The organism is Arthrobacter sp. ov118 (genome assembly GCF_900116495.1).
GTDB lineage: Bacteria > Actinomycetota > Actinomycetes > Actinomycetales > Micrococcaceae > Arthrobacter.
The window spans coordinates 1-57,671 of record NZ_FPAY01000001.1; the positions used below are offsets into that span (position 1 = coordinate 1).

The 57,671-nt window shown below is 66.4% G+C and carries 57 protein-coding genes, 1 other RNA gene and 1 riboswitch (1 of these 59 running past the window's edge); of the genes, 27 read left to right on the top strand and 31 right to left on the bottom strand.

The features are described from left to right. Positions 1–1,214 (top strand): HNH endonuclease (locus tag BM372_RS00005; protein WP_143111399.1); only part of this gene is annotated, 1,214 nt, incomplete at its 5' end. 312 nt (positions 1,215–1,526) lie between these two features. Further along, positions 1,527–1,631, top strand: a complete 105-nt coding sequence (locus BM372_RS21175; RefSeq protein WP_143111400.1) for a GNAT family N-acetyltransferase — start codon at positions 1,527–1,529, stop codon at positions 1,629–1,631. 24 nt (positions 1,632–1,655) lie between these two features. Here BM372_RS21175 and BM372_RS00010 read toward each other — a convergent pair whose 3' ends face one another. Further along, positions 1,656–2,528 (bottom strand): sulfurtransferase, encoded by an 873-nt coding sequence (locus BM372_RS00010; RefSeq protein ID WP_090950216.1) that lies wholly within the window; start codon positions 2,526–2,528, stop codon positions 1,656–1,658. 47 nt (positions 2,529–2,575) lie between these two features. Between BM372_RS00010 and BM372_RS00015 the strand changes: the two genes are divergently transcribed. Continuing rightward, positions 2,576–3,727, top strand: coding sequence for a PLP-dependent cysteine synthase family protein (locus tag BM372_RS00015; protein WP_090950218.1), 1,152 nt, complete (start codon positions 2,576–2,578; stop codon positions 3,725–3,727). 18 nt (positions 3,728–3,745) lie between these two features. Here BM372_RS00015 and BM372_RS00020 read toward each other — a convergent pair whose 3' ends face one another. Further along, positions 3,746–4,402 (bottom strand): MBL fold metallo-hydrolase, encoded by a 657-nt coding sequence (locus tag BM372_RS00020; protein ID WP_090950221.1) that lies wholly within the window; start codon positions 4,400–4,402, stop codon positions 3,746–3,748. Between the two features lie 113 nt (positions 4,403–4,515). Between BM372_RS00020 and BM372_RS00025 the strand changes: the two genes are divergently transcribed. Beyond that, positions 4,516–4,989 (top strand): Fur family transcriptional regulator, encoded by a 474-nt coding sequence (locus tag BM372_RS00025; RefSeq protein ID WP_090950224.1) that lies wholly within the window; start codon positions 4,516–4,518, stop codon positions 4,987–4,989. A 153-nt stretch (positions 4,990–5,142) separates the two neighbouring features. Here the strand turns inward: BM372_RS00025 and BM372_RS00030 are convergent, their stop codons facing one another. The 6 genes from BM372_RS00030 to BM372_RS00055 form a co-directional block, all read right to left on the bottom strand. Beyond that, a complete protein-coding gene (locus tag BM372_RS00030; RefSeq protein WP_090950226.1) occupies positions 5,143–6,033 on the bottom strand; it encodes a metal ABC transporter permease in 891 nt (296 codons plus the stop codon). Next, entirely contained in the window at positions 6,034–6,849 is an 816-nt protein-coding gene (locus tag BM372_RS00035) for a metal ABC transporter ATP-binding protein (protein WP_090950229.1), read from the bottom strand. It lies immediately after the preceding gene. Between the two features lie 49 nt (positions 6,850–6,898). After that, entirely contained in the window at positions 6,899–7,858 is a 960-nt protein-coding gene (locus BM372_RS00040) for a metal ABC transporter solute-binding protein, Zn/Mn family (RefSeq protein WP_256213961.1), read from the bottom strand. Between the two features lie 116 nt (positions 7,859–7,974). Further along, on the bottom strand, positions 7,975–9,039 hold the full coding sequence (locus BM372_RS00045) for a hemolysin family protein (RefSeq protein WP_090950234.1): 1,065 nt from the start codon (positions 9,037–9,039) through the stop codon (positions 7,975–7,977). Continuing rightward, complete coding sequence (locus BM372_RS00050; RefSeq protein ID WP_090950238.1) at positions 9,036–10,373, bottom strand: hemolysin family protein; 1,338 nt, start codon at positions 10,371–10,373, stop codon at positions 9,036–9,038. The genes BM372_RS00045 and BM372_RS00050 overlap by 4 nt, the downstream gene beginning before the upstream one ends. Positions 10,374–10,708: 335 nt before the next feature. Continuing rightward, positions 10,709–12,217, bottom strand: coding sequence for a GuaB1 family IMP dehydrogenase-related protein (locus tag BM372_RS00055; RefSeq protein ID WP_090950241.1), 1,509 nt, complete (start codon positions 12,215–12,217; stop codon positions 10,709–10,711). A 307-nt stretch (positions 12,218–12,524) separates the two neighbouring features. On the opposite strand from BM372_RS00055, the gene BM372_RS00060 reads away from it, so the two are divergent. The 5 genes from BM372_RS00060 (at position 12,525) to BM372_RS21180 (ending at position 18,838) form a co-directional block, all read left to right on the top strand. Continuing rightward, positions 12,525–16,331 (top strand): multifunctional oxoglutarate decarboxylase/oxoglutarate dehydrogenase thiamine pyrophosphate-binding subunit/dihydrolipoyllysine-residue succinyltransferase subunit, encoded by a 3,807-nt coding sequence (locus BM372_RS00060; protein ID WP_090950243.1) that lies wholly within the window; start codon positions 12,525–12,527, stop codon positions 16,329–16,331. A gap of 111 nt (positions 16,332–16,442) precedes the next feature. Continuing rightward, the gene (locus BM372_RS00065) at positions 16,443–17,042 is read left to right on the top strand and encodes a GDSL-type esterase/lipase family protein (RefSeq protein ID WP_090950245.1); all 600 of its coding nucleotides are present in this window, start codon (positions 16,443–16,445) and stop codon (positions 17,040–17,042) included. Between the two features lie 177 nt (positions 17,043–17,219). Next, positions 17,220–18,047, top strand: a complete 828-nt coding sequence (locus BM372_RS00070) for a DUF4097 family beta strand repeat-containing protein (protein WP_090952781.1) — start codon at positions 17,220–17,222, stop codon at positions 18,045–18,047. After that, on the top strand, positions 18,047–18,670 hold the full coding sequence (locus BM372_RS00075; protein WP_090950248.1) for a PadR family transcriptional regulator: 624 nt from the start codon (positions 18,047–18,049) through the stop codon (positions 18,668–18,670). The genes BM372_RS00070 and BM372_RS00075 overlap by 1 nt, the downstream gene beginning before the upstream one ends. Positions 18,671–18,763: 93 nt before the next feature. Further along, a complete protein-coding gene (locus BM372_RS21180; protein WP_369299106.1) occupies positions 18,764–18,838 on the top strand; it encodes a 50S ribosomal protein bL37 in 75 nt (24 codons plus the stop codon). Positions 18,839–18,930: 92 nt separating this feature from the next. Here BM372_RS21180 and rsrA read toward each other — a convergent pair whose 3' ends face one another. Both rsrA and BM372_RS00085 read right to left on the bottom strand, forming a co-directional pair. Next, positions 18,931–19,191, bottom strand: a complete 261-nt coding sequence (gene rsrA / locus BM372_RS00080) for a mycothiol system anti-sigma-R factor (RefSeq protein ID WP_090950251.1) — start codon at positions 19,189–19,191, stop codon at positions 18,931–18,933. Next, positions 19,188–19,925, bottom strand: coding sequence for a sigma-70 family RNA polymerase sigma factor (locus BM372_RS00085; RefSeq protein ID WP_090952783.1), 738 nt, complete (start codon positions 19,923–19,925; stop codon positions 19,188–19,190). Before BM372_RS00085 ends, rsrA begins: the two co-directional genes overlap by 4 nt. Before the next feature lie 249 nt (positions 19,926–20,174). On the opposite strand from BM372_RS00085, the gene BM372_RS00090 reads away from it, so the two are divergent. The 14 genes from BM372_RS00090 to BM372_RS00150 all read left to right on the top strand — a co-directional run bounded on the left by BM372_RS00090 (position 20,175) and on the right by BM372_RS00150 (position 31,472). Next, positions 20,175–20,723, top strand: coding sequence for a DoxX family protein (locus BM372_RS00090; RefSeq protein ID WP_090950255.1), 549 nt, complete (start codon positions 20,175–20,177; stop codon positions 20,721–20,723). Between the two features lie 7 nt (positions 20,724–20,730). Next, a complete protein-coding gene (gene aroA / locus BM372_RS00095; protein WP_090950258.1) occupies positions 20,731–22,158 on the top strand; it encodes a 3-phosphoshikimate 1-carboxyvinyltransferase in 1,428 nt (475 codons plus the stop codon). Then, positions 22,142–23,257: a ribosome small subunit-dependent GTPase A gene (locus BM372_RS00100; protein WP_090950260.1), complete on the top strand. Its 1,116-nt coding sequence runs from the start codon at positions 22,142–22,144 to the stop codon at positions 23,255–23,257. Before aroA ends, BM372_RS00100 begins: the two co-directional genes overlap by 17 nt. 79 nt (positions 23,258–23,336) lie before the next feature. Then, positions 23,337–24,149, top strand: a complete 813-nt coding sequence (hisN, locus tag BM372_RS00105) for a histidinol-phosphatase (RefSeq protein WP_090950263.1) — start codon at positions 23,337–23,339, stop codon at positions 24,147–24,149. Between the two features lie 170 nt (positions 24,150–24,319). Further along, positions 24,320–24,433: riboswitch (SAM riboswitch) on the top strand. Between the two features lie 34 nt (positions 24,434–24,467). Beyond that, positions 24,468–25,910: an aminotransferase class V-fold PLP-dependent enzyme gene (locus tag BM372_RS00110; protein WP_090950264.1), complete on the top strand. Its 1,443-nt coding sequence runs from the start codon at positions 24,468–24,470 to the stop codon at positions 25,908–25,910. A 114-nt stretch (positions 25,911–26,024) separates the two neighbouring features. Then, on the top strand, positions 26,025–26,780 hold the full coding sequence (locus BM372_RS00115) for a class I SAM-dependent methyltransferase (RefSeq protein ID WP_090950265.1): 756 nt from the start codon (positions 26,025–26,027) through the stop codon (positions 26,778–26,780). A 165-nt stretch (positions 26,781–26,945) separates the two neighbouring features. Continuing rightward, positions 26,946–28,232: an Nramp family divalent metal transporter gene (locus tag BM372_RS00120; protein WP_090950267.1), complete on the top strand. Its 1,287-nt coding sequence runs from the start codon at positions 26,946–26,948 to the stop codon at positions 28,230–28,232. Positions 28,233–28,248: 16 nt separating this feature from the next. Next, positions 28,249–28,962, top strand: coding sequence for a metal-dependent transcriptional regulator (locus tag BM372_RS00125; protein ID WP_090950270.1), 714 nt, complete (start codon positions 28,249–28,251; stop codon positions 28,960–28,962). Next, the gene (locus BM372_RS00130) at positions 28,963–29,412 is read left to right on the top strand and encodes a fluoride efflux transporter FluC (RefSeq protein ID WP_090950272.1); all 450 of its coding nucleotides are present in this window, start codon (positions 28,963–28,965) and stop codon (positions 29,410–29,412) included. Beyond that, a complete protein-coding gene (crcB, locus tag BM372_RS00135; protein WP_090950275.1) occupies positions 29,412–29,780 on the top strand; it encodes a fluoride efflux transporter CrcB in 369 nt (122 codons plus the stop codon). The genes BM372_RS00130 and crcB overlap by 1 nt, the downstream gene beginning before the upstream one ends. A 44-nt stretch (positions 29,781–29,824) precedes the next feature. After that, positions 29,825–30,196 carry a hypothetical protein gene (locus BM372_RS00140; protein WP_090950278.1) on the top strand — a complete coding sequence of 124 codons (372 nt, stop codon included), beginning with the start codon at positions 29,825–29,827 and terminating at the stop codon, positions 30,194–30,196. A 47-nt stretch (positions 30,197–30,243) separates the two neighbouring features. Then, positions 30,244–30,378, top strand: coding sequence for a hypothetical protein (locus BM372_RS20915; RefSeq protein WP_256213962.1), 135 nt, complete (start codon positions 30,244–30,246; stop codon positions 30,376–30,378). Positions 30,379–30,618: 240 nt separating this feature from the next. Then, positions 30,619–31,098: a DUF6325 family protein gene (locus tag BM372_RS00145; protein WP_256213963.1), complete on the top strand. Its 480-nt coding sequence runs from the start codon at positions 30,619–30,621 to the stop codon at positions 31,096–31,098. A 53-nt stretch (positions 31,099–31,151) separates the two neighbouring features. Beyond that, positions 31,152–31,472, top strand: a complete 321-nt coding sequence (locus BM372_RS00150) for an SHOCT domain-containing protein (RefSeq protein WP_256213964.1) — start codon at positions 31,152–31,154, stop codon at positions 31,470–31,472. 106 nt (positions 31,473–31,578) lie between these two features. On the opposite strand, the gene ssrA is transcribed toward BM372_RS00150, so the two are convergent. The 15 genes from ssrA to BM372_RS00225 form a co-directional block, all read right to left on the bottom strand. Further along, positions 31,579–31,947: a transfer-messenger RNA gene (gene ssrA, locus BM372_RS00155) on the bottom strand. A 162-nt stretch (positions 31,948–32,109) separates the two neighbouring features. After that, a complete protein-coding gene (gene smpB, locus BM372_RS00160; RefSeq protein WP_090950286.1) occupies positions 32,110–32,580 on the bottom strand; it encodes an SsrA-binding protein SmpB in 471 nt (156 codons plus the stop codon). A 117-nt stretch (positions 32,581–32,697) separates the two neighbouring features. Continuing rightward, on the bottom strand, positions 32,698–34,098 hold the full coding sequence (locus BM372_RS00165; protein WP_371261679.1) for a peptidoglycan DD-metalloendopeptidase family protein: 1,401 nt from the start codon (positions 34,096–34,098) through the stop codon (positions 32,698–32,700). 26 nt (positions 34,099–34,124) lie between these two features. Then, entirely contained in the window at positions 34,125–35,039 is a 915-nt protein-coding gene (gene ftsX, locus BM372_RS00170; RefSeq protein WP_090950292.1) for a permease-like cell division protein FtsX, read from the bottom strand. Continuing rightward, complete coding sequence (gene ftsE / locus BM372_RS00175; protein ID WP_090950295.1) at positions 35,036–35,884, bottom strand: cell division ATP-binding protein FtsE; 849 nt, start codon at positions 35,882–35,884, stop codon at positions 35,036–35,038. Before ftsE ends, ftsX begins: the two co-directional genes overlap by 4 nt. A 193-nt stretch (positions 35,885–36,077) precedes the next feature. Continuing rightward, the gene (gene prfB, locus BM372_RS00180; RefSeq protein ID WP_090950298.1) at positions 36,078–37,193 is read right to left on the bottom strand and encodes a peptide chain release factor 2; all 1,116 of its coding nucleotides are present in this window, start codon (positions 37,191–37,193) and stop codon (positions 36,078–36,080) included. Between the two features lie 71 nt (positions 37,194–37,264). Next, positions 37,265–37,549: a hypothetical protein gene (locus tag BM372_RS00185; protein ID WP_090950301.1), complete on the bottom strand. Its 285-nt coding sequence runs from the start codon at positions 37,547–37,549 to the stop codon at positions 37,265–37,267. A 110-nt stretch (positions 37,550–37,659) separates the two neighbouring features. Next, complete coding sequence (locus tag BM372_RS00190; protein WP_177235888.1) at positions 37,660–38,157, bottom strand: pilus assembly protein TadG-related protein; 498 nt, start codon at positions 38,155–38,157, stop codon at positions 37,660–37,662. A gap of 5 nt (positions 38,158–38,162) precedes the next feature. Continuing rightward, positions 38,163–38,633 (bottom strand): hypothetical protein, encoded by a 471-nt coding sequence (locus tag BM372_RS00195; RefSeq protein ID WP_256213965.1) that lies wholly within the window; start codon positions 38,631–38,633, stop codon positions 38,163–38,165. Further along, the gene (locus BM372_RS00200; RefSeq protein WP_256214047.1) at positions 38,614–38,958 is read right to left on the bottom strand and encodes a TadE family protein; all 345 of its coding nucleotides are present in this window, start codon (positions 38,956–38,958) and stop codon (positions 38,614–38,616) included. The genes BM372_RS00195 and BM372_RS00200 overlap by 20 nt, the downstream gene beginning before the upstream one ends. Before the next feature lie 123 nt (positions 38,959–39,081). Further along, the gene (locus BM372_RS00205; protein WP_090950306.1) at positions 39,082–39,333 is read right to left on the bottom strand and encodes a hypothetical protein; all 252 of its coding nucleotides are present in this window, start codon (positions 39,331–39,333) and stop codon (positions 39,082–39,084) included. 106 nt (positions 39,334–39,439) lie between these two features. After that, complete coding sequence (locus BM372_RS00210) at positions 39,440–40,381, bottom strand: type II secretion system F family protein (protein ID WP_090950310.1); 942 nt, start codon at positions 40,379–40,381, stop codon at positions 39,440–39,442. Beyond that, positions 40,378–41,232: a type II secretion system F family protein gene (locus BM372_RS00215; RefSeq protein WP_090950313.1), complete on the bottom strand. Its 855-nt coding sequence runs from the start codon at positions 41,230–41,232 to the stop codon at positions 40,378–40,380. The genes BM372_RS00210 and BM372_RS00215 overlap by 4 nt, the downstream gene beginning before the upstream one ends. After that, positions 41,232–42,455, bottom strand: a complete 1,224-nt coding sequence (locus tag BM372_RS00220; protein WP_090952789.1) for a TadA family conjugal transfer-associated ATPase — start codon at positions 42,453–42,455, stop codon at positions 41,232–41,234. Before BM372_RS00220 ends, BM372_RS00215 begins: the two co-directional genes overlap by 1 nt. A 117-nt stretch (positions 42,456–42,572) precedes the next feature. After that, positions 42,573–42,926 (bottom strand): hypothetical protein, encoded by a 354-nt coding sequence (locus BM372_RS00225; RefSeq protein WP_090950316.1) that lies wholly within the window; start codon positions 42,924–42,926, stop codon positions 42,573–42,575. A gap of 120 nt (positions 42,927–43,046) precedes the next feature. Here BM372_RS00225 and BM372_RS00230 point away from each other — a divergent pair, with 120 nt between their 5' ends. After that, on the top strand, positions 43,047–43,919 hold the full coding sequence (locus BM372_RS00230) for a glycosyltransferase family 2 protein (RefSeq protein WP_090950319.1): 873 nt from the start codon (positions 43,047–43,049) through the stop codon (positions 43,917–43,919). A gap of 13 nt (positions 43,920–43,932) precedes the next feature. Here the strand turns inward: BM372_RS00230 and galE are convergent, their stop codons facing one another. Next, positions 43,933–44,976, bottom strand: a complete 1,044-nt coding sequence (galE, locus tag BM372_RS00235) for a UDP-glucose 4-epimerase GalE (protein WP_090950320.1) — start codon at positions 44,974–44,976, stop codon at positions 43,933–43,935. A gap of 655 nt (positions 44,977–45,631) precedes the next feature. Here galE and BM372_RS00240 point away from each other — a divergent pair. Beyond that, positions 45,632–47,719, top strand: coding sequence for a GH25 family lysozyme (locus BM372_RS00240; RefSeq protein WP_256213966.1), 2,088 nt, complete (start codon positions 45,632–45,634; stop codon positions 47,717–47,719). Positions 47,720–47,945: 226 nt separating this feature from the next. Beyond that, complete coding sequence (locus tag BM372_RS00245; RefSeq protein WP_090950325.1) at positions 47,946–51,338, top strand: GH25 family lysozyme; 3,393 nt, start codon at positions 47,946–47,948, stop codon at positions 51,336–51,338. Positions 51,339–51,401: 63 nt separating this feature from the next. On the opposite strand, the gene BM372_RS00250 is transcribed toward BM372_RS00245, so the two are convergent. From BM372_RS00250 to BM372_RS00270, 5 genes are all read right to left on the bottom strand, one after another. After that, complete coding sequence (locus tag BM372_RS00250; RefSeq protein WP_143111401.1) at positions 51,402–52,901, bottom strand: glycosyltransferase family 39 protein; 1,500 nt, start codon at positions 52,899–52,901, stop codon at positions 51,402–51,404. A gap of 4 nt (positions 52,902–52,905) precedes the next feature. Further along, positions 52,906–54,051 carry a glycosyltransferase family protein gene (locus BM372_RS00255; protein ID WP_090950331.1) on the bottom strand — a complete coding sequence of 382 codons (1,146 nt, stop codon included), beginning with the start codon at positions 54,049–54,051 and terminating at the stop codon, positions 52,906–52,908. An 82-nt stretch (positions 54,052–54,133) separates the two neighbouring features. Then, entirely contained in the window at positions 54,134–55,225 is a 1,092-nt protein-coding gene (locus BM372_RS00260) for an acyltransferase (protein WP_256213967.1), read from the bottom strand. Beyond that, positions 55,222–55,620 carry a DUF2304 domain-containing protein gene (locus BM372_RS00265; protein ID WP_090950336.1) on the bottom strand — a complete coding sequence of 133 codons (399 nt, stop codon included), beginning with the start codon at positions 55,618–55,620 and terminating at the stop codon, positions 55,222–55,224. The genes BM372_RS00260 and BM372_RS00265 overlap by 4 nt, the downstream gene beginning before the upstream one ends. Before the next feature lie 4 nt (positions 55,621–55,624). Next, positions 55,625–56,263 (bottom strand): glycosyltransferase family 2 protein, encoded by a 639-nt coding sequence (locus BM372_RS00270; protein ID WP_090950339.1) that lies wholly within the window; start codon positions 56,261–56,263, stop codon positions 55,625–55,627. A gap of 214 nt (positions 56,264–56,477) precedes the next feature. Here BM372_RS00270 and BM372_RS00275 point away from each other — a divergent pair, with 214 nt between their 5' ends. After that, positions 56,478–57,671, top strand: partial view of an ABC transporter ATP-binding protein gene (locus tag BM372_RS00275; protein WP_090952791.1) — the 5' portion only. 642 nt of this gene lie beyond the right edge of the window; the window shows 1,194 of its 1,836 coding nt (coding positions 1–1,194); it begins with the start codon at positions 56,478–56,480; its stop codon lies off the right edge, out of view.

Below are 57,671 nucleotides of genomic sequence, written 5' to 3' on the forward strand. Positions count from 1 at the left end.
CCGCCCTGGAAACCGGACAGCTCAACGAATGGCGCGCCACCCTCCTGGCCCGCGAAACCGCCTGCCTCACCCCCGCCGACCGGGCCGCCGTCGACGACGAACTCGCCCCCGACACCGGAACCCTCAACGGCGCCGGCGACCGGGCCCTGATCGCGGCCGCCCGCGCCGCCGCCTACCGCCGCGACCCCCGCTCCCTCACCCAACGCGCCGCGCACGCCGCCACCGACCGGCACGTCAGCTTCCGCCCCGCCCCCGACACCATGTGCACCCTCACCGCCCTGCTCCCGGTCAGCGCCGGCGTCGCCGTCCAGGCCGCCCTGACCCGCGCCGCCGACACCCTCCGCACCGCCGGGGACCCCCGCAGCCGCGGCCAGGCCATGGCCGACACCCTCATCGAACGCACCACCGGCACCCCCGGCGGGATCAGCGGCATCGAACTCCAGCTCATCATCACCGACCGCACCCTGCTCCAGGCCGACGCCGAACCGGCCCGGCTCCCCGGCTACGGCACCGTCCCCGCCGCCTGGGCACGAACCCTCCTGACCACCGGCACCGCCCCCGGAACCACCAACACCACCGGCACCGGCACCACCCCGCCCGGCACGGCCCCGCCCGGCACAACCCCGCCCGGCACCGACCCCGGCCGGGCCGCCTTCAGCCTCCGGATCCGCCGGCTCTACACCCACCCGCGCAGCGGCGAACTCATCGGCATGGACTCCCGCGCCCGGACCTTCCCCGGCGGGCTGCGCCGCTTCATCCAGACCCGCGACGACACCTGCCGCACCCCCTACTGCGACGCACCCATCCGCCACCTCGACCACATCATCGCCTGGCACACCGGCGGGCCGACGACTGCAGCCAACGGCGCCGGACTCTGCGAAGCCTGCAACCACACCAAAGAAACCCCCGGCTGGACAGCACGCACCCTAACCGCACCCGAAACAGAACCCGGGCCGCCTCCCGGGGACACCCCGACCGACGGCACCCGCCACACCATCGAACTCAGCACCCCCACCGGCCACACCTACCACTCCACCGCACCACCCCTCCCAGGGACACCGCTGACGCCCGAACCGCGATCCGGCGCAACGGTGGAGGAACGACCCGGCCAGCGGAATGGCCTCCGGCATCGCGCAAAGGCCCTCAAGCGCGCTCGGTTGCTCGGCAGCTTGCCAGTTGTAACCAAGCCCATGACATCAGCCGCTTTCACGTGACCACACATGGCACCAGACGAAAAAATACGCAGGACGAAAGCCCAGAAACAACCTGGCCGATATTCGGATAGTTTGGCGGCGTGTACAGGATCATTCAGGCAGACGTAGCCGAAGTGCGGAACGCGCAATGGCTCGGGGAACTCCTTCGGGCCTACACCAGCAAACGGAACTGGAGAAGGCGGCGCATGGAGTGGCGACAAAAGCGGGAGGCGGTCAGCTACCCGCCAAGTACCAAAAGGAAATTGATCGACCCTCTGAGGCTTTCGCCGGTTCGCTGGTCTTCATCGCGCATCAGGCCTCTGTCCCTTGGGCATGGTGGTGCTGACCCCGATTGATGGTGCCACCCAGGAAGTGAAGCGTCTTTGGGTGGATCCGAGCGCCCGCGGACGCGGAGTCGGGGCATCCCTCCTGCGATGAGCGGCCGCCCGCACTAGTCCTGCACTAGCTTGTAGCGGGGTCCTCGCCGTACGGGGAGGCCCCGGTGACAACCGCATTCGAGGCACTGTGGCACCATTCCGAGAACGAACCCGGGTACAAGGCACCGGAAAGTCCGGCAATCTCGAGGGCAGCTATTTCATGGGCGGCCGTGACCCCGGAACCGCAGTACACGGCCGTCGGGACGCCGGTCCGGTAGCCGAGCCGCTCGAAGCGCTCCCGCAGCTTGGCCGGGGCCAGGAACCGCCCGTCGGGCCGCAGGTTTCCCGTGGTGGGGGCACTCACCGCTCCCGGGATATGCCCGGCGCGGGGATCCACTGGTTCGATTTCCCCGCGGTACCGCTCCCCCGCTCTGGCGTCCAGCAGCAGCCCGTGCTCCCCCCAGGAAGCGGCCTGCCCTGCGTCGATCGCGGGCATGGCGCCCCCGCTCAGCGTGACGTTGCCTGCTGCCGGCTGTTCGGATCCCGCAGCCAGGTCGAATCCGGCGGCGCGCCACCCGGCCAGGCCGCCGTCGAGCAGGTGCACGGCAGGGAAGCCGGCATTGCGCAACATCCACCACAGCCGGGCGGCGGCCATATTGCCGCTGTCGTCGTACGCTACGACCACGTCGCCGTCGTTGATGCCCCAGCTGCGTGCGGACTCCTGGAACCGCTCCGGCGGCGGCAACGGATGGCGTCCGCGGCGCGGCTCCGCGGGTCCGGCGAGTTCGGTGGCCAGATCCACGAAGACGGCCCCGGGGATGTGCCCGCGCAGATAGTGGTCGTGGCCATGGGGGTCGCCGAGCGCCCACCGAACATCGAGGACCACGGTGCGCCGGGCGGTTCCCTGGCCGCCGTCGAGCAGGTCTTTGAGGGCAGCTGCATCGATGAGGGTGTCCATGGGCCCACTCTATCCCCGCCCTCCCGCCGCCCCGGTAGGCTGTTGCGGTGAACACCGCGCACTACCAGGACCGGGTCTGGGCCGACGAAGCCGTCCGCCGGATCAACGCCGAAAACAACCGATCTGCCGACACCCACTTGTACGCGGTGCCGCTCCCGGAGCACTGGGGCGTGCAGCTGTACCTCAAGGACGAATCCACGCACCGCACGGGCAGCCTCAAACACAGGCTGGCGCGGTCGCTGTTCCTGTTCGGCCTCGTCAACGGCTGGATCCGGGAGGGCACCACGATCGTCGAGGCTTCCAGCGGCAGCACCGCCGTCTCCGAAGCCTATTTTGCCCAGTTGTTGGGTCTGCCGTTCATCGCGGTGATGACCCGGACCACCAGCCCGGAGAAGATCGCCCTCATAGAGCAGTTCGGCGGCTCCTGCCATCTGGTGGACCATGCCTCCGAGGTTTACGAGGCCGCCGCGGAGCTCGCCGCCCGCACCGGTGGGCACTACATGGATCAGTTCACGTATGCCGAGCGGGCCACGGACTGGCGCGGGAACAACAACATCGCCGAGTCAATCTTCGACCAACTGGCCCAGGAGGAGCACCCAATCCCCCACTGGGTGGTGGTCGGGGCGGGCACCGGTGGGACCAGCGCCACGATTGGCCGGTACTTGCGGTACCACCGCCACGCGACGGGACTGGCCGTCGTCGACCCGGAAAATTCTGCGTTTTATCCGGGCTGGCGGGACAACCGGCCCGACGGCGGGATCCCCGCCAACGGCGGGACAGCACCGGGCGGGACAGCACCGGGCGGGACAGCGCCGGGCGGGACGGCGGCGGGATTGCCCTCGCGCATCGAGGGCATCGGCCGGCCCCGGATGGAGCCAAGCTTCGTGCCGGCCGTGATCGACCACATGATCCAGGTTCCCGACGCCGCGTCCGTGGCGGCCATGCGCCACCTGAGGGAGCACGCCGGGCTCCACGCCGGACCGTCCACCGGTACCAATCTGTGGGGCGTGTGGCAGCTCATCGCCGGGATGATCGCCGAGGAATGGCGGGGCAGCATTGTGACGCTCATGTGCGACGCCGGAGACCGCTACGCAGGTAACTACTACAATCCGGAGTGGCTGGACGCCCACGGTCTGGACCCGGAACCCCACGAGGCCACGCTGCGCGAGTTCTTCAAGACCGGGGTCTGGCCGGCCTAACGCCCGGTCCCGTGCGGGCTAAACCTCCACTGAGTCGCCGCTGGAGAGGTGCCGGTATTCGCTGCCGTACTTCGCACCAATCCGGGTCACGTGCCCTTCCACGAGCCCGCGGCCGGTGTCGTTCAGGAGCGCGTCGTGGATGGGGAAGGCTACCGGTGCCCGGACGCCGATGACAAAGTCCACCACTTCGCCCACCTTGTTCCACGGGGCGTGAATCGGGACAAGCAGCGTCCGGACGTTGACGCCGTCGGGAATCGCAAAGGAATCGCCCGGGTGGTAGACGTTCGCATCCACGAGGTATCCGACGTTCGCCACCACCGGAATCTGCGGGTGGATGAGGGCGTGCTGGCCGCCAAAGGTCCGGATCGAGAAGCCCGCCGCCTCAAAGTCCTCTCCGGGGGCGACGCTGTGGATGCGGCTACTGGCGTCGGCCGCCTTGCCGCGCAGCGTCCCGGCGACTGCCTCCGGGGCGAAAAGCTCAAGGGCGGTATTTGCCTGCAGCGCCGCGGCGACGGCGTCGACGTCCACGTGGTCCCCATGCTCGTGCGTGATCAGCACGGCATCGGCTCCGGCGAGGGCCTGGTCCGTCTCCGAGAACGTCCCCGGATCGAAGACCAGGACCCGGCCGTCCTTCTCGAGGCGGACACAGGCGTGCGTGTATTTGGTCAGCTTCATCGGGCCAGCCTAGGCAACAGCCAGCCACGGTGTCCACGAAGCCCGGCTGGTAATCTTGAACATTGCACCACCCGCAGCGAGTCCCACCCGCGAATCCACGAAGCGAGTCCACGATGTCACAGGGCGCCACCGCCGGCAGCAGCCGGGTCCCGGCCTCCGCGCCGGCACCGGCCTCCGCACCGGGCAAGGAGCAGCGCGTCACCAAGCAGCGCCTCGCCGTCAGTGCCGCCCTGGACGATCTGGCGGACTTCGTCAGCACCCAGGAACTGCACCGCATCCTCCAGGAGCGCGGGACCACCGTGTCCCTCGCCACCTCCTACCGCATCCTGCAGTCCCTCGCCGACGACGGGCTCGTGGATGTGCTGCGCAACGCCGACGGCGAAGCTGTCTACCGCCGCTGCGCCGTCACCGGGCACCATCATCACCTGCTGTGCCGCAACTGTGGCAAGGCCGTGGAAGTCGAAGCCCCCGCCGTCGAAGCCTGGGCGGCGCGGATCGCGCAAGAGCACGGCTTCACCGCCGTCGAGCACACCGTGGAAATCTTCGGGCTGTGCCCCGAATGCACGGCTCTGAAGGCCGGCGAGTAGCCCCGCCGGCGGCGTTCCGTGCACCACGACGGCGGAAATTCCCCACCTCTAAGAATGAGCCGCTGCAATCAGCCGGCGGGCGCGGTGCTCCGCGCGGACAGGCCCGGCAAAAGTGGGGAAATTCCGACGCAAGGACGCTAAGGGACAGCGCGCTTAGGCGGCCGACGCCGTCGGGGTCCGCACGATCCGGCCGTTGAGCCCGCGTTTGGCCCGGGCGCTGCCGATCACGCGGCAGGCGACATAAATCATGAATGACAGCGTGGTCACATAGGGGCTGATCGGCAGCCGTCCGCCGAGGGCGAGCAGTATGCCGCCGACGGTCGCGGTTATCGCGAAGACGATGCTCAGGGTGACCACCAGCCGCGGCGAGGACGTGACCCGCATGGCGGCTGCGGCCGGCGTGATCAGCAGGGCCAGCACCAGCAGGGCGCCCACAATCTGGATAGATAGCGCCACGCTGATGCCCAGCAGCACCATGAAGCCAAGGGCCAGGGCCCGCACCGGCACGCCCCGGGCGGTGGCGACATCGGGGTCCACACTCGCAAAGGTCAGGGGGCGCCAGATGCCGACCAGCGCCAGCATCACCACGACGGCGGCGACCGCCAGGACCTGCAGCTGGACCGTTCCGACGGACACGATCTGCCCGGTCAGCAGGCCGAATTTGTTGGCGGCACGGCCCTCGTACAGGGACAGGAACAGGATGCCCAGGCCGAGGCCGAAGGGCATGATGACGCCGATGATTGAGTTCTTGTCCCGCGCCCGGACTCCCATGACGCCCAGCACCAGGGCTGCCAGCACCGAACCTGCCAGCGAACCGAGAATGATGTTCGCGCCGATCAGCAGCGCGAACGCGGCACCGGCAAAGGAGAGCTCGGAGATGCCGTGGACCGCGAAGGCGAGGTCCCGTTTCATCACGAAAGTGCCCATCAGGCCGCCGAGCAGCCCGAGCACGGCGCCGGCCCAGATCGAGTTCTGCACTAGGACTAGCAGCTCGCCGTAGTTTTCAAAATTGAAGATGGAGTGCAGCAGTTCGCCCAGATCCATTCAGCCCACCTCCCCTGCCACAGCATGTGCGTCTTCGTGGTGGTGCGTCGTGGCGTCCGGCAGCCCCACCACGATCAGCCGGTCGTTGGCCTGGATGACTTCAACATGGCTGCCGTAGAGATCGGAGAGCACCTCGGTGGTCATGACCTCGGCTGGCGTGCCCACCCGGAACCGGCCGCCGGCCAGGTACAGGACCCGGTCCACGTAATCCATGATCGGGTTGATTTCGTGGGTCACGAACACCACCGCGCTGTCCGCTTCATGGCACTGCTTGTTGATCAAGGCGCTGACGGCTTGCTGGTGCTGAAGGTCCAGGGACAGCAACGGTTCGTCGCACAGCAGCACGTTCGGATCCGTCGCGAGGGCCTGGGCCACGCGCAGGCGCTGCTGCTCACCGCCGGAAAGCTGCCCCACGGGCACCTTGGCGTAGTCGGTGGCGCCAACGAGCTCTAGGAGTTCATCGACCCTTCGGTTCACTTTTGCGCCGCCAAGTCGGATGCCCCAGCGGTGGCCGTCGACGCCGAGGGCCACAAGGTCGCGGGCGCGCAGGGGGGTGTCGGGGTCGAATGACTTCTGCTGGGGCACGTAGCCAATCCGGCGGCTGCCACGTTCAACGGGACGGCCACCGAGCACGGCCGTGCCCGCGCTCAGCTCCTGCAGCCCCAGCAGGACCTTAAGGAAGGTGGTCTTGCCGCTGCCGTTCGGGCCGAGCACGGCAAAGAATTCACCCGGGTTGATGTCCAGGTCCAGGCCCTCCCACAGTGTCCGCTGGCCGAACGCCAGGGAGGCGCCACGCAGGCTCAGTACCGGTGTCAAGAGAGGTTTCCTCGATTTCCTGCGGAGACGACTGCCCGCGCTGTTGCGTTCATCCTAGGGCCTTGCTGATGCTCTCCACATTCGCGGTCATCCACTGCACGTAGGACTGGTCGTCCGGGAGGGTCTCGCTGAAGTCCACCACCGGGACGCCGGCGGTTTCGGCGGCCTTTTTCAGCACAGCCGTCTGCGGTCCTTCGGTCTGGGTGTTGTAGGCCAGCAGCCGGACGCCGCGGGATGATACGAGATCGACAGTGGCTTTGAGCACGGCCGGCGGGACGTCGGCGTCTTCCTCGATCGCCGCCGTGTACTCGGCCGGGGTCTCATTTTCCAGTCCGGCAGCTTCGAGCAGATACAGCGGCACCGGCTCGGTGACGGCCACGGGCACGTGGCCCGCCGACGATTTGATGTTGCCGAGCCTGGTTTCCAGGCCGCCGAGCGAAGCTTTGAAGGCCGCCGCATTCGCCCGGAACGTCTCCGCCGAGGCCGGCTCCAGCGAGCCGAGCTTGTCGGCGACGGCGTCCGCGAGGCGGGACATGGCCGCCAGGCTGTACCAGACGTGCTCGTTCAGCCCGGCGTGCTCATGGGTGTGGCCGGAGGAGTCGGGGGTCGCCGCCGCCGGGCTTTCTGTGGCCAGGCCGGAGGCGTCCACGGCGTTGATGACGTTGCCGTGGTCCAGCCCGGTCTCGGTGGCGAGCGTGTCGATGAAAGTGTCATACCCCCCGCCGTTCTCCACCACGAGTTCGGCCTTGGAAACCGCCAGCTTGTCCTGGGTGCTGACCTCGTAGGAGTGCGGGTCTTGGCTGGTGCGGTTGATGATCGAGCTGACCCGGACCTTGTCGCCGCCGATGCTTGAGACGATGTCACCGTAAACGCTGGTGGAGGCGACGACGTCGATCACGCCGTCGTTTGCGGTTCCCCGGGAGCTTCCTGCCGTCGGGGCGCACGCCGTGAGCGCTAGGCCTAGGCCGGCAACGGCAGCCAGCATGGCTCGGGCGGCGGGACGGCGCACGGAAAACCTCGGATCTGTTATTGAGAATCGGGAGCAATAGCAACACACCGAGTCTATCCCTAAATAGGAATCATTCCTATTTAGGGATACCGGCGCACCCCATTGCCGCCTGCCCGCTACTGCTCCTGCCCCAGCCTCCGGTAGCCGGTGGCCTGGGTGGCGTCCCGGATTTCGCCGACCAGCTGCTCGATCACGTCTTCCAGGAACAGCACTCCCCTGGTCAACCCGTCGGGCCCGATCACGCGGGCCAGATGCGAGCCCGTGCGCTGCATGACGGACATGGCCTTTTCGATTTCATCGTCCATGGCAAGATTCGCCAAGGACCGGATGCGGCTTTCCGCGATCGGCTGGTGGTATCCGCCGTTCTGGATGGAGAGCACGTCCTTGATGTGGAGGTAGCCGGCCAGCATGCCGTCGTCATCGAGCATCGGGAAGCGCGAAAACCCGGTCCGGCTCACGGCCTTTTCGAATTCCGCCGGGGTGGTGGCGGCTTTGAGCATGACGAGTTTGTCCAGCGGAACCATCACATGGGACGCCGCATGTTCAGAGAACTCCAGCGCTCCGGTGATGAGTCCGGCGTCGTCATCCACGAGCCCGTGGCGGGTGGATTCCTGCACGATCGACTGGACTTCTTCCAGCGTGAAGGTCGACGTGACCTCGTCCTTCGGCTGAATCCGCATCAGCTTCAGGATGTGGTTTGCGGACCAGTTCAGGGCCGCGATCACGGGCTTCACCATCCGCGCGATGAACATCAGCGGCGGCGCCAGCAGCAGCGCGGCCTTGTCCGCGACCGACACGGAGATGTTCTTGGGCACCATCTCACCGAACGTCACGTGCAGGAACGTCACCACCATCAGCGCGACGGCGAAAGCGGCAATGTCGGCGGCTTCCACCGGCACGCCCAGCGCCTCCAGCGGCACCGCCAGGAGGTGGTGGATCGCGGGCTCGGCCACCTGCAGGATCAGCAGGGAGCAGACGGTGATGCCCAGCTGGGAACAGGCGAGCATGAGCGAGACGTTTTCCATCGCCCGCAGGGTGGTTTGCGCGCGCTTGGAGCCGGCCTCGGCCAGCGGTTCGATCTGGCTCCGCCGGGCGGACATGACGGCGAACTCCGCAGCGACGAAGAAGGCGTTGCCGACCAGCAGGACGGCAAGCCAGAGGATTCCTGCCCAGTCACTCATACGGCACCTGCCTGGCTGGCGGGCTGGCCGGCGCCCGGTACGCGGGCGGGCCGGAAGCAGATCCGGTCGATCCTGCGGCCGTCCATGCGGGTCACGCTGAGCGTTCCGCCGACGACGTCGACGGTGTCGCCGACCGCGGCGATGCGGCCAAGCTGTCTCATGACGTAGCCTCCCACCGTTTCGTAGGCAGCCTCGTCGGGCACGGTCAGGCCCGGGACCTGTTCGGAGAGTTCATCAGGCCGGAGCAGTCCCGGGAAATACCAGTCCCCCGAGGCGCTCTGCAGCAGCCCCGGCCGGACCTTGTCATGTTCATCCGCGACTTCGCCGACGATTTCCTCCACGAGGTCCTCCAAGGTGGCGATGCCGGCGGTGCCGCCGTATTCGTCGAGGACGACCGCCAATTGCAGGTTGCCCTCCCGGAGTTCGGCCAAGAGTGCGTCCAGGTGAATGGTTTCGGGCACCCGGAGCACGTCGGTCATGATGGCGCCGGCCTGCAGCTTGGACCGCCGGCCGGACGGAACGGCGATGGCCTTCTTGATGTGGACCACGCCGCGGATGTCGTCGGAGGACTCGCCGATCACGGGGAACCGGGAGTAGCCGGTGCGCCGGGCGGCCTCGACGATGTCCGAGACCGGCTGGTCGGCGTCGATCGTCTCCACGCGGATGCGGGGGGTCATGACGTCTGCCGCGGACCGGCCGGAGAACTTCAGGGTCCGGGCGATGAAGTTGGCGGTGCCGGCGTCGAGAGTGCCCATGGCAGCGGAGCGGCGCACCAGGGAGGCCAGCTCGGCCGGGGTGCGGGCACCGGAGATTTCCTCCTTGGCCTCAAGCCCGAAGACGTTCAGGACCTTGTTGGAGAAACCATTCAGGACCACGATGGCGGGCTTGAAGATGGCGGTAAACACCAGCTGGGGCCGGGCCACGGCCTTGCCGATCGGGAAGGACAGCGCAATGGCCATGTTCTTGGGCACCAGTTCGCCCAGCAGCATGGAGAGCAGCGTGGCCAGCGCCATGGCGAGGATCAGGGACAAGGAGGCAATCGCCGCTGCCGGAACTCCGACGGCGGCGAGGGGGCCTTCGAGCAGCTTGCCCACCGACGGTTCCATGACGTAGCCGGTCAGCAGCGTCGTCATGGTGATGCCCAACTGGCAGCTAGAAAGCTGGGTGGAAAGGGACCTGAGGCATTTAAGCAGGGGCACGGCGGCGGTGTCCCCGTTGTCGACCGCACGCTGCACTGTGGCCTGGTCGAGGGCGACCAGGGAAAATTCCACGGCTACGAAGAATCCCGTGCCGAGGATGAGCAGGAAGCCTGCTGCGAGCAGTAGCCATTCCATTAATGACCTGCTTCCGGAGCAGCGGCAGCCAGCCGTTGCCCGTGCTCACGATGCAGGGGCTGCGGGGTTCGGAAGGATCTGGCCGGCGGAGGATGGTCGGCGGCGGCCGACCGTGTTACTTGGAAAGCTCCGCGGTGGCGCGTAGCCGGGGAGTGATGGGCACGTGTTCGGGGTTTGCCGGCTCTGCGGGTGGGCTGCACGGGAACGGTTTCCGTTCTCCGCTGACAGCGCCCAGGCCGGCACCTAGATTTACTGTCCATAAGAATTTCAGTCTACAGGAGCAGCCGCCGCCAGCCTGCGACTCACCAGCCCCACGGCGTTCCCCACCCGCGGCGTCACCAGCTCTGCGGAACCGGGCGGCCCTCCTCGTACCCTGCCGCCGACTGGATGCCCGCGACGGCGCGTTCCCGGAACTCGGTGAGGTCGGCCGCACCGGCATAGGTCATGGAACTGCGCAGGCCCGCGGTGATCATGTCCAGCAGGTCCTCGACGCCGGGCCGCGCCGCGTCGACGTACATGCGGGACGTGGAGATGCCTTCCTCGAAGAGGGCCTTGCGGTCCTTATCAAAGGCGCCCTCGCGCTGGTTGCGGTTCTGGACCGCACGGGCGGACGCCATGCCGAAGCTCTCCTTGTACTGCCGGCCGCCCGCGTCGACCTGCAGGTCTCCGGGGCTTTCGTGCGTCCCGGCAAACCAGGAGCCGATCATGACTTGGCTGGCACCCGCGGCCAGGGCCAGGGCGACATCGCGTGGGTAGCGCACGCCGCCGTCGGCCCATACCCGGCCGCCGGCCTCCCGCGCCGCCGCGGAGCATTCCAGGACGGCGCTGAACTGCGGGCGGCCCACGGCCGTCATCATGCGCGTGGTGCACATGGCGCCCGGTCCTACGCCGACCTTAACGATGTCCGCTCCCGCTTCGATGAGCTCCCGGGTGGCCTCGCCGGTGACCACGTTGCCGGCCACCACGGGCACGCCGGGGTTGAGTCCCTTCACGGCGGCCAGGGCGTCGAACATCTTCTGCTGGTGGCCGTGTGCGGTATCAAGGACCAGCACATTCACACCGGCCGTCAGGAGTTCGTCCGCCCGGCCGGCCACGTCACCGTTGATTCCGACGGCGGCAGCCACCTTGAGTTTTCCGTCCTCGTCCAGGGACGGGCGGTAGATCGTGGAACGCATGGCACCCTTGCGGGTGAGCACGCCGGCAAGGACTCCGTCCCGCTGCACCGGAGCGTAGTCCGTCCCGGCGGCGTCCATGGCCTCGAAGGCCCGGCGGAGGGCCTGCACGGAACGCGCGCCGGCTTCACCGCCGGGCAGGCCGGCGCCTTTCATGCCGTCGCCGGCCAGGCCGCCGTCGAGCATTCCGGCGTCGAGCACCAGCGGCTGGTGGCGGATCACGGAGGCCAGCGAGGCGAAGCGGTCCTGGCCCTCGCAGTCGGCGGCGCGGACCACGCCGGTGACGGCGCCCGCTGAGTCCACCACCACCACGGCACCGTGCGGCCGTTTGCCCATCAGGTGCAGTGCATCGATCACGGTGTCCGTGGGCGCCAGGGTGACGGGCGTCTCCAGAACCGGGTGGCGGCCCTTAATCCACGCCGTAACGTCGCGGATGACATCGAGGGGGACGTCCTGGGGCAGGACCCCGAGCCCGCCGCGGCGGGCCATGGTCTCGGCCATCCGCTTCCCCGTCACTGCCGTCATGTTTGCCGCCACCAGCGGGATCGCCGAGCCGGTCCCGTCGTCGGCCGCGAGATCCACATCCAGGCGTGAGATGACGTCGGAACGGGACGGCACCAGGAAAAGGTCGGAGTAGGTCAGATCGGTGGTGGGCTCATTCAGGAAACGCACGGCTGCTCCTTTAGCTGGCACCTTCGGCGCCAAACGGGTTCTTCCTCGATTCTAGGGCGGTTTCCGTGGCGGGCCCGGACCAGTAAGCCCCCGCTTCTTGTCCTGCCTCCGGGCCGATTCTTCGTCGCATTTCGGGGCCTGCGACAACGGATCATGATTTGAGTCACGGTTATTGGCGGTTTGGCAAGAATCGTCACTAGACTGGCATGGGTCTGGGGAACACTGGACGCAGAAACTGGCTCGATCGCCGTGCCGAGGCACCGTTGCAGCCAGAGGGAATCAAACTCATGGAAGAGGCGTATTTCAAGTGCCAGAGCAGCCAAGCCACCGTCTACCAGAGGAATTTGGCGGAAACGAGTGGCTCGTTGACGAACTGTACGAGCGTTACCAGCAGGACAAGAACACGGTTGACGCCAAGTGGTGGCCATTGTTCGAGTCCTTTGAAGCCGGTGAAGGTTCGTCCGCCAACGGAACGTCCGGCGTAGCAACTGCTGCGCACCCCGCAACCCGCGAACTCCCCGTTGTAGCCCCTGCTGCCGCGGCTCCGGCAGCGCCGCCGGCCACGCCTGCAGCCCCTGCTCCCGTTGCCCCCGCAGCTCCCGCGCCGGCCCCCGCAGCCAAGAAAGCCCCGGCCACCGTCGCCCGGGACGGCTCCAAAGCCACCGAGGCCGGCCCCGGCACCGCGCCCATCCCTGCGCAGCTGCCGAAGAACCTCAAGGCGCCCACCGCGCCGGAGGAGGACGTCGTCTCCGTCCTGCGCGGCCCGGCCAAGGCCATCGCCTCGAACATGGTCACAAGCCTGGAAGTTCCGACCGCCACGAGCGTCCGTGCCATCCCCGCCAAGCTCCTGATCGACAACCGCGTAGTCATCAACTCCAACCTGGCACGCGCCCGCGGCGGCAAGGTCTCCTTCACGCACCTGATCGGCTATGCCGTCATCCGCGCCCTGTCCCAGTTCCCTTCGATGAACGTCTACTACGACGAGATCGACGGCAAGCCGGTGGCTGTCCAGCCGGCGCACGTGAACTTCGGCATCGCGATCGACATGCCCAAGCCGGACGGCACCCGTCTGCTCATGGTGCCGAACATCAAGAAGGCGGAGACCCTCAACTTCTCCGAGTTCTGGCACACCTACGAGGACCTGATCAAGCGCGCCCGCAACGGCAAGCTGACCGCGGATGACCACTCGGGAACCACCGTGTCCCTGACCAACCCCGGCGGCATCGGCACCGTCCACTCGGTGCCCCGCCTGTCCAAGGGTCAGGCCGCCATCATCGGCGTCGGCGCACTGGATTACCCGGCCGAGTTCCAGGGTGCCAGCGAGAAGATCATCGCGCAGAACGCGATCAGCAAGGTCCTCACGCTGACCTCCACCTATGACCACCGCGTCATCCAGGGTGCCGGCAGCGGCGAGTTCCTCAAGCTCGTGCACCAGCTCCTGCTCGGTGCGCAGAACTTCTACGATGAAATCTTCGAGTCCCTGCGCATCCCCTACGAGCCCGTGCGTTGGAGCCCGGACCTGCAGGTGGACCCGGCCGACGAGATCAACAAGGTCGCCCGGATCCAGCAGCTGATCCACGCCTACCGCGTGCGAGGCCACCTCATGGCCGACACCGATCCGCTCGAGTACGTCCAGCGCAAGCACCCGGACCTCGACGTCCTGACCTACGGTCTGACCCTGTGGGACCTGGACCGCGAGTGGCCCACGGGCGGCTTCGGCGGCAAGCCACAGCTCAAGTTCCGCGACATCCTCGGCGTCCTCCGCGACGCCTACTGCCGCACCGCCGGCATCGAATACATGCACATCCAGGACCCCGCCGAGCGCAAGTGGTTCCAGGACCAGCTGGAGCACCCGTACTCGAAGCCGAGCCGCGACGAGCAGCTGCGCATCGTCTCCAAGCTCAACGCCGCCGAGGCTTTTGAGACGTTCCTGCAGACGAAGTTCGTCGGCCAGAAGCGCTTCTCGCTCGAAGGCGGCGAGTCCCTGATTCCGCTGCTGGACGCGATCATTTCCGACGCCGCCGACGACGAACTCGACGAAGTGGCGATCGGCATGGCCCACCGCGGCCGGCTCAACGTGCTCACCAACATCGCGGGCAAGACCTACGCCCAGGTGTTCCGCGAATTCGAAGGCACCCAGGACCCCCGTTCGGTCCAGGGCTCCGGCGACGTGAAGTACCACCTCGGCACCGAGGGCACCTTTACGTCGGACAACGGCAAGGAGACCAAGGTCTACCTCGCCGCCAACCCGTCCCACCTGGAAGCCGTCGACTCCGTCCTGGAAGGCATCGTCCGCGCCAAGCAGGACCGCCTGGACCAGGGCGAGGCCTTCCCCGTGCTCCCGATCATGGTGCACGGCGACGCCGCCTTCGCGGGCCAGGGCGTCGTGGCGGAGACACTCAACCTCTCCCAGCTGCGCGGCTACCGCACGGGCGGAACCATCCACATCGTGGTCAACAACCAGGTCGGCTTCACCACCGCCCCGTCGTCCTCGCGGTCCTCCACCTACTCCACGGACGTTGCCAAGATGATCCAGGCGCCGGTGTTCCACGTGAACGGCGACGACCCCGAGGCCGTGGTCCGCATCGGCCAGCTCGCCTACGATTTCCGGCAGCGGTTCCACAAGGACGTTGTCATCGACATGGTCTGCTACCGCCGCCGCGGCCACAACGAGGGCGACGACCCCTCGATGACCCAGCCGCTGATGTACAACCTGATCGAGGCCAAGCGTTCGGTCCGCAAGCTGTACACCGAATCGCTGATCGGCCGCGGTGACATCACTGAGGAAGAAGCCGAGCAGCTGCTGCGCGACTACCAGGAACGCCTGGAGCGCGTGTTCGCCGAGACGCACGCCGCGCAGACGTCCCCGATCCCGATCATCACGGCCGATTCCGCCGCGGTGTCCGATCTGGAACGCCCCATTGCCCAGCAGTCCGATTCCGGCGTGAGCGCCCCGGCCTCCACCGCGATCTCTGCCGAGACCCTGGCCCGCATCGGCAAGGCCCACACGGACATCCCGGAGGGCTTCACCGTCCACGCCAAGCTCAAGCAGCTCCTCGAGAAGCGCGAAGTCATGTCCCGCGAAGGCGGCATCGACTGGGGCTTCGGCGAACTCGCCGCGTTCGGCTCGCTCATCATGGAAGGCGTCCCGGTCCGGCTCGCCGGCCAGGACTCGCGCCGCGGCACCTTCGTGCAGCGCCACGCCGTCTTCCACGACCGCGCGAACGGCGACGAGTGGCTTCCCCTGTCCCACCTGTCCGAGAACCAGGCCAAGCTGTGGATCTACGACTCCCTGCTCTCCGAATACGCGGCCATGGGCTTCGAATACGGCTACTCGGTGGAGCGCCCGGACGCCCTGGTGCTGTGGGAAGCGCAGTTCGGTGACTTCGTCAACGGCGCGCAGACCATCATCGATGAGTTCATCTCCTCCGCCGAGCAGAAGTGGGGCCAGCGGTCCTCGCTCGTGCTCATGCTGCCGCACGGCTACGAGGGCCAGGGACCGGACCATTCCTCCGCCCGCATCGAGCGCTTCCTGCAGCTGTGCGCCGAGGAGAACATGATCGTGGCCAACCCCACGACGTCGGCCTCGCACTTCCACCTGTTGCGCCGCCAGGCCCACAGCAGGCCGCGCAAGCCGCTCATCATCTTCACGCCGAAGCAGCTGCTCCGCCTCAAGGCCGCGGCGTCCTCGGTGGAGGACTTCACCACCGGCTCGTTCCGTCCGGTGATCCCGGAACACGAGCAGCTGCAGGCGGACGCCGTCGAACGCGTCCTGCTGGTCTCCGGACGCCTGTACTACGATCTGCTGTCCACGCGGCAGAAGACGGGGAACAAGACCACGGCGATCGTGCGCGTTGAGCAGCTCTACCCGCTGCCGGCCGCCGATATCGCGGCCGAGCTGGCCAAGTACCCGAACGCCGAAGTCGTCTGGGCGCAGGACGAGCCGGCCAACCAGGGTCCGTGGCCGTTCATTGGCCTGAACCTGCCCGATGCCCTGGACCGCCGGGTCCGCCTGGTCTCACGGCCTGCCTCCGCGTCCACGGCGGCAGGGTCGATGAAGCGCCACGCGGCACAGCAGGACACCCTGCTCAAGCAGGCATTCGCACCTAAATAGCGGCGTAACTGCCCGGCCGGAGACTGAAACACAACACTCCGGCCGGGCAGTTCTGTTTAATGGACTGTTAGTGGTCAGCTTGATGGACAGCGTGAAAGTTAAGAGGTAGTCGTGGAAGATCGGAAGCTGCGGATCGCAGCCGTTGGGGACGAGCTGTTGGCCGGGCTTGGTGATCCGCGGGCCTTGGGCTGGCTGGGCCGGGTCCTGGCCCGCACGCCCCAGGACAGCGTGGCTTTGGAGTGCTATTCCCTGCCCTGCCCTGAGGAGGGCACGGAGGGAATTGCGGCGCGCTGGCTCGAGGAAGCGGGCCGCCGCTTTGGCAACCACCACGAAAACCGCCTGGTGATCGGGCTGTCCGGACGGGACATCGAGTTTGGTCTGTCCACGGCACGTAGCCGGCTGAATCTCGCTAACATCCTGGACTCCGCTTCCCAGAATAAGATCGAAGTCTTTGTGGTGGGCCCGCCGCCCACCCTTGACCCGGCCCAGAACCGCCGGCTGGGAGAACTGAACACCGCGTTCGCTGACGTCACCACGCGCCGGAAGCACCTGTACGTGGACACCTTCTCGCCGCTCCTGAACCATGAACAATGGCGCCAGGACCTCGCGGCGAACGGCGGCACACCGGGACAGGCCGGTTACGGCCTCATGGCCTGGCTCGTGCTGCACCGCGGCTGGTTCCAGTGGCTGGGCATGGACACGCCGGAGTAACTCAACACCTCGCGGCCTCGGGCCGCTGCTCCCCCTCCGGGGAATCGCGATATATCTTGACGCGTCTGCTTGCGCGATATATCGTGACTTCAAGAGTCGCGATATATCGTCAGTCGTCCAGTCGGGGCAGCATTCGCAATTTCCGGAGGAACCATGTCAGAGAACACGTCGGAGAACCTGTCAGAAAACGCGTGGACCGTGACAGGCCCGCAGACCATCGACGTCGACGGCGTCCGCTCCCTCAAGCTCGGCATCGTCCGCGGCCGCTTCGACATCGTCACTCACGACGAGTCCGTGGCCCGGATCGAAGTCTCCGAAATTGAGGGCGATCCGCTGGCGGTCTCGGTGGCAAACGGACGGCTGGAAGTCCGCCACCAACTCCACGGCCCACAGGGCTGGTTCAAGAACCTGATGGGGTCCGTCAACAACAACAGCAGCAACTCGGTGGTCATCAGCATCGCCTTGCCCGCCGGCGTCGAAGTGGAAGCTGGGACAGTGAGCGGCGACGGCATGGTCTCTGGCATCAGCGGCCACGCCCGCCTGAACACTGTCTCAGGTTCCGTGCTGGCCGACGGCACCTCCGGAGAGCTCGCCGTGAACACGGTCAGCGGTGAGGTCATCGCCCGCAACCACCGTGGAGTCCTGACGGCCAAGAGCGTCTCCGGCGAGGTGACGGCCTCGGGCGATTTCAGCCACATCCGCGCGAACACCGTCAGTGGCGACTTGAACTTCGACCTGTACGGCTTCACCCGGGATTTCGGTGCAAACTCAGTCTCCGGCGACGTCACCATCCGGCTGCCGCACGACGTCGGGGTGGATATTATTGCCAAATCCGCCAGCGGGGCTGTGGTCATTAACAACCAGAGATACATCCAGCCCGGCGGTACCGTGCAGACCATCGAGGGACCGGACACGAAGCTGATGCTGGTCCGGACCAACTCCGTCTCGGGGAAAACCTCGATCTTCCACGCCCAGCCCGCCCCGGACACCGAAACGGCCCTCTGATGCCCCCCGTCTTCGCCCACGGGGCGCTGCGCCTGTACCTGCTGGCCCTGCTCGAATCGGGCCCCAAGCACGGCTACGAGCTCATCAAGGCCCTCAGCGAGCGGTTCGGCGGCACCTACTCCCCCAGCGCCGGGACCATCTACCCGCGCCTGGGGAAACTTGAGGAAGAGGGGCTCGTGGCCACCCATACCGAGGGCCGCCGCACCAACTACAGCATCACACCGGCGGGGCTTCTGGAGCTGAACAGCCGGCGGGACGAACTCGCCGGCGTCGAGAACGACATCTCGGCCTCGGTCCGCCGACTCGCCGACAACCTGCGCCAGGACATCCGCGTCAACATGCGCGGTCTCCGGGCCGATCTGGCGGCAACGGCGGAGGCCGCGCGCGCCTCGGCCCGGACCGCGGGAGTGACGGGTGCCGGCGCGGCGGGTGCGGGGTACTCGCCGGACGGCGAGCGGCGGCTGAAGGAGGCGGAGATGCTCGTTCAGGGCTTCCGCGACGACATGCGGGTGGAGTTGCGCCGCCACGCCGGGAGCCGTCCCGTCAGCGCCGTCACTCTCGAAACCGTCAAAACGGTGCTGGACCAGGCCCGGATCTCGATCCGCAACTCGCTCGAAGGGTGAACCCCAGCGCGGGGCCGCCGGTTCGCGGCGGGTGCCGTGATGTGGGAGACTTGAGGGCAGCTCTTTTGAGTACCAAGATTAAGGAGGCCAGCTATGAGCAAACGTGCACGTAAACGTCGTGACCGTAAGCGTGGCGGCGCGAACCACGGTAAGCGCCCCAACACCTAAGCCACGGCTAGGATTGACTGCTTTAAGCGAAAGACCCCGGACACCTGATGGTTCCGGGGTCTTTCGTTGGTGAGCTCAGGCTGTTGCGGCGCTCAGGCTTCCACAGTCCGGATGGAGTGGATCCGGTCCAGGATGGAGTTCTTGAGGTTTTCCGGAGCCGCTTCAGTGCACGAACGCTTGACCATCACCCGGATGACGCACTCGAGGTCGTACTGCTCCAGGCACTCGGGGCAGCTGTCCAGGTGGTCCTTGATCTCCGCAATGTCGCTATGCGTGAGGGCACCATCCAGATACTCGTAGATACGTTGCATCCGGGCGTCGTCGCAATCGCCCAGTCCCTGGCAGTCGCTCATTTCCTGTTCTCCTGATTGTTGCTGTCGGCCGCGGCGCCTGACTCGGTTGCGGCCCTGAATCCCCGCTCTGCGGCGTAATCCGCGAGCATGTCCCTCAGCATCTTCCGGCCGCGGTGCAGCCGGGACATGACGGTTCCGATGGGGGTGTTCATGATGTCTGAAATTTCCTTGTACGCGAAGCCCTCGACGTCCGCGAAGTACACGGCCAGCCGGAACTCCTCGGGAATCGCCTGCAGTGCGCGCTTCACATCGGAGTCGGGCAGATGGTCCAGGGCCTCGGCCTCCGCCGAACGCAGCCCAGAGGACGTGTGCGACTCGGCGCGGGCAAGCTGCCAGTCCTCGATGGTGTCCGAGTTGGACTGCAGCGGCTCGCGCTGGCGCTTGCGGTACAGGTTGATGTAGGTATTCGTGAGGATGCGGTACAGCCAAGCCTTGAGGTTGGTTCCGGGCTTGTACTGGTGGAACGCGGAAAACGCCTTCGTGTACGCCTCCTGGACCAGGTCCTCGGCGTCCGAAGGATTCCGGGCCATCCTCATGGCCGCAGAATACAGCTGGTCCACATACTGCATGGCATCACGTTCAAACCGCACCCGGCGCTCTTCCGCCGACTCGTTGGACACGTCCAGCGGCCTGCCGTCCACCTCGGTCTCCAGGGCTGCGGCAGACTCAGCGGGCGTCGGCGAAGCGGGCGGTTCCTCGTGCTTGGCCGTAACGGCCGGGTCCATGGTGCTCATTGCGTTCAAGTCTACTGTCACCTTCCGCCGGACGCCCGGCACGAGCGGAGCGGCGTCCCACGTTGGCACGGAACCGGCGTCCAGTTCCGTCCTGTCCAAAACTTGCGTCAAGTCTTCCCCTCCCTCTCCCTCTGCCGTCGCAACTGTCTTTTCCAACCACGTCCCGCGGGCAAATATTCCGCAAAAGTGCAAGACTAGAACCGGTTCGCCCGCTGTGAAGCCGCCGTTCGTCCATACAGGAGGAAATTCATGTCGTTTGTCCGCTTTCTCGCCCGGCCCATGCTCGCCTCCAGTTTCGTCCTCGCCGGCGTGAACAAGCTGAAGAACGTGGATGACACTGCGGCACAGTTGTCCCCGCTTTTGCGCCGTGCGGCCGACGCGCTGCCGTTCCAGACGAATGAAAAAGTCCTCGCCCGAGTGATCGGCGGCACCCAGGTCGGCGCCGGCGTCTTCTTCGCCCTCAGCAAGTCAGCGCGGCTGGCAGCGACCGTGCTCGCCGTCATTTCGGCCCTGAACGGCTACGTGGAGTGGCGCAGCGCGGACAGCTCCTCGAAGGAAGCCCGGGATGCGCGCCGCAAGCAGCTCCTGAAGAACGTCTCCCTGACCGGCGGCGTCCTGCTCGCCGCCGTCGACACCGCCGGCAAGCCCAGCCTGGCCTGGCGGGCCGGGCACCTCGCCGCCGACGCCCGGAAGAATGCCAGCCACTTTGCGGCCGATGCCCGCAAGACCACCAATAAGCAGCTGAAGAAGGCCGACAAGGTCGTCCGCAAGGCCGTTGAAAACGCAGCCGGAGCTTAGGACGGTAATGACTGGCGCCACCCCCTCCGCAACAACCCCGTCCGTTCCGGCCGGCTCCGTTCCTGCCGACGGCGGTCCGCACTGGCCGGCGCCGTTCGCCACCCGGCCGGTCGATGCCACCCTCACCGTTCCCGGTTCGAAGTCGCTGACCAACCGGTACCTGGTGCTTGCTGCCCTCGCGGATGGGCCGTCACGCCTGCGGGCGCCCCTGCACTCCCGGGATTCTGCGCTGATGATTGAGGCCTTGCGGCAGTTGGGCGCCACCGTCACGGAGGTTCCCGGCGACGGCGCGTTCGGCCCCGACCTGGAGATCATCCCGATCAGCTTGCCTGCAGGCGTGTCGGATGCGCCGGACGTGGCCATTGACTGCGGCCTGGCCGGCACGGTCATGCGCTTTGTGCCGCCGGTGGCCGCGCTGCGCCGGGGCGCGTCCGGCTTCGACGGCGACCCGCACGCCCGCAAACGCCCGATGGGCACCATCATTGAGGCCCTGGCCGGCCTGGGCGTGACGGTCAGCGCACCCGACGGCGGACCGGCGTCGTCGCTGCCGTTCACGGTCCGCGGCACAGGCGAAGTACGCGGCGGCCACCTCATCATCGACGCCAGCGCCTCGTCGCAGTTCGTCTCCGCCCTGCTGCTGGCCGGCGCCCGCTTCACCGAGGGGCTTCACCTCGAACACCGGAGCACGGAGCAGGCCGGGAAGCCCGTGCCGAGCCTGGACCACATCAACATGACCGTCGCCGTGCTGCGCGGCGTGGGCGTGGCTGTCGACGACTCGGTCCCGAACCACTGGGTGGTTTCCCCCGGTCCGATCCACGCCTTTGACCAGCGGATCGAGCAGGACCTCTCCAACGCCGGCCCGTTCCTAGCGGCGGCCCTGGCTACCGGCGGCACCGTGCGGATCCCCAACTGGCCCGCCGGGACCACGCAAGTCGGCGACCTCTGGCGCGGCATCCTCACCGCCATGGGCGCCAGCGTCGCGCTGGACGGCGGCACCCTGACGGTCACCGGCGGGCGGGAGATCAAGGGCGGCGACTTTGACGAGACCAGCGAGCTCGCCCCCACCGTGGCCGCGCTCTGCGCCCTGGCCACCGGCCCCTCACGGCTGAGCGGCATCGCCCACCTCCGCGGCCACGAAACGGACCGGCTCGCGGCCCTCGCCGCCGAAATCAACCGCCTCGGCGGCGACGCCGAGGAGACCGCGGACGGACTCATCATCCGTCCGGCCAGGCTGCACGGCGGCGTTGTGCACAGCTACGCCGACCACCGCATGGCCACCGCCGGCGCCATCCTCGGCCTTGCCGTGCCCGGGGTGGAGGTCGAGGACATCGCCACCACCGCCAAGACCATGCCCGACTTCCCGCAGCTTTGGGAAACGATGCTGGCGCAGGGAACCGGCGCAGACGAGGACTCCCCCGGTGGCACGCAGCACTGATTCCTGGGACGAGTCCGATGTCCGGATCCGGCCGAACAAGAAAGGCTCCCGGCCCCGCACCAAGGACCGGCCCAGCCACGACGACGCAGTGACCGGGCGCATCATCACCGTCGACCGCGGACGCTACACCGCCGTCGTCGGCGAAGGCAGCCCGGACGAACGCAAGATCATCGCCGCCCGGGCCCGTGAACTGCGCCGCAATCCCGTGGTTGCCGGCGACTTCGTCTCCCTCGTCGGGAACGTCACCGGCGAGCCCGACACGCTCGCCCGGCTGGTCAAGATCCAGGACCGCAGGACGCTGCTGCGCCGCAGTGCCGACGACACCGACCCGGTCGAACGCGCCGTCGTGGCCAACGCCGACCAGCTCGTCGTCGTGGTCGCCGCGGCCAATCCCGAGCCCCGGACCGGTTTCATCGACCGGGCGCTGGTGGCCGCGTACGACGCCGGCATCGAGCCGCTGCTCCTGGTCACCAAGGCCGACGTCAAGGATCCCGCCGAGCTGCTGTCCAATTACCGGCACCTGGACTTCCCCGTCATCATTTCCAAGACCGCCGACTCCGCCGCGTCCGGCATCGACGCCCGCTCCGACGACGGGCTCTCGGCCCGGCTCGACAAGGACGCCGTGTCCCAGCTGCGCGCCCACCTCGACGGCAAAGTCACCGTCATGCTGGGCCATTCCGGCGTCGGGAAATCCACCATGGTCAACGCGCTGACCGGGGCCGAACGTGCCACCGGCGGCGTCAACGCGGTGACCGGCCGCGGCCGCCACACGTCCTCCTCCGCGCTGGCACTCAAAGTCAGCGCGGCACCGGCGGGCAGCTGGATCATCGACACCCCCGGCATCCGCTCCTTCGGGCTGGCCCATGTGGATCCTGACCGGATCCTTCGTTCCTTCCCGGACCTGGAGCCGGGCACCGACGATTGCGAACGGGGCTGCAAACACGACTCCACCGCCGTCAACTGCGGCGTCGACGCCTGGGTTGCGGCCGGGCACGCAGGACCCTCCGGCGCCGCGCGGCTGGCGTCCCTGCGCCGGCTGTTGGGCACGGACCCGCGGATGGAAGCGCAGGAAACCAAGGAACTGGGCACCGTATCCTAGGCGGCGCGGCCCCCCTGACAGGCGGCGCGCAGCGCCGCGGCTCCCGGCCGGCCGCCCGCTTTGCCGGTAGTTTGGAACCATGAGCCAAACCGCTTCGAGCTACAACGATGACCTGCGCCTCGCCCATGTACTGGCAGATTCCGTCGATTCCCAGACCATGAGCCGCTTCAAAGCGCTGGACCTGCGGATCGAAACGAAGCCCGACCTCACCCCCGTCACGGACGCCGACAAGTCCGCGGAAGAGGCCATCCGCGGCCAGCTCTCCCGGTCCCGTCCGCGCGATGCGGTCCTGGGCGAGGAATTCGGCAGCTCGGGCCACGGTTCCCGCCGCTGGATCATCGACCCGATCGACGGGACCAAGAACTTTGTCCGCGGCGTCCCCGTCTGGGCCACCCTGATCGCCCTCGTCGACGAGGGCGAACCGGTGGTCGGTGTGGTCAGTGCCCCGGCGCTGGGCAAACGCTGGTGGGCGGCCAAGGGCGCCGGCGCCTACACCGGCCGCTCGCTGGCAGCCGCCACCCGGCTGAAGGTCTCCAACGTGTCCAACCTCGAGGACGCCTCGCTGTCCTACTCCAGCCTGGGCGGCTGGAAGGAACGCGGCAACCTTGACGAGTTCGTGGGCCTGACCGAGGAAGTGTGGCGCACGCGCGCTTACGGTGACTTCTGGTCATACTGCCTCGTGGCCGAGGGAGCGGTGGACATCGCCTGCGAACCGGAACTGAACCTCTACGACATGGCGGCCCTGGTGCCGATCGTCACCGAGGCCGGCGGCCGCTTCACCTCGCTCGAGGGCGTGGACGGGCCGTTCGGCGGCAACGCCCTGGCCACCAACTCCATCCTCCACTCCGAAGTCCTCAAGCGGCTCAACCCCGGTCTCGACGACCTCCTCTAGACCTGCTCCTGGGCTTCGAGGCCCATCGAATATTCGACGGCGGCAGCCCCCTTCGCGGGGCTGCCGCCGTCCTTTGTTCGGCCGTCAGCCAATTTTGGATGCGTAATAAAGGGCTTCACATTCCGGGGCGGCCTTTTCCCCGGCCGCGCCGATGTCCTACGCTCGATGCAGGTCACGAGTGCCAGCGCTAAACCCCGGTTTGCTGGCCGGCAACCCTCCAGTCGCGGTGGGGTGCCCCGGGTGACGACCTGGCCGGTCCGGAACGGGCACGGCAAGCGCGGATTCCCACGAGGTGGGGTCCTGTACGAATGAGGTCCCATGACAACTGCTGTTTTCCCCGCCGCCCCCGAATTCCACGCCGGTGCCCATGCCGTAAGGACTACTGGACGTTTTGCCGTCGCCGCCAACCCGCTGGCCGCGGTCACCGGGGCCGAAATCCAGGCCCCGCTGATCAATGGCGGTTACGCCCGCTACGCCAACCTCGACTACGGCGCCTCCGCCCCGGCCCTCTCCGTGGTCTCGGCCTATCTGAACGAAATCCTGCCGTACTACGCCAGCGTCCACCGCGGCGCCGGCTATGCATCCCAGATCAGCACCTCCGTTTACGAGAACGCCCGGGACATCGTGCGGGAGTTCGTGGGCGGCCGGCCGGATGATTCCGTCATTTTCACCCGCAACACCACCGATTCCCTGAACCTGCTGGCCGGCTGCCTGCCGCTGCGGGATGGCCGGCCCGCCGGCGAGGTCCTCTACCTCGACATCGAGCACCACGCCAACCTCCTGCCCTGGCAGAACGTCCCGCACCGCAGCATCGTGGCCGCCCCCACCCTCGCGGCCACCGTGGACCGCCTCCGCGAGGAGCTCGCACGCGGCGGCGTGAGCCTGCTGGCCGTCACCGGCGCCTCCAACGTCACCGGCGAAATCCTGCCGATCCGGACCCTGGCTGCGCTGGCGCACGACCACGGCGCCCGGATCGTCGTCGACGCCGCGCAACTGGCCCCGCACAGGCGGATCGATATCGCCGGGGACGACGTCGACTATCTCGCCTTCTCGGGGCACAAGCTCTACGCCCCTTTCGGCGCCGGCGTGCTGGTGGGGCGGACGGACTGGCTCGACGCCGGGACCCCGCATCTCGCCGGGGGCGGGGCCGTCCGCGATGCCCGGCTCGACTCCGTCAGCTGGACCACCGGACCCGCCCGGCACGAGGGCGGCTCACCCAACGTCCTGGGCGCAGCCGCCCTGGCCCGCGCCACCCAGGTCATCTCGGAACTGGACCCGGCACAGTGGTACGCCCATGAGGATGCCATTCGGTCCTTCCTGGTCGCCGGACTTGAGCGCATCGAAGGTGTGACCGTGCACCGGATTTTTGCCGACTCCTCCCCCGTCGACGATCAGCCCAGCACCGGCACCATCGGCGTCGTGAACTTTTCCGTGGAAGGCTATGACGCCGGCCTGGTGGCCGCCTACCTGTCCGCAGAACACGGCATCGGCCTGCGCGACGGCCGCTTCTGCGCGCATCCGCTGCTCAAGCGGCTCGGCCTGCCGGCCGGCTCGCTGCGTGCCAGCTTCGGCCTCGGCTCCCGGCTGGAGGATGCCGAACGGCTGCTGGCCGGCCTGCAACAGCTGACCCAAAGCGGCCTCGGCTGGGATTACGTGGTGGACGCCGGCCGCTGGGTGCCGGCCAACGACACCCGCAACTACCCCCACTGGGCACCCAACACGCCGGGCACGGCCGGTGCCGCGCCCTGCACCCAGGACTAAGGATGACGTCGGGTGCGCGTGCTGCAGTAATTTCAACCTGCGGTAAATTCAAAAGGTATCTGTAACCGGCAGGACCTTCCCGAAGGAGATCGCACGTTGCACAGCGTGCCCAAAATGCACAGTGGCCCCAAATTGCACAGTGTGCGGCGCCAGGAGCTCGGACAAAGCTTCCAGGACGGCGGTGCGCACTACGAGCGGGTCCGCCCGGGCTATCCGCAGGAATCGGCTGACTGGCTGATCCCGGCCGGAGCGCACGACGCTGCGGACATTGGCGCCGGCACCGGCAAGTTCACCGCCCTGCTGGCGGCACGCGGACTGCACACGGTGGCCCTTGACCCCTCCGCCGACATGCTCGAACAGCTGCGCCGGACCCTGCCGGCTGTCACCGCCGTCGAAGGCACTGCCGAGAACACCGGACTGGAACCGGAGTCCTTTGACCTGGTCACGGTGGCCCAGGCCTGGCACTGGTGCGATCCCCGCCTGGCCAGCACCGAGATCGCCCGGATCCTGCGCCCGCACGGCGTCCTGGGCCTGATCTGGAACCAGCTGGACACCGCCGTGCCGTGGGTGCATCGGCTCTCGCGCATCATGCACGCCGGGGATGTCCACAAACCGCACTTCCGCCCGCCCGTAGGCCCCGAATTCACGCGCTTGGAGAGCCACCTGACCCGGTGGGAGGATTCCGTGACCACGGAGGACATCCAAGAACTGACAAAGTCGCGCAGCTACTACCTCGCGGCATCGGACGCCACCCGGGCCAAGGTCATGGCCAACCTCGACTGGTACCTGCACGAACACCTGGTCCATGCCTCCGGCGAGCTCCTCCGGCTGCCCTATCTGACACAGACGTGGCGGGCGTACCGGAGCTGAGGCTACCTCCGGATGGCCCGCCGGATTGCACACAGCAGCCTCTGGGCTTATCGTTTCGGTATGCCTAACAATCACTTGTAGGCAAACGAAACTTCGACGTCGGCGTCATTCCGGCCGACGCCGATCATCGCGTCGACGCGGACGCGCCAATCACGGGAGCTGGCAGTGCTGGACGTCAAGGGACACGAACAACCGCCGAAAGGTGCCCGCACCTACAAACATCCGGGTGCCCGCAGGGCGCTGATCACCCTGTTGGGGCCCGCATTCGTGGCGTCGATCGCCTACGTGGACCCCGGAAACGTCGCCGCCAACCTGACCGCCGGCGCGCAGTACGGTTACCTGCTTGTGTGGGTACTCGTGGTCGCCAACGTCATGGCCGTCCTCGTGCAGTACCAGTCCGCCAAGCTTGGGATCGTTACCGGCAAGAGCCTGCCGGAGATTCTGGGCGAACGGCTCAAGCCCTTCTGGCGCCGCGCTTTCTGGCTGCAGGCCGAGGTCGTGGCCGCAGCCACGGACCTCGCCGAGGTGGTGGGCGGGGCGATCGCGCTCAACCTGCTGTTCGGCCTCCCCCTCCCCCTCGGCGCACTCATTGTGGGCGCGGTGTCAATGCTCCTGCTCGCGGTGCAGGCCCGGGAGAAGCAGCGGCCCTTCGAATTCATCATCATGTTCCTGCTCGGCATCATCACCATCGGATTCCTCGCCGGGCTGATCATCAGCCCGCCGGATCCGAGGGCAGCCCTGGCCGGCCTCATTCCGGGATTCCAAGGGCCGGACACCGTCCTGCTGGCCGCCAGCATGCTGGGCGCCACCGTCATGCCGCACGCCATCTACGTCCACTCGGCGCTGTCCCGGGACCGGCACCGGCCGAACGAACATGAGCATGTGCCGCCGTCCGCCGTCGCCCGCCTGGTCCGGGCCACCCGCCTCGACGTCGTGTCCGCGCTGGCCATCGCCGGAGTCGTGAACATCGGCATGCTGCTCCTTGCCGCCTCCACGCTCGGCGGCGAAGAGGGAACGGACACCATCGAGGGCGCGCACGCGGCCATCTCCGCCAACCTCGGCCCCATCGTCGGCGTGGTCTTCGCAGTCGGGCTTCTCGCGTCCGGGCTGGCGTCCACCTCGGTGGGCTGCTATGCCGGCGGCACCATCATGCAGGGACTGCTCAAGATCCGGATCCCTGTCATGGCCCGCCGCGTGGTCACCCTGATTCCGGCAGTCGTCCTGCTGGCCGTGGGTTTCGACCCTACTTGGGCGCTGATTCTGAGCCAGGTGGTCTTGAGCTTCGGCATCCCCTTCGTCCTCGTCCCGCTGGTGGTCCTGACCAGCAAGAAGTCCCTGATGGGCCGCTTCGCCGATGGCATGGTCCTGCGGGTCGCCGCGATTATCAGTGTGGTGCTCGTGGTGGCCCTGAACCTGGTCCTGCTGTGGCTCACGTTCGCGGGGCGGGGCTGACGGTAGGCTTGGGTCTGTGAAGACCAGTACGCCCTCCTCCTCAATCGAGGACTACGTCAAGGTCATCTATTCCTTCACCGAGTGGCAGCACAAACCCATCACGTCCTCGCAGCTGGCCCAGCGCCTGGGCGTCGCCAACTCCTCGGTCTCGGAGATGGTCCGCAAGCTCAAGGACCAGGGCCTCGTTGACCACAAGCCCTACAGCGCCGTGACCCTGACCAGCGACGGCACCCGGCTCGCTCTGTCCATGGTCCGGCGGCACCGGTTGATCGAAACTTTCCTGGTCCAGGAGCTCGGCTACCGCTGGGACGAGGTCCACGATGAGGCTGAATTGCTGGAGCATGCCGTCTCGGACACCTTCATTGACCGGATGGCGGCGAAGCTCGGGAACCCGGTGCGGGACCCGCACGGCGATCCGATCCCGGCCGCGGACGGCTCCGTGGTGATGCCTGCAGCCCACCGCATGAGCGAACTCGATGACGGCCATACGGGCCGGATCACCAGGATCAGCGATGAGAACCCGGAGATCCTGCGCTACCTCGCCGCCGAGGAAATCGAGCTGGACGCCGGCGTCGTGGTGGTTGGCCGCAAACCCTTCGGCGGTCCGCTCGTGGTGCGGATCGACTCCCCCGCCGGGCCGCGCGACTTCGATCTGGCCGAGGAAGTGGCCTCGGCCCTCTGGGTCCACAGCGATGCCTCGCACGCGGGCTGCAGCGTCGAGGACCGCTAAGTGAAGGAGGCCCTCGACGTACGCCAAGCCGCCCCGCGCCCCGGGGTGCCGGGCTGGAAGGCCTGGACCGCCGTCGCCGTCGGCGGCCTGATCGGCACTGAACTGCGGTTCGGCGCCGGGCTGCTGTTCCCCGAAAGCGCCGGCGAGGTGCCATGGACCACGCTGGCGATCAACGTGGCCGGGAGCTTCGTCCTGGCCACTCTGACCACCATCTGGATCGCGCGGCCCAAGACCGCCTTCTGGCTGCGGGCCGGCATCGGCCCCGGCGTGCTGGGCTCCTTCACCACCTTTTCGGCGCTCGTTCTGGCGATTGACCAACAGATCCACGCCGGCCTCCATACCATCTGGCTGACCTACCTCGGGCTCTCCCTGGTCCTGGGCCTGGGCGCCGCGGCCGCCGGCTGGAAGACGGGCAAGGCGATCGCCGACCTCCGCGGGGGTGCCCAGTGATGACCGCGCTCCTGGTGGGCGTGTTTGGTGTGACAGGTGCCCTCCTGCGGTTTGGCGTCGACTCTTTCTTTGCCCACCACCAGGGCACCCGCCCGCACTGGCCGTGGGCGACGCTGGCGGTCAACATCGCGGGATCGTTCATCATCGGCTGGTCCGTGGGCCTGACCGGCCACCTGGAGCTGGGCGCAGACTGGCATGCCGGGATCGCGACCGGACTGGCGGGCGGGCTGACCACCTTCAGCTCGTGGAGCACCGCCACGGTGCGCCTGGTCAGCGAAACGCGCTACCGCGCGGCGGTGCTCAACGTCGGGTCGAATCTCCTCACCGGCCTCGCGGCGGCGGCCCTCGGACTCCTCCTCGCCGGCTAGGGACCCCGGCTCCGCCGCCGCCGTCGTTCCCGTATCGTTGAAGGATGGTTACCCGACGTGAAGCAGCCCAAATCCTCGACATTCCGCTGGAGATGGCGAACCGTCACGGCCTCCCTTCCCGCCTCACCGAGGCAGAGCTGGGCGATCTGCTGGACAATCCCCCGGCCTGGCTTGTGCAGTCCAAGGCGAACCGGACCGGCAAGCGTCCCGTCTGGGTCCAGCTCACGTGCGCTGTCTGCGGATTCTCGGAAGCGGCCCGGCCCAAGAAATGGTGGCCGGATTTCACCTACGTCTGCTGCGCCCACCATGAAGCCCGCGACATCCCGCCCCTCGGCCCCGGGCTCGTGCGCAGTGTGTACGACGGCGTCGGCAGCCGCTTCGCAGGCATCGTGGACGCCGCGGTTCCCGAGGCGTAACTTAGAAAGAGGGGCTACTCCGGGCCCCTGCCGCGAGGGAGAGCACCATGCCTGACAAGACGCCGCACCAGAGCACGTCGAAGAAGTCGGTTAAAACCATCAAGGAAAAACGGGCCGAGAAGAAGGCGAAGCACGTCGACGACGCCCACACCGACCCGGTGGCCCACATCAAGAAGCGCTGAACCCCCAGGGGGCCGGAAGCCGTGGCTTCCGGCCCCCTGGCATTCCTTCCGGCATGACGGCTCACCCACAACGGATGATGCAGCCGCCCCTGCTTGGCGCTTTAGTGGTCTTGAGATCCATGTCGTTCAGAATGAGCGCGGCGCGCCGGGAATCACCCGACGCGGGTGGTGACGCCGCTGCAGGGGGCGTCCACACTAGGACCAGCGCGCCGAACAGCGCGCTCGAATCAGACCGGAGGCATGCCAGTGACAACCACACCGGAGACTGAGGCCCACGGGCCGGTCGACTTCGTACTCCTCGAGTTCCCCTTGGAGGGACTGACGGGACGCGCGAGCGAGGAAATGGTCAAGCTTATCGAACAGGGCGTGATCCGGCTCTTCGATCTCCTCGTCGTCATGAAGAACGAGGACGGCACCGTCGAGGTGCTCGAACTTACCGACCCCACCGGTCCGGCGGCGTCGTTCTCCTATTTCGACGGCGCGCGGTCCGGGCTCTTGGGCGATGACGACATCGCCGAGGCGACCGCCGCGGTCCAGCCAGGGACGGTCGCGGCGCTCATTGTCTACGAGAACATCTGGGCCGCACCCTTCGTCGCGGCCGTCCGCGAAAGCGGAGGCGAGCTCATCGCGAGTACGCGGATCCCTGCGCCTGACGTGATGGAAGCGCTGGACGCCCTCGAAGCCCAAGATGCCGCGCAGCAGCAGGAGACCGGCACCTAAGCGCCGCATAAGAGGGGCACGGCGCACAAGAACAGATGTGAGAGGGAAGAATTATGGGACTTATCAGGGGAATGGCGCGGACGGCTGTCGTGGCCGGAACGGCGAGTGCGGTCAGTGGCCGGGTCCAGCGCAGGCAGGCCAACAAGTTCGCCGAGAAGGACGCCGCCACCGCGGCAAAACAACAGGAGGCCTACGACCAGCAGATGAGCCAGCAGCAACCGGCATATCAGCAGCCGGCGCCGGCTCCACAAGCCGCAGGCGGCATCAGCGATGAAGAACTCCAGCAGCTCAAGGAGCTCGGAGCATTGAGGGAGCAAGGGATCCTCACCGACGAAGAGTTCGCAGCCCAGAAAGCGAAGATCCTGCGGACGTGACGGCCGCCACCGACGGAGCGGACGACGACGGGGACGGCGCGACCCGGATAACAAGAAAAGGTGGGGGAAGTGTCCGAGGACGCTTCCCCCACCTTTTCTGCGGGGTTGGTGGAGATGGGGGGAATTGAACCCCCGTCCGATGTCGTGTTGTCAGGGCTTCTCCGGGCGCAGTTTGCGTTGGATTTTCTCGGCCCCAGCCATGCTGCAAACAGCTGGCTGATCCGGGCCCAGTCATCTAAGAGTCCCGTTTGCCCCGATGACGGAGGCAAACAGCAGTGGCTATTTAAATGACGCCAGGATCCGGGGCAATAGCAACCTCGGGCTGACGGACTGTCTTACTGCTTAGGCAGCGAGAGCGAAGTCAGTGCGTTTTGATTCGGCACTTATTGGTTTGCAGACAGCGTTAACGAGATAATTCTGCATCCTCGGCCCGCTTCACCTGTCGCGACTAACATCGTCGAAACCGATCATCCCCGTATTTTTTTATCAATTTTCTTTCTAGCACCAGGCTGGCCTTCCGCGGAATCCGCGCAATCCCCTCCCGGACTACCCATCATAACGCACCCCGGGGCAGAATCATTCCCGCGTGTCCGGAACGGCGGCTGCGCCTGGCTGGAGTCGCGAACCCGGCTGCCCTCTAGCGGCGGTTGCGTTCGCGCATGACCCGCAGGGCCTCGCGCTTGTCCTGCTGTTCGCGCAGCGTCTGGCGCTTGTCGTATTCCTTCTTGCCCCGGGCGACGCCGATTTCCACCTTCGCCCGGCCGTCCAGGAAGTACAGCTGCAGCGGCACGATCGTGAACCCGGATTCCCGGATCTTGTGGGAGATCTTCGTGAGCTCCTCGCGGTGCAACAGCAGCTTGCGGCGGCGGCGTGCGGCATGGTTGGTCCAGCTCCCCTGGTGGTATTCGGGGATGTGGATGCCCTCCATCCACAGCTCGTCGTTGTAGAAGGTGCAGAAACCGTCCACCATCGAGGCATGGCCCTCGCGCAGGGACTTGACTTCCGTGCCCATCAGCGCGATGCCGGCCTCGTACGTGTCAAGGATGTGGTAGTCGTGCCGGGCCTTGCGGTTGGTGGCCACTACCTTACGGCCACTTTCTTTGGGCACGGTAGGACTCCTCGGTTTAGTTCGTGGTTCACTCACTCCGGCCGTGTGGTGCGGAGTCTTTCCAGTTTACGGCAGGGCCGCAGCCGCCGCGGCTGGCGGATGGGCAGCCGGCCCGGGCTACAGCAGGGTCATGGGGTCCACGGCGCGGCCGTTGAGCCAGGTCTCGAAGTGCGCGTGGCACCCGGTGGAGTTGCCGGTGGTTCCCGAGTAAGCGATCAGCTGCCCCTGTTCAACGTGCTGGCCGACCGAGACCGTCACGGAAGTGTTGTGGTAGTAGATCGTGGTCAGCGAGTTGCCCTGGACCACACCGTGGGAAATCTTCACCCGGTTGCCGCCGCCGTCGTTGCCCCAACCGGCCGAGAAGACGGTGCCGGCGGCCGCGGCATAGACGGGCGTGCCGCAGGTCGCGCCGAAGTCGAGGCCGGTGTGCATGTAGCCACCGGTGCCGTAGAAGTCGATGGTGCCCGGCGGCGTCGCGCGCCAACCGAATCCGGACGTGATGGGGATGCTGGCCGCGAACGGGTGCCGCAGGCCGAACGCCGAGGGCGGTCCCTGCACCGGGACGTACGGCTGGACGGCCTGCCCCCGAGCCCGGGCGGCGGCCGCCGCGGCTGCGGCGATGCGCCGCTGCTCAGCTTCCCAGGCTTCCCGGAGCTTCCGGTCCCGTTCGGCGATTTCCGCGGCCACGGCGTCCTGCTGGGCCTTGACCTGGGCGAGCTGTTTTTGGATGCCGGGCTTGGCGGCCTGGAGTTGGGCGTCGAGCCGCGTGGTGTCGGCAATGAGCTTGTCCACCGCGGCCTTCTTGGCTTCGGCCTCGTCGCGCGCGGCCTTTTCCCGCGCCAGCGCGGCGTCGGCCTTCGCCTTAAGCTCCGTGATCTCAGCTTCGACGGCGGCCAGCCGGGCTTGGGCGTTGACGTTGGTGGCGTTTTGCTGGGTGAGCTTGTCCATCGCAGAGTTCTGGCTGCGCAGGGCCTGGTCCGCGAGGTCGATGGTGTCCGTCAGGCTGCCACCCTGATTCGAGCCGAAAAACAGGGAAAGGTTGGACGGGACGCCGCCGGACTTGTACGCCTGGGTGGCGATCTGGCCGATCAGCTTCCGGGTGTCCGCGATCTTTTGCTTGTCCGAATCAAGCTGCTGGGTGATCTTTGCCTTGTTCTGCTGTGCCAGATCCACGCGGGCCGCGAGGGCCTCCACTTCCTGGACCGCTACGGCCACGCGGCCCTGGGCGTCCGAGAGCGCCTGCTGGGCGGCGGGAAGCTGCCCCTGGTACAGGACCAGGTCTGCCGCGGCCTTGGAGATCTTGGCATCGACGAACTCAAGGGAGTCCTGGACCCGGGCCGCCTGGTCCCGGAGCGCGGCCTGCTGGTCCTCCAGGCTGTCTGCGAATGCCACCGGCGCCGACGCGCCCATGCTTCCCGCGAGGACCAAAGCCAGGGTGGCGCTGACCATCCGGCTGCGGCGTCCCACCAGGCGGGCCCGGAGCGAGTGCCGGAGGGGGCGGCGGGTCATGGGTGTCATATACAGTCCCTTTTCGGTGCGCAAAGCTAGACCCGCAAGTATCGGCGGAGGGTCAGCAGGGAGGAAATTCCGGCCAGGACGACGCCCAGGCCAATCAGGGCGGGCGCCAGGATCAAGGTCTGCCCGGGCGAGATGAACGCGGTGTCCGGATACTGCTTGGCCATCACGTCGCCGAGGAAGAAGTGCGCCACGGCCCAGAGGGTGCCGGAGGCCAGGGCCGCCCCGATCACCGCGGCGATGACGCCTTCAAGAATGAACGGGAGCTGGATGACCATCTTGGAGGCCCCCACGAGCCGCATGATGCCCGTTTCGCGGCGGCGGCTGAACGCCGAGAGCCGGATGGTAGTGGCGATGAGCAGTATCGCGCAGATGATCATGACGCCCGCTATGCTCACAGCCACCAAAGACGCCGCGTTCATGGCCGAGAACAGCTTCTCCAGGAGTTGGCGCTGGTCGATCACTGTCTCCACGCCGGCCTGCGAGGAGAAGGTCTCGCTGATGATCTCGTACTTCTGCGGGTCCTTCATGTTGATCCGGAACGAGGCCGGAAGCTGGTCCGGGGTCACGGAATCAACGATCGGGGAATTGGAGAACTGCTCCTTGAAGTGCTTGTAGGCGTCGTCTTTGGACTCGTACTGGAAGTCGTTGACGTACTGGGCCACCGCAGGCGACTGCAGGAGCGTGCGCAGGTTCTGTTCCTGCTCCGGCGTCGCCGGGCCGGTGGCGCAGCCGGGCGCCGTCGAACCGTCACTGCAGAGGAAGATGGCCACCTGGACTTTGTCGTACCAGTAGCCCTTCATCTGGTTGATCTGCAGCTGCAGCATGCCGGCGGCGCCGACGAAGGTCAGGGACACAAAGGTCACCAGGATGACGGAGATGACCATGGACAGGTTGCGGCGCAGGCCGCTGCCGATCTCGCCGAGGATGAATGCGAGCCTCACGCCTGGCCCTCCTCTGCGGTGCGGAGCTCGGCTCGTGAACCGGCGCGCCTATCGGCCCTGGGCGGGACGACGGGAGGGGCGACGGCGGGAGGGGCGACGGTGGGAGGTTCGTCCCGGCCGCTGGCGTCGCGCAGGCGGCGCGACTGGCCCACCACCGGAATCATGGAGGTGTAGAGGGCCCTGGCCTCGTCGCGGATCACGACGCCGTTCTGCAGTTCCACCACCCGTTTGCGCATCTCGTTGACGATGTCGTCGTCGTGCGTGGCCATGACCACGGTGGTGCCGTTCTGGTTGATTTTGTCCAGCACGCCCATGATGCCCATGGAGGTGGTGGGGTCCAGGTTGCCGGTGGGCTCGTCGGCCAGCAGGATGCCGGGCTTGTTCACGACGGCGCGGGCGATCGCCACGCGCTGCTGCTCGCCGCCGGAGAGTTCGTGCGGGAGGCGGTTTTCCTTGCCTTCCAGGCCCACCGTCTTGAGGACCTCGGGGACGGTGTCGCGGATAACGCTGCGGCTCTTGCCGATGACCTGCATGGCGAAGGCGACGTTGGCGAAGACAGTCTTTTGCGGCAGCAGGCGGAAGTCCTGGAAGACGACGCCGATGCCGCGGCGCAGGCGCGGCACGCGCCAGCTGGAAATGTTGGCGACGTTCTGGCCGGCGACGTACACAGCCCCGGAGGAGGCGCGGTCCTCCTTGAGGACCAGGCGCAGGAAGGTCGACTTGCCGGAGCCGGAGGCGCCGACAAGGAAGGCGAATTCGCCACGGTCGATCTCAAGGTTGATCGAATCCAGCGCCGGCTGCGCCTTCTGGTCATAGACCTTGGTGACATTTTCGAAACGGATCATGGCCCTTAGTACCCTGCAGGACGAGGCCGCGGGGGCCCGGTTCTGCTGCCGGCGCAAGGGCTTTCGTTTGGGGGAAGTAGAGCTCCGGCCCCTCGACTATACGCACGGGTAACGGCCGATCGGCCGGAACGGCGGGGCGTGTCGCGCGATTGTCAGGTACCTCTCAGCCCGGCCGATTTGTCGGGCGCGGGGCCTACTTCTCGGCGTTGCGGTTGTCGGTCCGCCAGCGGATCCCGGCGTCGATGAAGTCGTCGATTTCGCCGTCGAACACCGCGGAGGTGTTGCCGACCTCGTGTTCGGTGCGCAGGTCCTTGACCATCTGGTACGGATTGAGGACGTAGGAGCGCATCTGGTCACCCCACGAGGCCTTGACGTCACCGGCGAACGCCTTTTTCTCGGCGTCCTCCTGCTCCTTCTTCAGCAGCAGCAGGCGGGACTGCAGCACGCGCAGGGCGGCGGCGCGGTTTTGCAGCTGGGATTTCTCGTTCTGCATGGACACGACCGTGCCGGTGGGCAGGTGGGTCAGGCGCACGGCGGAGTCGGTGGTGTTGACCGACTGGCCGCCCGGGCCGGAGGACCGGAAGACGTCTACGCGGATCTCGTTGTCCGGGATCTCGATGGAGTCCGTCTGTTCGATCAGCGGGATCACTTCGACGGCGGCGAAGGAGGTCTGCCGGCGGCCTTGGTTGTCGAACGGACTGATCCGGACCAGGCGGTGGGTGCCGGCTTCGACGCTGAGCGTGCCGAACGCGTAAGGCGCCTTGACCTCGAACGTGGCGGACTTGAGCCCGGCCTCTTCGGCGTAGGAGGTGTCCATGATGGTGGTTGGATAGCCGTGGCGTTCGGCCCAGCGCAGATACATGCGCATGAGCATTTCCGCGAAGTCCGCCGCGTCCACGCCGCCCGCGCCGGCCCGGATGGTCACCACGGCTTCGCGCTCGTCGAACTCGCCGGAGAGCAGCGTGACCACTTCGAGGTCGGCCAGCGCCTTGCGGACGGAATCGAGCTCCGCGGCGGCGTCGGCCATGGAATCGGCGTCGTCCTCGTCCTGGCCGAGCTCCACGAGGACCTCGAGGTCATCGATCCGGGCCGCCAGCTTGTTGAGGCGCTCAAGCTCGGACTGCTTGTGCGAGAGCTTCGAGGTGATGACCTGCGCTGCCGCGGGATCGTCCCACAGATTAGGTTCACCGGCCCGCTCGCTGAGCTCGGCGATGTCTTCCTTGAGCGCGTCGACGTTCGAGACGTTCTCGATGGACGCGTAGGTGGCCCGCAGCGCGCGGATTTCAGCGGGAAAATCAATGTTTGCCATGGTTTTTTAAGCCTACGCTATGTGACCCAGCCGCCCCGACGCTTTCCGGCGCCGGGCCCCACGGGGACCCGCTACCGGGGGACGGTGAAGTAGCCTTTCGGGTCGTCTGCCCCGAGCAGGTCATGGTGAAACGCGAGGGCGTCCACCGGCCGGGTGTCGGCGAAGAGCACCGCCACCGTCCGCGAATGGACCACCGTGTACCGGGTCGGGCCGTCCACCCAGGAATGGATCCCGGTGAACTCCTCGACGTCCAGCCCGCCGCCGAGCAGGCCCCGCTCCGAGAGCAGGTCATAGACCACATTCCAGGCGCGGTCCATCAGTTCGTTGATCGCCGCTTCCACCGTTGGAGCCGTCATGCCGCAATTTTCCCACGGGGCTCCGACAGCCTTGGGCACCAGCCGGGCGTGTCGCCAAACTCCCGGGATTCGGGTGAGCCTCATGGGGTGGGCGAGCTTCAGGGGGTGAGTCAGCGGCTGAGGCGGGAACGCGCCGTCGACCTCGCCTCGATCCGGATGCCGTCCGGTACCAAGAAGTTGACCACCGGCGGGTGAACGGACGCGCTGATCACCACGACGGCGGTGGCGCCGTCCGGGCTGCCCGTCGACGGCGCCACGGCCAGGGCGCTGAAGCGGGCGAATGCACCGTTGCGGCCCAGATAGTCGACGACGGCGTTGCGCACCCTGGCCCCGCTGAGGACGGCGGACGGTGTGCCGCCGGCGCTGCCGAGCTGACCGAGGGTAAAGCTGTCGGCCGCGGCCACGGAGGCGCCGTCCGCGAGGGAAAGCAATTTCTTGTGTTCCAAGTAGACGCTGGACGCGGCGATCACGACCGTTGCGACGAGTAGGCCGGTCAGGACGAAGCCGATGATCAAAACGAGGACCTGGCCATCTTGCGGGCGGGCCCGTGGTTGTCGTCCTGGTTGCCGACGTCCGGGCTCCTTGGTGCGCGTTGGCCTGCCGGCCACGATTTTCACCGGAACCTCCCCACGAGTTGGGTGGCCGAGGCGCTGAGCTGGCTCGCGTTCAGATGGAGTGCGTCGCCGAAGGGCACGAACGGCAAGGGCACCGTGAGCTTCACGGTGACAGTGACCGCCGAGCCGGGGGCCAGGCAGTCCGCAGGTTCGCAGCGCGTGTCCATGCTGGCGTTTTCCGCCGGCTGTCCGTAGTCGGCGAGCGCCAGCTGCACGGCCTGCTCGGCGGCGGCCCGGCCGCTGGCCGGATCGGGCTGGGCAACGTAGACCTTGGCGGCCTGGTCTGCGGCGCCGACCACGGCGAAGGACCCGCCCTGGATTTGGCCGACGGTAATGACGAAGTAGACCAGCGGCACCATCAGCAACAGGGACAGGAAGATGAATTCGACGACTGCGCTCCCCTGTTCGCCGCCCTGTTCGCTCCACTGCCCCGGGCCCGACGCTGCCCGTTCACGGCTGGATGGCTGCATGGCCCTTCACCTCCAGGAGCGCCCGGGGACCGATGAAGCCGACCACCGGCAAGGGTGCACGGACCGTTACCTCCAGTGTGCGGATGCCCTGGTACGTCGATTCGCTGGTGGCGACGTCTCCCGCGAAGTCGGAATTGAGCGCCGTCGTGATCAGCTGGACCGTCCGGTCCCGCGCGTCCGCGGAATTGCGATCGGCCAGGGTGCCGTACCTGGCGCCCGAGGCGGCGGCGTCGATCAGGGTGTTTCGGACGTGCAGCACCAAAGTGAGCTGCACGATCGCGAGGAAGAACAACGTCACCAACGAGCCGATCAGCACGAAGTCCACCACAGCGGCGCCGCGCTCAAGTTGTGCTCTGCGCCCGAGAGGCCTGCTGCCCCCGAGGCCGGCGCGGCGCCCCAGAGCCCTAGTGGCGCACATGCACGGCCCGGCAACGCCGGCTGCCACCGGCTACTGTCCGACCTTATCCATGGCCTGGTTGAAGAGTCCTTCCAGCGCCGGACCCGCGAGGGCCAGCAGGGCGGCGACCAGGACAGCGGACATGAGGGTAATCATTACCCAGCCAGGGACGTCCCCGCGCTCGGAATGGTTCACACGGCCGGCGGCGCCGTCCGCCGCCCGCCGTCGCGGCGCAGGAGACCACCAGGTCAGCATGCTGAGCGCGCAGGCCACTAACGCCATCCGAGTTCCGAAGTTCTTCACCGTGTCCTCATTCCTGGTTTTCTGTTCTTCTGTTCTTCTGTTCTTCTTCTGGTTTCGCGAATTCGCGCCGGATACTCCGTGATGCGCCGCCAGCCATTGCCTGGCCCTAGAGCCCAAGACTGACCGCGACCAGGCCGGGAAACACGGCAAAGATCACCGTGAGTGGAAGTACGCCGAACACGAGGGGCACCATCATCCCGATTTCCTTTTTGCCGGCCGACTCCATCAGCTCCCGCTTAGCCGTGTCCCGCACATCCTGCGCCTGCGCCCGGAGGACGTCTGCAAGTGGTGTTCCGCGCTCCACGGCCACGATCATTCCGTCAACAAAACGGACCAGGGGACCTTGATCGGTCCTGGACGAGAACTCCCGCAAGGCGTCAACGAGAGGCGTTCCGGCCCGGGTCTCGGCGAGAACGCGGCTAAATTCCTGAGAGAGCTCGCCCCGGGCGCTGCGGCAGACCCTGTCCAGCGCACCGGTGGCACTTTCGCCGGCGCTCACAGCCAGGGCCATGAGTTCGGCAATGCTGGGAAATTCTGCCATCATCCGGATTTCCCGTTTCTTGATGTGCGCCCCCAGCAGGTAGTCCCGGAGCAGGAACCCGCCGACGGCGCTTCCCAGGACCGCCGCGACTGCCACGAAGGGACTAAAGCGGCCGACGATTCCCCCGAGTGCCACCACGCTGACCGCCGTGACGAAGCCACCGGCAGCCCACAAGAGTTGCTCAGCCCGGAAGTCCACTGCCGTTTTGGCGATGCCGGCGCGGGCAAGTCTGCGGTTCAATGCTGCCGCGCCGAGGTTGATGCGGCCCAGCGACTTGAGGCCGTCGCGGAGAGCGGGGCGCAGTATTCTTTCCAGCGGCCCAAAGGGGGTGACATTCCTTGGGGCAGTGCGCAGGAGCCGGGATTCCAGGTTATGGGTTCTCAGTTGTGGCTCGATGCGTTCGACGAACGTCGTCGGACGCATGAAGGGAAGACGGACGAGGAACAGCCAGAGCCCGGCCCCGAGCACCACCCCGCACAGGGTGGCGCCCGCCATCAGCCCGGTCACCGGAGGACCCGCTGTTCTTCAGGCAGCGCACCGATCCGCAGCATGATCGCGTAAGAAACCAGGGAGACGGCAAGCCCGCCCAGTAGGACCGCGGCCCCAACGGGGGTGTTGTAAGCCATCACGGCCTCAGGGCGGCTGGCGAGCAGCACCAGGACAATCCAGGGCGCCGCCACGGCCAGACGCGCGGCGTTAACGGTCCAGGACTGCCTGGCTTCCAACTCGCTCCTGGTCCGTGCGCTTTCCCGCAGGAAATCGGCCAGGGTGCCCAGCAGCCGGCCGAGATCGGAGCCGCCCACTTCCCGGGTGAGCCGGAGCGCCTCGACGATGCGGTCGGCCACGGGATCGGCCAGGCGCTCTTTGAGCCGCGTGAGCGAGGGATCGAACTGGCCTCCCGAGCGATAGTCGGCGCCAAAGTCCACAAACACGTGGCGGAGCTCCACGGGGCCTTTCTCGCCCAGCTGGATAAGAGCCTCGGGCAGCGACAGGCCTGCACGGATCGCTGACCGGAGATGATCAACGACGTCGGGCCAGAGTTGGCGGAGGACAGATGTGCGCTTGCGCGCACGCCATCGGACGATCGCCATCGGCAGCCAGCCGCCAAACAGGCCAAAGCATCCCGAGATCGGCCAGGACCCTGTCACCGCGAAGAAGGCCAGGGTTGTGAATGCCCCGACCCCCAGGCACGAGGCAAGCAGCCCTGCCGCGCTGACCTTTTCGATGCCGGCGCTCCGCAGCAGGTCCTCGAGCCGACTGGCGCGGGGCATGCGCCGGGTCCGCTCAGGCTGCTCCCACGCGGACCACCAAATGAGCAGGAGTCCGACGCCGCCCACTATTCCCATAAGCGGGGCCATCACCGGGACTCCAGCAACGCCGCAACGTCGTAGCCGGAGCGGGCAAACTTTTCCGCAGCGGGCATGGAGTTGGCCTTGGGCACCAGCTGCCCGTCGGACAGCGTAAACACCATGGAGGATTCGATGATCCCGTTTTCCACCCGGCGGCCCAGTGACAGGATCTCCGTGACCTGACGGCGTCCGTTGGCGTGCCTGCTGCAGTGGATGACCAGATCGATGCACGAGGCCACGGTAGGAACCACGAAGGCGCTGGAGATGTTGTCGCCGGCGAGCAACGGCAGTGTGCAGATCTTCGTGACCGCGTCGTGTGCAGAGTTGGCATGCACAGTGCACATTCCCGGCAGGCCCGAATTCAAGGCAATGAGCATGTCCAGGCTCTCGGCCTCCCTGACCTCGCCGACCACCAGCCGGTCCGGCCTCATCCGCAACGCCTCCTTGACGAGCCGCCGTAGCGGAATCTCACCCTGCCCCTCCAGGTTCGGCTGCCGGCACTGGAGCCCCACAACGTCGCGGAGCGGGAACTGCAGTTCGAAGATCTCCTCCACCGTGATGACGCGCTCCCGGGTGCCGATGCTGGCGGCGAGGCAATTCAGCATGGTGGTCTTGCCAGCCTGGGTGGCGCCCGAGACCAGGATGTTGAGGCCGCTGGCGACCGCGGCCCCAAGAAATCTGGCCGCCTGCGGGGTCAGCGTTCCCAGCTCCACCAGATGCTCCAGCCGGCTGGCCTTGACCACAAACTTTCGGATATTGATGGCCCAGTGACGCCGTGTGACATCCGGGATCACTACGTGGAGGCGGGAGCCGTCCGGGAGCGCGGCATCCACGAACGGGGAGGACATGTCCAGCCGCCGGCCGGAGCTCTTCAGCATCCGTTCCACCAGGTCCCTGACCTGCTGATCCGTCAGCGACACGGAGGTCAGTTCCGATTCGCCGTTGCGCGCCACGTAGATCTCATTCGGCGCATTAAGCCAGATTTCCTCGATGCCCGGATCATCCAGGAGCGGCTGAAGCGCGCCAAACCCCGCCACGGCGTCGAAGACAAACCTCCGCGCCGACTCCAACGGACCGAGCGGTGGCAATGGCGCCAGCAGTGCCCGCTCGTCGTAGTCGCTGACTGCAGCCTCCACGAGGCGGCGGACTTCGCCGCTCTGCCGCAGAGGATCCAGCCCACGGCGACGGATCAACTCACGAACTTCGTCTTCGACGATGCGCACAGCTTCCACGGTGCCCCCCACACGACCGCTACCCATCCCCCTGGGGCAGTGCAACTGGGTTAAAAGTAGAGGAGCTCGGGCGTTCCGACAAGGCCGCCAGCGACGCTTGTGGATAAGTTCGCCGAGTTACTGTCCCGCGCTGTCGAAATCCTTCTGCCACTGGGCCAGCTCGCGACCGGCTTCCTGCCGGCGGCCGGGATTCCAGCGGGGCAGGTAGTCGGGCGCAGGCAGCTCGCGGGCAGGCTCGGGCTTGGGCTTAGGCTTGGCCACCGGCCTGGTCTGGACAGGCTTGGCTACAGGCCGGGTCTGGAGAGGCCGTCTCTCGAGGGGCTTGCGGGGGTATGTCGGCTTCGCATCGGCCGCCGCCAGATTGATAAAGGCGCGCACAATGCTCACAGTCGCCCAAAGGGCGAGCCCGGCCAGGATGTACTGCCAAAACAAGACCACGAGCGCGATGCCAATGAGCACAACGATCCACATGGCGCCACTATTGCATGTGCGACAGGCCGGGAAACAGGGCCTTACTCCCTAGTTGCCCGTGCGGGAGTGGTGGTCCGTAGGGCGACTAGACTCGGACATTAGCCAACAGAAAGGTCGAAAGTGCCACAGCTGAGCGTGCTGATCCCCGTCAAGGACGGGATGCCCTACCTGAAATCAACCGTTGCCAGCACCTTGCGGGCGATGCCGCGGGACTCCGAACTCCTCGTTCTGGACGACGGCAGCACCGACGGCACGGAAGCGTTCCTCGCGGGCATCAATGACAAGCGGCTCAAGGTCTTCCGGAATGAGCAGTCAGCCGGCGTCGCCGCCGCTTCGACCGCCCTGCTCTCGCGCGCCAGTGGCGAACACGTCGCCCGCATCGACGGCGACGACATCTGCCTGCCGTGGAGGTTCGCCGTCCAGCGGCGAGCACTCGAGGGCGTGGACATGGTCTTCTCGCAGGCTCTCATGATCAACGCGAAGAATGTCCCGTTCAGGCCACGCTTCGAGCCGGGCATCTCCGCTGAGGCCATGCCGCTGCACTTGCTGCTGACGAACGTCCTGATGAACCCGACGATGTACGCCTCCCGCGCCGCCCTGGAGTCGCTCGGCGGGTACCAAGCGACGCCCGCCGAAGACTATGACCTGTGGCTCCGTGCCGCGACTGCGGGGCTGCGCATGCGGCGCATTCCGCGGCTGCCGACCATCGCCTACCGCCGCCACCAGACCCAACTGAGCCAGACCCGGGCCTGGTCGAACGAGAACGGGGACAAGATCCTCGCCGAATCGTTCAGCAAACTGGCCGCGGACCGGATCGGGTTCCACGGATCGGCCGCCACAATCCTTTACAACCGGCCCGCCGCGGGAAAGCCGTACCCGAAGGACCCGGACATTGCTGAATTCGCCCGTTGCATGATGGAGGCGGCCAGCCGGCTGGGCGAGCGCGACCGTCTCGGCGTCGAGGCGCGGCTGAAGGCCAGCTACCGCCTCTGAACAGATTGACCCGCTAGTCGGCCTTAACTCCGGCGGTCTCGGCAACCGCGGAGTAGCCCTGCGGGTTTCGGCTTTGCCAGCGCCAGTGGTCCTCGCACATTTGTGCGAGGTTGCGGTGCGCGGACCAGCCCAAATCAGCCAGGGCAGCGGACGGGTCGGCGTAACTGACGGCGGCGTCGCCGGGACGGCGGGGCGCGAATTCGTAAGGCACCGGGTGCCCGGCCGCCGTGCCGAACGCCTCAATGACCTCGAGCACGGAGGAGCCCCGGCCGGTGCCAAGGTTCCAGCGGAACACCCCTGCTTTGTCGCCGAGGTAGCCCAAGGCGGCCAAGTGGCCGGCAGCGAGGTCCATCACGTGGATGTAGTCCCGCACTCCGGTGCCATCCGGCGTCGGGTAGTCGTTGCCGAACACCATCACTTTTTCGCGGCGCCCCACGGCCACCTGTGCCACAAACGGGAGCAGGTTGTTGGGGATGCCGCGGGGGTCCTCTCCGATCAGGCCAGACTCGTGGGCGCCCACCGGGTTGAAGTAGCGCAGCAGGGCGATGCTCCAGCGGGGATCGGCGCCGCCTAAGTCGGAGAGGATGTCCTCGATCTGTTCCTTGGTGCGGCCGTAGGGGTTGGTGGCATCCAGCGGCGCCTTCTCGATGAGGGGAACGTCCTCGGAGGCGCCGTAGACGGTCGCGGACGAGCTGAAGACGAGGCGGCGTACCCCCGCGGCGTCCATGCTATGCAACAGGTTGAGGGTGCCGACCACGTTGTTCTGGTAATACATGAGTGGCTTCTCGACGGACTCGCCGACGGCCTTCAGGCCGGCGAAGTGGATGACAGCCTCGAAGCTGCCCTCGGCAAAGACGCTGTCGACCGCGGCAGCATCCAACAGGTCGACCTCCCGGAAGTCGACGCTCTTTCCCGTGATCTGCTCCACCCTGCGAAGGGATTCGGGGTTCGAGTTCAACAGATTGTCGACCACCACAACCTCGTGCCCCTCTTCAAGGAGGCAGAGCGTAGTGTGCGATCCGATGTAGCCGGCCCCGCCGGTAACCAATACCTTCATGCATCACAGCTTAGAAGGATCGGCCAGTCACTGCGAACTCGAGCAGCGTCCGCCGATTCTCCATGCCGATAGCTAACTTCTCCCCGACAGCCTGCAAATTTTAGGCTACCCACTGGCAGCTTCGATCCCAGCGATCACAACAGCAACAATGGCCTCACTGGATGCACGGTGCTAGGGTGGGCGCCATAAGTCAGCCATTCTCATGGTTTGGTGGCCCCCTGGCGGCTCCGACCATAGCTGAGACATATATGCCGCGCTCGCGAAGCGCACCATCGTTCCGGAGCAGAAAATGAAGCGCATCCAACTTCCCCACGGCAACGATCTCGGCAGGCGGGCCGGCAGCGCATTGTTGCTCGTTTCATTGTTGGCGGGTCCCGGACTGGCAGTGCCCTCCACGGCCGCCGAGCCACCGGTCTCAACTGTTGCGACACCAACGTCGGCCGCTTCGTCCACGCCTACGCCAGTCCCAACTCCGCCCACACCAACCCCCACTGCTACAGCGGGGGCCACGACGCCGCCGGCCGGCCAGGCAACGACACCGCCGGCACCGGCACCCGCACCAACCACCGCTGCCCCGACGCCGGCTTCGTCCCCAGACACCGGTGTACCCGATAGGGCAGCGATGGCCGCGGCGGTCGGCGCAGGCGGCGCCGAGATGGGGCAACGATCAGCCCGCGTCACGGGGACGGCGGCGGCAGGTCCCGGCACCGCCGGCAAAAGTCTGACCACCGAGGCACTGGCACCGGAAGCCACGTGGCAGCCGTCGTTCGGCGTTCAGGGTCTCGATGTCAGCGGCCATCAGCCCTCCGTCGACTGGCAGCAGCAGTGGAACCTGGGGGCGCGTTTCGCCTATGTCAAGGCAACAGAGGGCAACTACTACTCAAGCGAGACCTTCGCTTCCCAGTATCAGGGTTCCCGCAGCGTGGGGATGGTCCGCGGCGCCTACCACTTCGCGATTCCCAACTGGTCCTCAGGGGCAGACCAGGCCCGCTACTTCCTTCAGAACGGTGGCGGATGGAGCGCGGACGGTTACACCATGCCTCCGGTCCTCGATATTGAGTTCAACCCCTATGCCGGCCGCACCATCAGCGGCTTCTACTTTGGAAACACCTGCTATGACATGTCTGCTGCCCAGCTGACATCCTGGCTGCGGGACTTCGGGAACACCATGCGTTCGCTGACGGGACGCTTGCCCGTGATCTACACCAACACCTCATGGTGGCGAGAGTGCACGGCAGATGCAACGGCGTTCGGGGACTACCCGCTTTGGGTGGCCGCTTACCCGTCAAGCCCGTCGGACTACGCCGGATCCCTACCCTCGAGTTGGAGCAACTACAGCATCTGGCAGTACAGCAGCATGGGGACATTTGCCGGTGACTCGAATGTTTGGAACGGGGACTACGCCAGCCTAAAACGTTTCGCGTCCGGATACGGCGTCAAGGGAGCAATTGGGGCCGCATGGGCTGCGCTTGGGGGCGGTGGCGGGAAGCTAGGGTACCCAACGAGCAATGAAATGTGCGGCCTAGCCGGCGGCGGCTGCTACCAGCGTTTCCAGGGCGGAACCATCCACTACTCCCCCGGCACCGGCGCCTACGCCACGTGGGGCGGCATTGGCGCCACCTGGGGCATCCTGGGCTTCGAAAAAGGCAAACTCGGCTACCCGGTCAGCAACGAGATCTGCGGCCTGAGCGGCAGCGGCTGTTATCAGCGCTTCCAGGGCGGAACCATCCACTACTCCCCGGCCACCGGCGCCCGCGCGACCTGGGGCGGCATCCGCACCACCTGGGGCGCCCTGGGCTTCGAAAACGGCAAACTCGGCTACCCCGCCAGCAACGAGATCTGCGGCCTGACAGGCGGCGGCTGCTACCAGCGTTTCCAGGGCGGAACCATCCACTACTCCCCGGCCACCGGCGCCCACGCCACCTGGGGCGGCATCCGCACCACCTGGGGCGCCCTGGGCAACGAAAACGGCAAACTCGGCTACCCCGCCAGCAACGAGATCTGCGGCCTGACAGGCGGCGGCTGCTACCAGCGTTTCCAGGGCGGAACCATCCACTACTCCCCGGCCACCGGCGCGCGCGCCGTTTGGGGCGGCATCCGCACAACCTGGAGCGCCCTCGGTTACGAAAACGGCAAACTCGGCTACCCGGTCACGAACGAAATGTGTGGCTTGACCGGCGGCGGCTGCTACCAGCGCTTCCAGGGCGGAACCATCCACTACTCCCCGGCCACCGGCGCGCGCGCCACCTGGGGCGGCATCCGCAGCACCTGGGGCGCCCTGGGCAACGAAAAGGGCAAACTCGGCTACCCGGTCGGCAACGAGATCTGCGGGCTCGTCAACGGCGGCTGCTACCAAGGCTTCCAAGGCGGCACCATCCACTGGTCGCCCGGCACTGGCGCCCACGCCACGTGGGGTGGCATCCGCGCGGCATGGGGCGCTCTGGGCTACGAAAACGGCAGACTCGGCTACCCCACCATCAACGAGATCTGCGGGCTGGTCAACGGGGGCTGCTACCAGGGCTTCAAGGGCGGAACCATCCACTACGCCCCCGGCATCGGCGCCTTCGCCACGTCCGGGCCCATCCAGGCCGCCTGGAGCGCCCTGGGCTACGAACACGGCAAACTCGGCTACCCCGTCAGCAGTGAAACCTGCGGCCTCGCTAACGGCGGCTGCATGCAAAATTTCCAGGGCGGCACCATCAGCCATTCAGCCGCGCTGGGCACAAAGGTTTCCTTCAAGTGAATCTATTCCGGTAGCCGGCCGGAGCTGCCCATCCACGGCTGCCTCCCCATCGTCACAGCGATATCAATTTCAACATCGGTCACTGTGGAATCAAAGAAGATCCGGTGCTATCGTTTCGGCGTCAAGACCCAGCGAATTGACGTATCGGCTTCCGACTCCCGGATGACCGGTCATGGTGAACTAGTTAGCGTGTTTTGCGGAGCACGCTAGCGCTCGGGAGAGACGCATGAAGCCGAACACGCCCCTGTCGATTCGCCGCACCTCGCGGCTCCGGACCGTTGCCGTCGTGGTGGTCACCGCGGTAGCCGCACTCGGCCTTCCGGTGCAGGCCTGGGCTCTTGAACCGGCGCCGTCCGCTCCCCCGTCTGCCCCGGCCCCCGCCTCAGCTCCCCCAACTGCCCCGGCGCCCACCCGCGCAAGCCAAAACCCGGCGGCCAGCAGTGTGCGAACGGCTGAAGCCACGCCGGCGCCCAACCCGGTCCCGACGGCGTCGCCGTCGCCGCCAGTGACGGGCACCGCTCCGGGAGCCATTGACATGAAGGCGCTCAACGCGGCCATCGGAACAAACGGCGCGTACATGGGCCAGGGCCTGAAAACCCGGCTGGCCGGCTCCCCCCGGTCCAGCGCTTCTTCAGCTGTCGCAGAGTCCCTGCAGATCGAAAGCACGTGGCGGGCCCCCGGCATTCAAGGCCTGGACGTGAGCGGCTACCAGCCAACGGTGAATTGGCCGGCGCAATACTCCATGGGCGCCCGCTTCGCGTACGTGAAAGCCTCCGAAGGCCTCAGCTACCGCAGTCCCGTTTTTGCTTCCCAGTACTCCGGCGCCCTGAACGCCGGCCTCATCCGCGGCGCCTATCATTTCGCGCTTCCCAGTATCTCCACCGGCGCGGCGCAGGCGGATTACTTCGTCAACAGCGGCGGGGGCTGGAGTCCCGACGGGAAAACCCTGCCGCCGCTGCTGGACATCGAATACAACCCCTACAGCACTCTCGGCAACACCTGCTACAACATGAGCGCGGCCGCCATGGTCGGCTGGCTCAAGGACTTTTCCAACCGCGTACTGTCCCGGACCGGCCGCCTGCCCATGATCTACACCACCGCGAACTGGTGGTCGCAGTGCACCGCCAACTCGGGTGCCTTCGGAAACCAGCCGCTTCACCTGGCGTCCTACTCCACGTACGTCGGCAATGTGCCGAACGGCTGGGGAACCTACAGCGTCTGGCAATACAGCAGCACGGGCCCCTTCGCCGGCGACTCCAACGCTTGGAACGGCAGCTACGCCAACTTGCAGAAATTCGCCTCCACTGCCGACGGGGCGGTCCTGAAGCCCTCGATCATGTCGACCGGCGACGTCGTAGCGGCCGATGCCAGCGGCGCCCTGTGGGACTACCCGGCCACCGGCACAGGCACTCTTGGTGCCCGGAAGCAGATCGGCCAAGGGTGGAGGGGGCTCCGCTCGATCAACGTTATCGACTGGAACGCCGACGGCGTCCTCGACGTCGTCGCTCAATGGACATCCGGCCGGGTCAACGTCTACCTCGGTGTCGCTTCCGGCGGTTTCTCGGCAGGACCTGTGCTGGCGGCCTCCGGTTGGGCCGGCTACCAGCTCACCATCGGATACTGGCTGAGCAACAGTTACTTCCCTCAAGTCCTCACCCGGGACGACGCCGGCAACCTCGCCATCTGGCGCAACAGCTCCGGCGGCGGCGTCGGCGCGGGCAGCAAGATCAGCGGCGGCTGGAACAACCTCAACCTGACCATGGTCGACTTTGACGGCGACGGTAACCAGGACATCCTCGCCCAAGACGCGGCCGGGATCATGCGGCAGTACCGTTCCAATGGCTCGGGCTCCTTCATCGCTGAATCGCGCCGGACTGTCGGCAGCTCATGGAACCAGATGACCAGCGTGAGCGTTACTTTCTCCTTCAAGGGCTACGCGGCGACCGGCATCATGGCCCGTAGCCGTGACGGCATCCTTCGGTACTACCCCGTTCCGGGGAACTCCAGCTGGGGAGCCTCCACCATCATTGGATCGTCGTGGGGCAGTTTCCTGATCGCCGGGGGCGAGAACATCAACGGTCAAGTCCCCTCCGCCCCGCCAAGCCCGACGCCGGCGGCTAGCCCTTCCATTAAGGCCGCGTCCGACGTCGTCAGCGCCTACCCGGACGGCAGTCTCTACCGACGCGCGACCGGCGCCGGAGTCCTTGGCTCGCCCGTCAAGATTGGAGCAGGCTTCACCGGAATTTCCTCCGTGCATGTTCTCGACTGGAACGGGGACGGCACCCAGGACCTGGCGGTCCAGACCAACGCCGGTGCCCTGACGATCCGCAAAGGCCTGTCCGCCGGCGGCTTCTCAGCCCCCACGGTTCTGCTCTCGGGATTGGCCGGAGCGGACCTCACCTTTGGACCATGGCTGAAGAGCTCCAAGTATCCCGGATTGGTTGTCCGCCGACCGGACGGGGTCGTGGCGTTTTACAGCAACGCCGCCGGCAGCACCCTGGGAGCCCCAGCAGCCCTGGCCACGACTTTTGCCCGCACGGACATCACCATGCTGGACGCCGACGGGGACGGCAGCCAAGACCTCACCGCCCTGGACAACCTCGGTCAGATGACGCTCTACCGCTCCAACGGTTCGGGGACGTTCATCAACGAGAACCGCGCCCTGCTCGGCACCGGCTGGTCGGTCATGAACAGCATCAGTCCCGCTCGTGGCTTCACCGGGTCTGGGTCCACGGGCCTGCTCGCTCGTGACACAACCGGCGCGCTCAGCTACTACCCGCTGGCCAAGGGCGTCCTGGGCACCAAAAAGGCCTTGGCGACCGGATGGAACACGATCCTTATCGCAGGCAGCACCACCATCATCCGCCAGCAGTCTCTCTCCACGACGTCCGACGTCGTCCGGGTCGACGCCGGCAAGCTGTGGGCACACCCGGCCAACGGAACCGGCGGCTTGAAATCGCCATACCCGATCGGCACCGGCTGGTCCACCGCTAAGACCCTCCACGTTCTGGACTGGAACAAGGACGGTGTGCCCGATGTGCTGGCACAGTGGTCCTCGGGTGCCCTGAGCGTGTACTTGGGTGCCAAGACCGGGGGCTTCACCGGCCCGCTCAGCCTCGCCAGCGCTGGCTTCGCCCAGACGACTTTTGTCACCGGCCGGTGGGTCAAGGCGAGCAGCTATCCGGGCCTCGTCGGCTATGGAGCGGACGGCGCCCTGTACTACTGGGCCAATGTTTCCGGCGGTGCCCTCAGCGCCCCCGTGAAAATCGGGGTGAGCTGGGGTGGCCTGAAGATTGCCATGACCGACTTCGACAGTGACGGCAACCAGGATCTGGTTGCGGTCAATTCTCTCGGCGCCATGCGGCTCTACCGTTCCAACGGCCAGAGCGGTTTCATCTCCGAGACGCGGACAACTATCGGCTCATCATGGCAGTACTTCAAGCAGTTTTCCAGCACGTCAGGCTTTGCGGGCGCCGGCTCCAAGGGTGTCATGGCGCTGCTGTCGAACGGCCAGCTGAGCTACTACCCCATAGTCGCGGGAAGCAGGTGGGGCACCCGCACCACAGCGGGAACCCTGCCGTCATCGAGCGTGGTCTCCATGGCCACCTCCGCCTACTAGAGAAGCCGCAGGCGCCGGCATCGAGGATGCTGGCGCCTGTGGCGTGAGTTGTCCTGAAGCGACTCAGCGGCGTACCCAGACCTCCAGGTTGCTGCTGCGTGTGGCTAGCCTGAATTTTGAACGCAGGACCTCATCCATGCCCTTGGATATCAGAAAGCGGGAGTGAGGGGCGCCGATCACCGCGGCCTCCGCCGCCGCCAGCTTCGTTTCTTCCCCGCTGTCAGTCGAGCGAAGAACATCGAACGCACTGCCCTCCTTGGGACCGCTACCGATCATCATTTTCACTCCGGAATAGTCAACCAAGGGACCGCATCCCCTGGCCACTGAGCGGCTGAGAGAGTCAGAAACAACGGACATGTAGGCGAAGGGAGCCCACACGCACTGATACGTTGACACCGCCTTGGCAACCGCAGTTTCACTAACACCCTGCAACGGAGGCGGATTTAGCGAGAAACCTGCGATGCCTGCCGGTACCAGGGCGGCAATTCCGAGAACTGCGACTATCCCCGGCCCAGACCGGGGGGCCACGCGGCCAGCCAGGCGAGCCAGCGAACCGACGAAGGCCCCCAAGGTCAGCGCGATCGTGGGCGCCACAAAGTTCGCATAATGGTCGAAGAAACTGCCGGAGGTCAGTAGGGCCGCCGCTTGCGTCACGACGAGAAGGGCCCAACACCAGGCATCATCGTTTGTGAAATACTGCTTCCGCGCAACGGCGGCCCCGATCCACGGGGCCAGGACGGCGATGAGAAGCAGCGCTGCCAAAATCCAGAGCACGACCGTCGGCACCGGTGAACCCACAAAAAATTCCAGCCGCTGCTCGATCCCCTTGCGCACATCCGAGCGTCCCATTTGCGCCAGGACGACGTCCTGGAACATCGCCTGCGGCGCCGCCAGGAAGAACGGGCCGGCTACCGCCAGCGCGAGAGAAACTGTCCCGCCCAAGAACGCCAGCAATCCACGTCGCCCGAAACGCACCACAACGAAGATGGCCAGGACAAGGATGGAAATTACGGCCCAGAGCTTGAAGCTCAGGCCCAGCCCCAGCATCCCCCCGGCCAGAAACAGCCAGCGCGCTCTGCGGTCACTGTGGTATTTGCGTAGGAACAGGAAGGCAAGGAGGAGACAGACATTCAAAAGCGCGGAGAGCATGATGGAGCGCTCGGCAATGTTGGCCGCCACCCACACCGCATAAAGGCCGCCGCCAACAAGACTGGCGGCGATTCCGCGGGATCTCAGTAGAGACGCGACGATCATTGCGCTGGACGTCCCGATTACCACAAAAAGAATCCTCGCGAGGCCAATTCCCCAGCGGTCCGAGGTCATGTATCCGATCCAGGCAAAAGGTGCCATGAGCACACTGATGCCCGGCGGATGAACCAGCACGAAATCGCGATACGGGAGGGCACCGGAAATCAGATACACGCCCGAGGCGTAATGCACTCCGTCGTCATATCCGCGGAATCCTCCCAAAGCGTTGGACTTTGTGAGCGGCAGGAGCCGAAACAGAAAAGCGACCAAGCCAACCAGGGCCACCGTCCACCAATGTGCGATGAAGGACCGCAACACCTCAGGAAACCGCGGAATCGGAGGCAGGCAGCAACGCGCGGATCGCGGCTTCCCAGATCCCGAGCTGAGATTCCGCTGCCAGCGGCTTGGCGGCGCTGTCCGCCGCCCGCTTCCACTCCATGATCTGCCCGCGGTCCAGCGACTGGATTGTTTTGGCCAGCGCCGTCGGGGTGAAGTCCGGAGTGACCGTGCCAAAACCGTACTGGTTGACGATCTCCACCATCGACGGTGAGGGTCCCACAATCACGCCCAGACGGGCCTGAACCGCCTCGAAGAACTTGTTGGGCAAGGCGTTCTCCATGTTGAAATTCGTCGGGGGAAGGAACACCAGCGAGACGTCATATCCGCTCAAAGTCTGAACGAGTTCGGCATAAGGCACTGGATCGCGGAACTTCACCGCCGGTACGTCAGCCGCCGCCTGCTTCAGTTCGGCGACGTAATCCGGTTCGTTGGGCATCACGATCATGTCCAGCTCGACCCCGGACGGCGCGCTGCGCATCGCCTCAATCAGGTTCTCCAGCTTCCGGTAGCGCTGCCCCGCAGCACTGTGGATCAGCCTGATTGTCTCCCCGACAGGCCGAGGCGCTCCCTCCGCGAAGGGCGCTGCGTTCGTGACCACGCCCGCCGCAACCCCGAAGTCCCGGGTGTACTGCGCCGCGATGCCCGGCGCGACCGTGGTGAGAGAGCGGGCCCGGGGCAGGTACGTGCGGCACAGCCACCGCATGTACGGTGCGACGAACAGGCGCCACTTGAGGTCGTCGTCCTTTTCCTTCGGCGCAAACTCATGGAGATCGGAATGGACCCCGTACTTCGCTTCCAGTTCCAGGGCCAACGGCAGCGTGTTCAGATCATTGGCAAGAATGACATCGACGGAAACGCCTGCCAGCAGCTTCCGCGCCTGCTGCACCGCCGACATTTGGTCATAGGCGCGTCGGTAGCGACGGCCCAGCAGCCCGATCCTGTCCGAAGGCCAGCCGATCGCATCCGGCGACAATGCAAAATGTTCATCCACGCCATCCGGCGCGGCCCCGTAACCGCACGTGATGAGGTGATACTTGCCGCTGAAGAGCCCCACCTGCTTGAGCACGCGCGGGTCAGACCGGATCGGCGAGAAGGAGATGATGAGAAGTCGGGGCAAGGCAGTCATGCCTCCATCATTCCAGACCCCGAGGCCACCCCTTCACGCCGGGCAGCGTCCCGCCGGCAAGCGGGTGCGTGAATGCCCGCCGCTAAAAAATGTTCCGCAGAAAGGGAATCCGGGATGCCAGGACAGCGATGGTAAAGCTCAGGACCAGCGTGGCCGCGTAACTTGCGAAGGCTGCCACGACCGACCTGCCGTCGAAGACCGCCGGCACGTTCAGCCTGATGATTTCGAAGACCAGCAGGTGCACGAGGAATACGCCGAAGGAAGCTGCGGAGATGGTCACGAGCATCCGCCCGGCCGCGGGTGCAGGCGTGATGCGGCTGAAAATGGACCTGGCCGACAGAAATACCGCCACGGCCAACACCATGACCGTTGGCGAGAGGTAGCTGACCGGCGACACCACGTTCAGCAAGCCCGCCTGTCCCTGGTGTCCGTACTGCCACAGGCAGAGTCCCGCCAACCCAATTGCGACCACGATCGCGGCGAAAAGCGACCAGCCCCTGAGCAAGACGCCCCGCAGCGCGCGGCCGGCCACGAAATAGCCAACGTAGGGCAGCCAGTGAGTGAAGATGTTCAGGCTGATCGGCCTGGCGAAGCCCAGCGACCCTGCGATTCCGGGAGCCATGAAAGCCAGCGCTGTGGCGGCCAACAGGGCAGCCGCAAGGATCTGCGCCCGCCGCGGTCCCCCGTTCTGCAGGAACGCCGTGATGAGCGGGGCAACCAGGTAAAGACCGAGAATCAGCCAAAGGAAGTACAGCTGGGTAAAGACGGCGCCGTCATAGAGCAACTGGGCCGCCCTGGCCGGTGGCAGGTCTTCACCGCGCATCAGCCACCGGACTCCAAGCAGGTAGACCAGGTGCCACACGATAAGTGCCGGCAGCAGCCGCACCGCCCGTTTGCGGTAAAACGATCTCGGTTCCAGGACCCGGTCCTGGGGCGCCAGCAGGAGTGCACCGGAAATCATGACGAAAACCGGCACGACCCAGATGAAGGGGATATCCAGGGCCGCCCCCAGCCACCAGTTGCGCGACCCGCGCTCGGAATGGCCCATAACGTACCCGAAGAGGTGGATCGCTACCACACCACAAATACTGAGAATTCTCAGTATGTCCAGGGAGTAGTCGCGAGGCGAAGCGACGGCCGCGCTAGCTTCCGGGCGTGCCCTGAGAACCGTCACTCGCTCTCCTGCATCCGTTCCGAGAACACGTCCGAGGTCGCTGGCGGCGCATCCTTGAGCCAGGGGCGGGGGGTTTCGTCAATGGCGATGCGCCGGGAAAGTTGGGTGAGCGTTGTCTCCATGTGCCGGAAGCGCTGGTAGGTCGTGGCCATAAAAACCATGAAGCTGACGATCAGCCCGTAGAGGACAAGATCCGTGCCACGGCCGATCCCGAGGGAACGGGCGAGCATGGTCAGTAGCTCCGGAAAGAAGATCGACAACGCGGCCACAACCGCGAAAATCACCAGCATTATCCGGCGGATGGCCAGGTGCCGGGCATTCGAACCGCCGCGCATGAGCGCGAGGGAGACGATGACGACGGCAAGTACGAGAACTACTTGGACTATGATCTGCAATTTCTCACCTAAACAGGAGGTCAGCGATGATGTTGACGGAGTTCAGCAGGGACTGGCCTTTTGCCTTTGAGTAATCGGTGTAGATGATCTCCACCGGGTGCTCCACCCAGCGCGGGCTGATCTCGGACACCTGATGGATCAGCTCAGAGGCGTGCGCCATCCTGTTCTGGGTGAGGTGGATCTTGCGGGCGACCTCCGGACCGATGGCGCGCAGGCCATTGTGCGCGTCCGTGAGCGCCATTCCGGTGGCCAGCCGGGACTGGATCGCGGCGGTCCGCAACACCAGACGCTTGGCCGGGGAAAGTTTCGTGCGGCCGTCCAGGAACCGTGAGCCCAGAACCAGGTCGGCTTCGCCTGTCCGCACACGCTCAGCCATTGCTTTGGCGTCCTCAACCCGGTGCTGACCGTCGGCGTCGAACGTTACGATGCAGTCAAGTTCGGGATCCTGCAGCGCGTACTCGAAACCCGTCTGGAGGGCCGCACCCTGGCCGAGGTTGACGGGGTGCTGGACCACAACTGCGCCGGCCTGCCTGGCCACATCCTGCGAGCCATCGCTACTTCCGTCATCGACGCACACGACATTCGGAAACTCCTTGCGGACTCCGTCGATCACCCCGCCAACGACGGAGGCCTCGTTGTACATAGGTATGACTATCCAAGTGCGACTCACCCACCAAGTATTCCACAGACGACACCATCGAACCGGGCGGCGCCGCGGCCCGCGGCGCGAACGGAAGGGCTGAGGCGGGGCCTGGATCCGGCAGTCGCGCGACTGCCGCGGGGCCGGCAGAACCGGAGCCCAGGCAGCACCCCGCGTACTATGGGAAGGATTCTTCCCCGCCGTTTTGGAGTACTCCTTGAAACAACTGCGCCGCACGATGCGCGAGCTGCTGCCTCTTCTGCCCGATAACGCGAGGCGGTTTCTGACTCTCTTCGGCGTGCTCTCGGCGGTCCTCTCGCTCCTCGATTCGGCGGCGCTGGGCGTCTTTGCTTTGGTCTTGAACCAAATCCTCAAGGGCGGGACGATGACCCTGCCAGTTGTAGGAACCGTCAGCCAGGAGACGAGTCTTTTGATTCTTGTCTCCTCGGCAATGGTCATGATCCTGAAATCCGTGCTCAATATCTGGCTGCAGTGGGTGTCCACCCGCAAGTTTGCCGACTATGAACTTGAGATTGGGTCCATTCTCTTCCAGAGCTACATCCGTGCCCCGTGGACGGAAAGGATGAAACGGTCTACCACCGAGCTTGTCCGGATGATCGACGTCGGAATTGCCAACACCGTATCGGGAGTGCTTTTCCCGGCTGTAGCTCTGCCGGCGCAGGCGCTGACTTTCGCATCGGTCCTCGTGGTGCTGGTCGCTGCATCCTGGCAGACCGCTTTGTCCACCGTCATTTACCTCGGGATCATCGCGGCTTTCCTTTACCTATGGCTCTCAAAGAAGTCGTATGAGGCAGGAAAGGTGAACCGCGACGCCGCACAGCGTATGTCCACCCTGGTGGCTGAAATGCTCGCGGCCCTCAAGGAAATCACCCTCCGCGACAAGGCTGAAGAAGTAGGCGGCATCGTCCTGCATAGTCGCGAACGCGCCGCCCGGTCACGGTCCAATATCAGGTTCATGAGCGCGGTCCCAAGATTTGTCATCGACATGGCCCTGATCGGCGGCTTCCTGCTGATCGGGGCGGTTGGCTACACGATCGGCGGCATGGAAACGGCCATGTCGTCGGTGGCGATCTTCGGCCTGGCCGGATTCAAGCTGGTGCCGGCGCTCACCACGGTCCAGGGCCAGATGACCCTGATCCAGTCGACTCTTCCCTACACCGAGATCGTGATCCGGGACATCAAGGACGCGGCCGTCTTCAGGGAAAACGCCGAGAAGCTTGGCAAGACCCCCATCACCAGCGAACCGAAAATGCTTGAACTGAAGGACGTTGAATTCACCTATCCGGGGGCAGAGGGTCCGGCGGTCACCAATATCAGCCTCAGGCTGCCCATCGGCTCTTCCGTGGGAATCGTGGGCCAATCGGGAGCCGGCAAGTCCACCCTCATCGAT

Excerpts from the sequence above, each read along its gene's own strand:
- BM372_RS21175 (WP_143111400.1), top strand. The coding sequence starts at position 1,527 with ATGGTGGTGCTGACCCCGATTGATGGTGCCACCCAGGAAGTGAAGCGT.
- BM372_RS00010 (WP_090950216.1), bottom strand. The coding sequence starts at position 2,528 with ATGGACACCCTCATCGATGCAGCTGCCCTCAAAGACCTGCTCGACGGC.
- BM372_RS00020 (WP_090950221.1), bottom strand. The coding sequence starts at position 4,402 with ATGAAGCTGACCAAATACACGCACGCCTGTGTCCGCCTCGAGAAGGAC.
- BM372_RS00025 (WP_090950224.1), top strand. The coding sequence starts at position 4,516 with ATGTCACAGGGCGCCACCGCCGGCAGCAGCCGGGTCCCGGCCTCCGCG.
- BM372_RS00030 (WP_090950226.1), bottom strand. The coding sequence starts at position 6,033 with ATGGATCTGGGCGAACTGCTGCACTCCATCTTCAATTTTGAAAACTAC.
- BM372_RS00045 (WP_090950234.1), bottom strand. The coding sequence starts at position 9,039 with ATGAGTGACTGGGCAGGAATCCTCTGGCTTGCCGTCCTGCTGGTCGGC.
- BM372_RS00050 (WP_090950238.1), bottom strand. The coding sequence starts at position 10,373 with ATGGAATGGCTACTGCTCGCAGCAGGCTTCCTGCTCATCCTCGGCACG.
- BM372_RS00075 (WP_090950248.1), top strand. The coding sequence starts at position 18,047 with ATGCCCCCCGTCTTCGCCCACGGGGCGCTGCGCCTGTACCTGCTGGCC.
- rsrA (WP_090950251.1), bottom strand. The coding sequence starts at position 19,191 with ATGAGCGACTGCCAGGGACTGGGCGATTGCGACGACGCCCGGATGCAA.
- BM372_RS00085 (WP_090952783.1), bottom strand. The coding sequence starts at position 19,925 with ATGAGCACCATGGACCCGGCCGTTACGGCCAAGCACGAGGAACCGCCC.
- BM372_RS00090 (WP_090950255.1), top strand. The coding sequence starts at position 20,175 with ATGTCGTTTGTCCGCTTTCTCGCCCGGCCCATGCTCGCCTCCAGTTTC.
- aroA (WP_090950258.1), top strand. The coding sequence starts at position 20,731 with ATGACTGGCGCCACCCCCTCCGCAACAACCCCGTCCGTTCCGGCCGGC.
- hisN (WP_090950263.1), top strand. The coding sequence starts at position 23,337 with ATGAGCCAAACCGCTTCGAGCTACAACGATGACCTGCGCCTCGCCCAT.
- BM372_RS00110 (WP_090950264.1), top strand. The coding sequence starts at position 24,468 with ATGACAACTGCTGTTTTCCCCGCCGCCCCCGAATTCCACGCCGGTGCC.
- BM372_RS00115 (WP_090950265.1), top strand. The coding sequence starts at position 26,025 with ATGCACAGTGGCCCCAAATTGCACAGTGTGCGGCGCCAGGAGCTCGGA.
- crcB (WP_090950275.1), top strand. The coding sequence starts at position 29,412 with ATGACCGCGCTCCTGGTGGGCGTGTTTGGTGTGACAGGTGCCCTCCTG.
- BM372_RS00140 (WP_090950278.1), top strand. The coding sequence starts at position 29,825 with ATGGTTACCCGACGTGAAGCAGCCCAAATCCTCGACATTCCGCTGGAG.
- BM372_RS20915 (WP_256213962.1), top strand. The coding sequence starts at position 30,244 with ATGCCTGACAAGACGCCGCACCAGAGCACGTCGAAGAAGTCGGTTAAA.
- BM372_RS00145 (WP_256213963.1), top strand. The coding sequence starts at position 30,619 with ATGCCAGTGACAACCACACCGGAGACTGAGGCCCACGGGCCGGTCGAC.
- BM372_RS00150 (WP_256213964.1), top strand. The coding sequence starts at position 31,152 with ATGGGACTTATCAGGGGAATGGCGCGGACGGCTGTCGTGGCCGGAACG.
- BM372_RS00165 (WP_371261679.1), bottom strand. The coding sequence starts at position 34,098 with ATGACACCCATGACCCGCCGCCCCCTCCGGCACTCGCTCCGGGCCCGC.
- ftsE (WP_090950295.1), bottom strand. The coding sequence starts at position 35,884 with ATGATCCGTTTCGAAAATGTCACCAAGGTCTATGACCAGAAGGCGCAG.
- prfB (WP_090950298.1), bottom strand. The coding sequence starts at position 37,193 with ATGGCAAACATTGATTTTCCCGCTGAAATCCGCGCGCTGCGGGCCACC.
- BM372_RS00185 (WP_090950301.1), bottom strand. The coding sequence starts at position 37,549 with ATGACGGCTCCAACGGTGGAAGCGGCGATCAACGAACTGATGGACCGC.
- BM372_RS00195 (WP_256213965.1), bottom strand. The coding sequence starts at position 38,633 with ATGCAGCCATCCAGCCGTGAACGGGCAGCGTCGGGCCCGGGGCAGTGG.
- BM372_RS00215 (WP_090950313.1), bottom strand. The coding sequence starts at position 41,232 with ATGGCCCCGCTTATGGGAATAGTGGGCGGCGTCGGACTCCTGCTCATT.
- BM372_RS00225 (WP_090950316.1), bottom strand. The coding sequence starts at position 42,926 with ATGTGGATCGTTGTGCTCATTGGCATCGCGCTCGTGGTCTTGTTTTGG.
- galE (WP_090950320.1), bottom strand. The coding sequence starts at position 44,976 with ATGAAGGTATTGGTTACCGGCGGGGCCGGCTACATCGGATCGCACACT.
- BM372_RS00240 (WP_256213966.1), top strand. The coding sequence starts at position 45,632 with ATGGGGCAACGATCAGCCCGCGTCACGGGGACGGCGGCGGCAGGTCCC.
- BM372_RS00245 (WP_090950325.1), top strand. The coding sequence starts at position 47,946 with ATGAAGCCGAACACGCCCCTGTCGATTCGCCGCACCTCGCGGCTCCGG.
- BM372_RS00255 (WP_090950331.1), bottom strand. The coding sequence starts at position 54,051 with ATGACTGCCTTGCCCCGACTTCTCATCATCTCCTTCTCGCCGATCCGG.
- BM372_RS00270 (WP_090950339.1), bottom strand. The coding sequence starts at position 56,263 with ATGTACAACGAGGCCTCCGTCGTTGGCGGGGTGATCGACGGAGTCCGC.